Source organism: Rhizobium sp. BR 314 (assembly GCF_047445805.1).
GTDB classification, from domain to species: Bacteria; Pseudomonadota; Alphaproteobacteria; order Rhizobiales; family Rhizobiaceae; genus Rhizobium; species Rhizobium lusitanum_B.
Map to the genome: position 1 here is coordinate 112561 of NZ_JARWLA010000008.1, position 54509 is coordinate 167069.

A 54509-nucleotide genomic window follows, 5' to 3' on the forward strand; every position below is an offset into this window, starting at 1 on the left:
GCCTGACCCCAGTGCGCGTGCCACGATGGCCGTGACGCCCGGACCAGGAATGGCAGCTGCGATGAAGAGCGCGCCGCTATAGGCAAGAAGGGCCGCGAGCGTCATCAAGATTTCCTCCAAAGATGGTACCGTCTCTATCGTACCACCTTTGCGTTTTCAAGCGATTGCGCCGGCGCTGCGAACATACTACCAAGGGGTTAACGCGCGTCGAAACTGCTATGCCCAAGGATATCATGTCTTCTGCATTGCTCCTGATCGATCTACAGAATTCCATTCTGACCGGCCTCGGCGCTCCGGCGCGGCAACCGGCTATCGATGCCGCACTGGAGGTGGTGGTCACCAAGCTCGCCACGCTGAAGCACAGGGCGCGTGCGACCGGCGTTCCGGCCTTTATCGTCCAGCATGACGGCAAGGCGGGTCATCGCCTGGCAAAGCGCAGCGAGGGCTGGCAATTGCGCCGCGAAATCGCGCCCGAGGCCGGTGATGTCGTCATCCACAAGACGAGCAGCGATTCCTTTTTCGAAACCGATCTCGAGGCAAAGCTTCGTGCCCGGGGCATCACCCGTCTTTTCATCGGCGGCTGCATGACGCAGTTCTGCGTCGACACGACGGCACGACGCGCCGTCTCACTCGGTTTCGACGTTTCGCTGATCTCCGATGGCCACACCACTGCCGATATGGGAAAGCTGGCTTTCGAAGAGATCATTGCGCACCACAACATGCTTCTTGATGGCTTCGACGCTGGGTCGCATGAAATCAAGCTGGTTGCAGCCGATGAAATTCAATTCTAGAGCCCTTTCGCTTTTCCTCGAATCGCGAAAATGCTCTATCCTCTTGTTTTTACGCAATTCCGGACGGAAAGCCGCTCTGCACTTTTCCTGGAATTGGTTTGGTTCTCTTTCCGTCACCGGAGGCTTCATGCCGTATTTGACCACTTTGATCGCCTTTGCCCCAAGGGCTCTCGGGATGATGCGGGCCGGAGCCACCGCCTGCACGGCTTTCGAGGCGCAGCGCTGATGCGGAGTTTTTCAAAGCCACTCACCGCCGGCCTTCTGTCACTTGCAGTGCTCGGCGGCTCAGTGCCAATCGCTTTTGCGGCCGGGACCGGCGCACAGACGATCGTCTTCATGCGCCATGGCGAAAAGCCGGAAACGGGGCTTGGTCAGTTGAACTGTCAGGGCCTCAACCGGGCGCTGGCATTGCCATCGGTACTGACAAAGCGCTTCGGCAAGCCTGCGGCGATCTTTGCGCCGAATCCCTCCCAGCGAAAGAGGGATGACGGGATTTCCTACGACTACATCAGGCCGCTGGCGACCATCGAGCCGACGGCGATTGCGCTCGGCATGCCGGTCGACACTCGCTTCGGCTATGACGATATCGACGAGCTGAAAACAGAGCTGGAAAAGCCTGCCTATGCAGGCAAGCTGGTCTTCGTCGCCTGGGAGCACAAGCAGATCGTCAAGCTCGCCCGGCAGCTGTTGAGTGACAATGGCGGGGACGATGAGGCGGTGCCTAAGTGGCAGGGAGAGGATTTCGACAGCCTCTATGTCCTGCGTCTTGGCGGCGGCAAGAGCGGGTTGGGCGCGACCTTCGAAAAAATGGCGGAGGGCCTTGACGGCCGCTCCACAACCTGCCCGACTCCGGCTAAGTAAGTTTAGAAAACTGGCCGCATGAAGCTGCGCTCGTAGCTGACGATGCAGCGCGTTTCTTCGCCATAGGCGAATGCGGCCCGGCATTCCGCATCCTCGGCCATCTGCTTGCGATAGTCCTCATAGGCGGCAAGGCTCGGAAAGCTGAAGAGCGCCAAGGCGATATTGTTGGCGCCTTCATGCGGCAGGAAATAGCCGTGATGCGTGCCGCCTAGCCGGTTGACCAGCGGAATCCAGAGCTTGGCATAGTGCTCGAATTCGGCAAGCTTGTAGGGGTCGATGACGTAGCGCAGATAGCAGGTGATCATTCGGTGGCTTCCTTGGAGAGATGGTTGTTCTTATGTCCGGCCAGGGGGATGGTCCAGCCGAGATTCATGCCGGCTGCAGCACCGAGAATGATGATTGCGCCGGCGATCTGCGTGATGCCGAGCACATGGCCGAACGCAAGGCGATCGACGACGATAGCGGCAATCGGATAGATGAAGGACAGCGCGCCAGTGAGATGCGTCGGCAGCTTCTGGATCGCGCCATAGAGCAGCACATACATCACGCCGGTGTGCACGACGCCCATGGCGACGAGGATCGACCATCCGCTGGCGTCCTGCGGCGCAGCGGAAAAATTGGTGAAGGGCGCAAGCATCAGGATGCCTGTCGAAACCTGGATGAGCGCGATCAGGTGCGGCGGCGTGCCTTTCAGCCACTTGGCCGCTATGGCCGCCAGCGCGTAAAAGAAGGCCGCGCCCAGCGAGAGGAGGATGCCGATTGCATAGCTTCCCGCACCTGCAGTTTCAGCTGGCTTGCCTTCCACGATGATCACCATGCCGGCAAAGGCAAGGGCAAGCCAGAACAGCTTGGTGAAGGTGATCCGCTCGCCCAGGAACAATGCGCCAAGCCCCAAAAGCATGAAGGGCTGCGTATTATAGACGGTCGTGGCGATGGAAATGGAGGCGTGGGAGTAGGCAGCAAACAGCAGCAACCAGTTGAGGACGATGGCGATCCCGCCGCCGACGGCGATCGCAAAGCTCTTCAAGTTCAGAATGCCAGGCCGCAGCAGGCCCATCGCCACGCAGATGACAAGCAGCGTCAACGCGCCGAAAGAGCAGCGCCAGAAAACGACATCGGTCACCGCCTGTCCGGACATCAGCACGAACCAGCCGATCGTGCCTGAAATCAGCATTGCCGCCGTCATTTCCGCCGTGCCGCGTTTAATCTCGGTCATTGCCTTGCCTCCCGTCTATTGCTGCCAATCATATTGCGGCGCGGGGATCGTTGATATAGATTCAGTGAGGTGAAATCGCTATTTTGCCTAAAAATATGAGGTTGAAACATGGGTGTCCCTAATGCAGCTCTTGGCCTCGATGAGATCGATCAGCGAATGCTCGAGGCGCTCGCACGCAATGCCCGGATATCGCTGAAGGAGCTGGCGGAAGCGGCAGCGTTGTCCTCGCCAAGCGCGGCGGAGCGGCTGCGTCGGCTGGAGGAGCGCGGTATCATATCGGCGTTCACCGTCGATATTGCACCCGAGACGATCGGTTACCCGCTGCAGGCGATCGTTCGCATCAGGCCTTTGCCCGGTCAACTGCATGTCGTCGAGCGGATCATTCAGGACACCCCCGAATTCATCGAATGCGACAAGGTCACCGGCGACGATTGCTTTATCGGGCGGCTGGTGGTGCGTTCCATGGGCGAGCTCGATGGCATATTGGACAGGATCACCGAGCGGGCCGAGACGAACACGTCGATGATCAAGGCGACGCCGGTCAAGCGCCGCCTGCCGCCTTTGTCGCGCTAAAATTCCGCCATAGGCGAGAGGATGAGCGGCCCGGTGATTTCGCCTGCTGCTTTGCCGCTCGCCATCAGCACAGTGTATCCCTCATAGGGCTCGATCGATGCCTCGCAATCCAGCCGATCCGGCGAGAAGCAGATCTCGATACGATTGGGTTCGACATCAAGAGCGGACAGGATTGTCGCCAGAGACGGAATGGCTGTTCCGGCCACGTCGAGCAGCCAGAAGGTCGCGCCATCGAACGTCCATGCAATGACCGCATCATCCCCGAGCGCCGTCAGGCGGATCGCTGGATTGAAGCAGGCGTTCAGCAGAAACATCTCCATCTGCTCGATAACGGCAAAGCGCTCGGAAACCGGCTGCCGGCTTTGCAGCAGCGTCTGGATCAGGTGCAGATCATCCGGCGTTTCCAGGGAAAGCTGCCGAGCAGCTCTGTCTGATTTCTGCAGCTTCGGCATCTGCGCGATGAAGACATGCTGAGGTACGATGCGGAACCCGTAACGCTCATAAAGCTCCGGCTTGTCGGTGAGTAGAAGATCGAGCTCGTAGCCCTCCGCGGCGGTTCGCTCAAAGGCGCGCCGCATGAGGTCGCGATAAAGCCCGCGTTCGCGCCATTCCGGCCGCACCGCGCCCGATTGATAGCCCGCCGCCTTGACGGCACGGCCACTGATCATCATCGGCATGGAGAAGGCGCTGAAGCTGGCGACACAGCGTCCTTCGCCATCGAAATACCCGAACGGCATGCTGCCTCGGTCGGGGCCGCCAAATTTATCCTGAATGCCGACATCGATAGAGAACGTGTCCTGCAGCAGGTCGACGAGGCCTTTCCATGCGGAGGGATCATCGAAATAATCCTGACGCAGGGTCAGGCCATGCGCTTGGGCAAGCTCGGTCATCACACGCCGGTCGAGCCGAAGCCGCCGGCGCCGCGCTTGGTTTCGCTCGCTTCCGTCGTTTCGACGATATGGGCCTGGATCGCCGGCGCGATGATCATCTGCGCGATGCGCATGCCGCGGGTGATCTCGAAAGGCTCTTCGCCGAGATTGATCAGCAGCACCTTCACTTCGCCGCGATAGTCGCTGTCGATCGTGCCCGGCGAGTTCAGGCAGGTGATGCCGTTCTTGAAGGCAAGGCCCGAGCGTGGGCGGATCTGCGCCTCGAAACCATCCGGAATTTCGAAGATAAAGCCCGTGGGAACGAGAGCCCGCTTGCCGGGAAGGATCGTCAGCGTCGCGCCATCGTCGAGGGCTGCGCGCAGATCCATGCCGGCGGCACCTCTGGTCTCATAAGCGGGCAGATCTAGCCCTTCGCCATGCGGCAGACGGATGAGGTTCAGGGTCGGGCTGATATTGGTGTGTATGGTCATGTGGCATTAGTTTGCGCTGCAACGGCCGAGGTCAATTGCATTTAGGGCTTTGAGTCGCTAGATACGGCCGCAATTCACAGGATTTACACGCATGGCCGAAAGTCTCGCCGAGGCGGTCTCCCGCCGCCGCACATTTGCTATTATCGCTCACCCGGACGCGGGCAAGACGACGCTCACCGAAAAGCTGCTGCTGTTCGGCGGCGCCATTCAGCTTGCCGGCGAAGTCAAGGCGAAGAAGGATCGCATGCAGACGCGCTCCGACTGGATGAAGATCGAGCGCGAACGCGGCATCTCGGTCGTCACCTCGGTGATGACATTTGAATATGAAGGCAACGTCTTCAATATTCTCGACACGCCCGGCCACGAAGACTTCGCCGACGACACCTACCGCACGCTGACCGCCGTCGATGCCGCTGTCATGGTCATCGACGCTGCCAAGGGTATCGAGCCGCGGACGCTGAAGCTCTTCGAAGTCTGCCGCATGCGCGACATCCCGATCATCACCTTCATCAACAAGATGGACCGCGAAAGCCGCGATCCCTTCGAAATCCTAGATGAAGTCGAAGAGAAACTGGCTCTGGACACCGCTCCCGTCACCTGGCCGATCGGCCGTTCCAAGACCTTCTGCGGCTCCTATCACCTAGCCGACAATACCGTGCGTGGCTCCGATACCGAAGTTGAGGCCACGCGCGTGAACGGCCCGCAGGCGGTTGCCGACCGGCTGCCGGAAAACGAGCGTCAGGCCTTCATCGATGAGACCGAACTGGCGATCGAGGCTTGCCGCCCGTTCGACCGGGAATCCTTCCTCGAAGGCCATATGACCCCGGTTTTCTTCGGCTCGGCGCTGCGCAACTTCGGTGTCCGCGATCTCATCAATGCGCTCGGCGCATTCGCACCGCCGCCGCGTGACCAGGTCGCCGATATCAGGACTGTTCACGCCACCGACGACAAGATGACGGCCTTCGTCTTCAAGATCCAGGCCAACATGGACCCGAACCATCGCGACCGGATCGCCTTTGCCCGTATCTGCTCCGGCAAGCTGGAGCGCGGTATGAAGGCGCGGCTGTCGCGCACTGGCAAGCAGCTTGGTCTTACCGCGCCGCAGTTCTTTTTTGCCTCGCAGCGCCAGCTCGCCGATACCGCCTATGCCGGTGATGTCGTCGGCATTCCGAACCACGGAACGCTGCGCATCGGCGATACGCTGACGGAAGGTGAATCTCTGGTTTTCCAGGGCGTGCCCAACTTTTCGCCGGAAATCCTTCGCCGCGTTCGCCTTGAAGACGCGATGAAGGCAAAGAAGCTCAAGGAAGCTCTGCAGCAGATGGCTGAAGAGGGCGTCGTACAGCTCTTCTCGCCCGAAGACGGCTCTCCCGCCATCGTCGGCGTGGTCGGTGCCCTGCAGCTCGACGTGCTGAAGGAGCGGCTGATGGCCGAATACGGCTTGCCGGTTTCCTTCGAAATGTCGCGCTTCTCCGTCTGCCGCTGGATCTCGGCCGACCAGTCGACCGACCTCGAAAAGTTCGTCACCGCACGTCGCGGCGATATCGCCCGCGATCTCGACGGTGATCCGGTTTTCCTCGCCCAGGACGGCTTCTCGTTGCGCTATGAGGCAGAACGTTATCCGGCTATCAAGATGGTCGCCATCAAGGAATATCACGCCGTCAAAGCGGCCTGATATCAGCAGCATAGCAGCCACAGGCGACGAGCCTGTGGCTCAAGATGTTACTGTGCTGCTGCTGCGTTCATCAGCTCTGCGTAGCGAGCCTCGGTGGCATCGTCCAACGGAAACATGCATTCGACCCTCAGCTCTTGGGTCGTGATCATCTGCGGCGTTCCGACCGTCGTGACCAGCGAGAAAAATTTCAGCACATGCCCGTCCTTTACGAAGGACAGGGGGATCAGCGGCACATTCTCGATCGCGGGCGATGTCCTCCATTCGGCATTCACATCGGGATAGGCAAGCAGTCTGTCGATAAGCTCCTTCGTTCGCGCATCGATCACGCGACCGACGGACTCTCGGAAAACCCGTCCCAAGAGGCTTTCGGCCGTCTTCTCCCAATCTGCAATGAAGGGCCGCATGCCTGAGGGATCGAACATGAGATGCAGGAGATTGCGCGGTTTCGGGCGGGCGGCCGTATCGATGAACTGGCCGAAGAAGCGCAGTGTCGCGTCATTGCTCATCAGGACATTCCAATAGCGGTCCATGACGACGGCTGGAAAGGGCTCGTGCTGGCGAAGCATGCGTTTCAGCGCATTGGCGACGCCTTGCATTTCCTGATCGTCGAAGCCTCCTTCGGAATAGATCGGCGCATAGCCGGCGGCGAGCAGCAGGGTGTTGCGCTCGCGAAGCGGCACGTCCAATGCATCGGCGAGACGTAAAACATTCTGGCGACCGGGCGTGCTCCTGCCGCTTTCGATAAAGCTGATCTGCCGCTGCGAAATGCCGGTGTCGAGGGAAAGTTCAAGCTGGCTCTTGCCGCGCGTGCCGCGCCAGGCGCGCAGCTGCGGGCCGAGTTGGTTTGGCAATCTCAGTTCGCCGCGAAGAGAACTCATCCTTGCAAAGCCTCGCTTCTTTCGTTTGATCTGGCAGGGCCATATTCCGCAGCCCTGCCAGCAATGGTTTTATGAGAAGGCTACCGGCCCGACTGCACCGTACCAATGGCGCACTTTCGTGGGATCGGTCTCGTCCATGTAGAAAAAGTGCGTCATCACCGGTTTGACGACCGCCTGAGTGCGGTCGTTGGGCGTCATTGTCACGGTCCCGCGGAACACTCTCAGCGATCCGGCGTCCCAATATTCGGTGACATCATGCAATGCCGTAAAGCCTGTGTCGATGAAGGCGCGCAGGTTCCGGCGTATGGTTTCTCGCCCCTTCCAGTCGGCGATGCCGAGGTTGCATGTGGCGTCTTCCGCAAGGCAGTTGAAGCCTTCGCCAAAGGTCTTGTCGTCGATTTCCCGCCAGAAGGCCAGCAGCCATCGGGGAGCTTCTCTTTTCGTGAACGTCATCGTCGTCATGAGTTTTTCCTGAGACCTCTGCCGGAATGATGTCGTGGCCATCAACGTCACACCGGGCTAGGGGTCATTTGTTGAAGGGCTGAAAAAGCTCTTCCTGCAAGAAGATGGTCGTTAAATACCCTGAGGCGAATGCTGCTCTCAATTACATGCGATGTCATGAAAGCCTCACCGATTAGGCCTCAAGCCGACGTGATCGGCTCGGATGTGTTTCATCTTGGAATAGTGCCTTGGCGATGTTCCATCCGATATAGCGCTATGCCATAGTGCCGCCCCGGAGGATCTCCTAGATCAGAACGGGCAGCTTTCATGATGAGATTTCTTGCGGTTCTTGTGCTGGCCTTCGCCGGCCTGATGCCGGTCGCAGCCGAAGCACGAATCATAACCGATGCGGCCGGACGCACGGTGTCGGTGCCAGACAAAATCAACCGTATCGTCGTCGCCGGGCCTCCGGCAGCAGTGCTTGTCTACGCGTTGGCGCCGGAAAAATTAGCGGGCTGGGTTCATGCGCCCGACGAGGCCGCGAAGGCCTATCTGGCGCCGTCGGTGCGGGCGCTGCCGACCATTGGGCGGCTGACCGGCAAAGGCGGTACGATCAGCGCGCAAGCCGTCACGGATGCCAAGCCGGATATCATCCTAGATGCCGGTACGGTCGATCCCACCTACAAGGCGCTGGCCGACAAGGTGCAGTCCGAGACCGGTGTTCCCTATGTCCTCATCGATGGCAGCTTTGCCCGCACAGCCGATACGCTTCGCGATGTCGGCGCCCTGATCGGCGTCGAAGATCGCGCCAACAAGCTGGCTGATTATGCCGATTCCGAAATCAAGGATTTGAACGACAAGCTGGCAACGTTGCCGAACGACCCGCGCCCGCGCGTCTATTATGGTCGCGGCGCCGATGGCCTGGAGACGGGGCTCTCCGGCTCGATCAATCTCGAAATCCTCGATGCTGTCGGCACTATGAATGTCGCTGCCGCTGCCGGCAAGGGCGGCCTGACCAAGGTGACGCCGCAGCAGGTCGTCGGTTGGAATCCCGACATCATCATCGCCGACGATGCGAATCTCGCAGCCTTGGTGAAAAGCGATCCGCAATGGGCTGCGATCAAGGCCGTCAAGGATGGCAAGATTTTCGTGCCGCCGTCCTTGCCCTTCGGCTGGTTCGATTCACCGCCCGGCGTCAACCGGCTCATCGGCGTACGTTGGCTGGAGAAACTGCTTTATCCAAAGCTCTTCCGCAGCGATTTCGCAGGCGATGTAAAGGAGTTCTACAAACTCTTCTATCAGGTGGACCTGACGGATGAACAGGTGGCGGCGCTACTGAAGGGCGTGAAGTAACCGCCGGGGGTCAGGGAGGCATTGATGGTCCGTGAAAACGAAATTCGCCAAAACGAAGTAGCCGTCGAACCGCCCGCAGCGTGCGATGCCGGTCTTACCTTTATCGGACGTATCTCGACGCCCTGGACATCGCGCATGGAAACGCCGCGCCAGGGCCGGCATGACGGCCCGCTCTGCCGGATCGAGATTTTCGAACCCTGGGTGGCGGCGTTGCAGGGCGTCGAAGCCTTTGAGCGGCTGGAAGTTCTTTATTGGCTGGATCGATCCCGGCGAGATCTCGTGCTGCAGAGCCCGGCCAACAGCGGCAAAGTACACGGCACCTTCTCGCTCCGCTCGCCGGTGCGGCCCAATCCCATCGGGACGTCCATCGTCAAGCTGGAAGCCGTCGAGGGTGCCGTGCTCTTGGTGCGCGGCCTCGATTGCCTGGATGGCACGCCCTTGCTGGACTTGAAGCCGGACCGTACCCTGTTCAAACCGATCGCGCCGCCGCAGCCCGGAGATTTCCGGACCGGCGACGACGAGACGGCGCATTATTGCCAGAAGCGGGATACCTAGATTGTTCACGTAGTTCCCGGAAAACCGCTAGGCAGTTTTCCTGGAACTGTTTCAGTCGACGGCGACCATGACGTCGGATGCCTTGATGACGGCATAGGCCGAAGAGCCCACCGTCAAGCCGAGTTCGTCGACCGCCTCGTTGGTGATCGATGAAGTGACGATGGAACCGTTGCCGATATCGATACGGACATGCGCCGTCGTCGCGCCCTTGGTGACTTCGATGACCTTGCCCTTGAGGCGGTTTCTTGCGCTGATCTTCATGGATGGTCTCCCTTATTGTCGGCGCGACAATACCGTCCTCCCCGGCGACGGGCCACCGAAATCCTATTCGCCTCGCGGATAGCGCTGGTTTTCCTCCAGCACGTTAAGGTCCATGTGGTTGCGCATATAGCGTTCCGATGCTTTTTGCAGCGGCTGATAGTCCCACGGATAGTAGGCGCCGTTGCGCAGGGCGGCGTAGACGACCCATCGCCGTGCCTGGCTTTCGCGCACGGCGGCGTCGAAGCTCTCAAGGTTCCAGCGCGCCAGGGCCTGTACCGTCAGGTGCTTCAACGTTCCGGCATGGGCTGGATCGTGAGCGAGGTTGGTCAGTTCCTTCGGATCCGCTTCGATGTCGAAAAGCATCGGCGGATCCTTTTCGCAAAGGGTCAGTTTGTAGCGGCTGTCGCGCAGACCCACGAGCGGCGCTTCCGAGCCCTCCGCCGCATATTCCATCGGCACGGCGCTGCGGCTTCCGGTGTTAAGAGCGAGCGGCGTCAAGTCCTCGCCATCGGTCCAGCGGCGCAGAGATGCGATGTCGATGCCGGCGAGCGCTGCCAGCGTTGGTGTGACGTCGAGCGTCGAAACCGGCTGGTCGATCCGCTTCGGCTGCCAGCCGGGCGCTGCGATCATCAGCGGCACGCGGGCGGAGCCTTCAAAGAAGTTCATCTTGAACCAGAGGCCGCGCTCGCCGAGCATGTCGCCATGGTCGGAGACGAAAAGGATGATCGTGTTGTCGGCCATGCGGCCGCGCTCGAGCGTTTCCAGGATCTCGCCGATCTTTTCGTCGACATAGGAGATATTGGCGAAATAGCCGCGTCGCGCCCGGCGGATCTGCTCCGGTGTGATATCGAAGGCGGCGTGATCGCAGGCTTTCATCAGCCGCTGCGAATGCGGGTCCTGCTCATCGAAGGGAATTTCGCCAACTTCGGGGTCGAGCGCCGGGCAATCCTCATAGAGGTCCCAGAAGCGGCGGCGCGCGACATAAGGGTCATGCGGATGTGTGAAGCTGACCGTCAGGCACCAAGGCCGCTCGTCATGCCCGCGTGAGAGGTCGTAGAGCTTGCGGGTGGCGTGATAGGCGACCTCGTCGTCATATTCCATCTGGTTGGTGATCTCCGCAACGCCGGCCCCGGTCACTGAGCCGAGATTGTGATACCACCAGTCGATGCGCTCGCCGGGCTTGGTATAATCAGGCGTCCAGCCGAAATCGGCGGGATAGATGTCTGTCGTCAGGCGCTCCTCGAAGCCGTGCATCTGGTCCGGGCCGACGAAATGCATCTTGCCCGACAGCGCCGTCTGGTAGCCGGCGGCGCGCAGGTGATGGGCAAAAGTCGGAATATCCGAGCAGAATTCGGCGGCATTGTCATAGACGCGCGTGCGGCTTGGCAGCTGCCCGGACATGAAGGAAGCCCGCGCCGGTGCGCAGAGCGGGCTTGCCGTATAGCTGTTGGCAAAGCGCACCGAACGCTTCGCCAGAGCTTTCAGTATCGGCGCATGCAGGAACTCGGCCGGGCCGTCGGGAAAGAATGTCCCGTTGAACTGATCGACCATGAGGATGAGGATATTCGGACGGGACATGCGAGTCTGTTCCTTGAGATCAGAGGCCGATGGCGGCTTTGACGGTATCGAGGCCGGGTTTGCCGTCAATAGTGGTGACGCCGGCAAGCCAGAGCGTCAAGGCGTCCGGATGTGCCTTCAGCCAGGCGGTCGCCGCGTCCTTGGCGCTCTCGCCACCGAGGATCGATCCCATCAGTGAATTTTCCATGCCGATGTCGAAGATCAGGTTATGGAAGAGCTTGGCGGCGTTCGGGCATTGCGCCGACCAGCCGGCGCGCGCCAGCGTATAGACCTCGGCGCCGCCGTAGTTTGCGCCGAAATAGGCATCGCCGCCAGAGAGATAGGCGATCTTGAACCGTTCGTTCATGGGATGCGGCGCCCAAGCTAGGAAGACGATCGCCTGTTTCTCCTTTGAGGCGCGTTCCACCTGCGATAGCATTGCCTGCTCGCTCGATTCCACCAACTCCCAGCCTTTCAGGCCGAAGTCGTTGGCGTCGATCATCTTCTGGATATTGGCGTTGGCGGGCGCACCCGGCTCGATGCCATAGATCTTGTGGCCGAAATCGTCGCCGTGCTTCTGCAGATCTGTGAAGTCCTTGATCCCCTTGTCGGCAGCATAGGTCGGCACGGCCAGAGTGAACTTCGCGCCTTGGAGATTGCGGTTCAGCACTTCAACGGCCTTCGCCTTGTTGAGATCGTCAACGAAAGCCTTTTGTGCCGGCATCCAGTTGCCGAGAAAGACGTCGATCTTGCCCGTCTTCATCGCCTGATAGCCGATCGGCACGGAAAGCGTCTTGATGTCGGGCTCGTAGCCGAGTGCGGTCAACAATACGCCGGTTACGCCGTTGGTCGAGGTGATGTCGGTCCAGCCCGGGTCCGAGAGATGGATCGTCTTGCAGCTATCGTCATCGGCCCGGGCAATGCCGGCGAAGGAGAGGACGGAAAGAAGAGCGCCGGCGGTCAGCCGACCCATTGCAGACATGCGCATGACGAAAGCTCCCTCTTGTTATTGGATTATTTTATTGAACATCACTAGAGTTCTTGCTGTGAAGCCGGCATTTTTCGATGGATGCCAAAAGGAAATTTTATGACTGAACGTTTGGTCGATCTTGGCTGGCTGCGGATATTCATGGAAGTGGGGCGATCGGGCAGTCTCTCTGCCGCGGCCTCCGCGCTTGGCCTCACGCAGCCCGCCGTTAGCTATCAGATCCGCCGCATCGAAGGGCAGATGGGCGTCGCCCTGTTTCGGCGCCAGCATCGCGGCGTCGAGCTTTCGCCGGAGGGCCAGCGCCTGTTTGGGATCGTCGAGAAAGCAGTCGGTGGCGTCGATGGTCTGGTGCGCAGCTTCCGCGTCGAGGCAGAGCGACCGTCCGTCCGCTTGCGCACCGATTACGCCTTTTCCGCTCTTTGGCTGATACCCCGCATGCATGCCTTCAGGCTTCTCCATCCGGAGGTGGATATCCAGATCGTCGCCACGCAGCGGCTTGATCGCGGCGCTCCGGAAAGTGGCGATATTGCCGTCTTCTTCGGCACGCGCGATGAGTTCGGCGCGGCTGCCACGCTGCTACTGCCTGAGAAAGTCGTACCAATCTGCACCAGGGGTTTTGCGGAGCGTCACGGCCCCTTTGCCGATCCCGCGCAGCTGGCGCGCGCCACGCTAGTCCATCTCGATTCCGAAACGCCGTCGCCCTGGTTTGATTGGGAAAGCTATCTCTCCTCCTTCGGTATCGTCCGGGACGCCTATGCCGGCCAAGGCGACCTGCGCTTCAATACCTATTCGCTGGTGGTGCAGGCCGCTCTCAGCGAGCAGGGGGTGGCGATCGGCTGGATGGGTCTCGTCGATACGTTGCTCGCGGCGCGCACTTTGGTCACTGCCGGTCCGATGCTGGAGGCGCCGGCGCGCGGCTACTGGCTGCTGCCTTCAGCCGCGCCGAGTCCGCATGCCGAGCGTTTGGCAGAGTGGCTGCTGGCGGAAGCCGCTGCCGAGCAATCCTCATCTATTCCGCCGTCAGGTCGTTGAGAAACGTCTCGCACCAATGCGATACGTCGTTCTCCAGAAGGTGATCCATCATACCGCGCCAGCGTTCCCGCCGCTCCTGCAGTGGCATGTTGACGGCACGCGCCAGCGCATTGGCTGTACCGTCGACGTCGTAAGGATTGACCAGCAAGGCGCCCTTGAGCTCGCGCGCAGCACCCGCAAAGCGCGATAACACCAGCACGCCGGGATCTTCCGGATCTTGAGCGGCGACGTATTCCTTGGCGACAAGGTTCATGCCGTCGCGCAACGGCGTCACCAGGCCTACCTTCGCGAGCCGGTAGAGGCCGGCCAGGATCGGGCGACTGATCGAGCGGTTGATGTAGCGGATGGGCACCCAGTCGACCGTGCCGATCGCGCCATTCACCCGGCCGGCCTGTTCGGCAACGGCATGCTGCATTGCCTCGTATTCCGGCACTTCGGAGCGCGACTTCGGGGTGATCTGCAGATAGGTGATGCTGCGCTGGTGCGCCGGATTGTTGGTGATGAAGCGTTCGAAGGCGTCGATGCGCTGCGTGATGCCCTTGGAATAATCTAGCCGGTCGACGCCGAGGATGAGGTCGCGCCCTTCGATGCTCTTCCGTACCTTCTGCACCATGCTGTGCGAAGCGGCCTTGCGGGCGAAGACGGCAAAGCCTGCCGTTTCGATACCGATCGAATAGGCGCCGCCGCGAAAATCATGGCCATGCGCGCTGAAATGGCCGGGGCTCTTCTCTATGCCCATGCTTTCGCGCTTCAGGCAGCCCGCGAAATTTTCAAGGTCGTAGGCCGTCTGAAAGCCAAGCAGGTCGTAAGAGGAAAGGCCGCGCATGATCTCCTCATGCACCGGCATGGCCAGTACGACGTCGGCCGGCGGCCAGGGAATATGCAGGAAGAAACCGATGCGGTTCTTCAGGCCCATCTGCCGCAGCTCAGCCGCAAGCGGAATGAGATGATAGTCATGGACCCAGATGATGTCGTCCGGCTCGATGAACGGCGCCAGCCGATGGGCAAAGAAGCGGTTGACGCGGAAATAGCCGGTCATTTCCTTGCGGGCATATTCCGCAAGATCGAGCCGGTAGTGGCAGATGGGCCAGAGCACGCGGTTGGCAAAGCCCTGATAATATTCTTCGACATCCTTTTGCGTCAGATCCGTCAGGGCATAGGTGATATTGCCATCCTGCGTCATCTGCAGCGGCTCGGGCTCGACGTCGCCGCTCGATTGTCCGGACCAGCCCATCCAGATGCCGCCGCGCTCGGCAAGCGCAGCCTGCAGCGCCACCGCCAGACCGCCGGCGGCCGCAGCACCCTTGTGATCGGGCACGGAAACACGATTGGAAACGATGACAAGACGACTCAACGAATTCTTCCTTTCGAGAAGACCAAAGCAACTCGGGGAAAGCGCGCAGCGCGTTTCCCGTTCGCAGTTGCGGTAAAATTAAAGGCTGGAGGGCGTCGAAGGGGGCGACGGATTACTTGACGAGAGTTTCCAGCACATCTCTTAAACGCGCCGGGGAGCCAATGGATGCACGGGCCAGCGTTTTTCCATTGGCTTCGCCAATGCGCACGGACTGGCCGCCGAGACGGTTTGCCGCAGCAAACATCGTTTCGTCGGTCACGTCATCGCCGATGGTGATCGGCCGTCGTCCTTCGAAAGGCGCTTCGGCCAGAAATGCCTCGACGGCATGCCCTTTGCTCGCATGAGCGGGGCAGATCTCGATCACCTTCTTGCCGTGCTGAATGCTCCAGTCGGGGCCGGCTTCGTCCAGATGGCGCCGCATGGCTTCGCCGATCTCGACCTCGCTTGCGGGCGCGTGCCGGAAATGAACCGCGACAGCCGCTCCCTTGTCTTCGACGATGGCGCCGGGCCAGGCCAGAGCTTCTCGCTGGATGACCTGTTTCATTTCCTGGAAGGCGGGCGGAATATGCGCGCGCCGCAGCCTTCCGGCGGCATCGCGCCGTTCCGCACCGTGAAGACCGGCAACGGGAAAGCGGAAGGGAGCGAAGAGAGGATCGACAAATTCGATGGCGCGGCCCGTTACCAGTGCCAGTGCGCCGCCAAGCTGGCGCGAGAGCGCATGGAGCATACCGGGCAGATAGTCCGGAACGACGATCGCTTCCGGCGTTTCGGCAAGGTCGAGCAAGGTTCCGTCGATATCGAGGAACAAGGCCCAATCCTGCGGATACAATGAGAGTGCGGTAAGAGCCGGCTCTTTCAGCGGCCTCGGTTCGGCTTCGCCCTCGTTGAGCTGTTCCTGAGAAGACATGCAGGGTTAGCTAAGGCGCTCATACCATTTGACAAGGCAAAAAACGAAAAGCTGAAAATCAAAAGGGGTCGCCTTAAGCGACCCCCCATGAGCTTTGGCCCGTAACTGGCCTGAAGCGAAGACCGCTTCGGGAAGGTGTTGATCAGAGCGAGGGCTGCCTCGCAACGTTCACGACCATTTCCATGCCGTATACCAAGACCGAAATCCCACTAGACATTGGATCACCTTCCTTTCGTTACGTTTCAGACCAGTGAAAGGTAGCTCAAATTCCAGCTGATGCAAGAGGCACCGTCCCAGAGAACTTCAAACTTATTATCGTTTTGAAATGTCCGGTCGCGCGAAATCTCGAGCAAAACTCGGCGGCGGCGGGGTTCACGAAGAAAGCATGTCGGTGACAAACGTGATGGGACGAAGCGTCAAATATCCGTCATCTTGCGCGTACGGCATGGAAAATTAAAGCTTTATTACCCATTTCGAATAAATAATCGTCCAAGATTTGCCATTCTCCCGCGGGACAGGAAGACAGCGGGAATCGGAGTAAGAGACGCATGTGTCGTTGGGCAGCCTATCGTGGAGACCCCCTCTATCTGGAGGAGCTGGTGTCTTCGCCTGCCCACTCCCTGATCGAACAATCCCATTGCGCCACGCGCGCTAAGACGGCGACCAATGGCGATGGTTTCGGCATCGCCTGGTACGGCGACCGGCCGGAGCCGGGCCGTTATCGCGATATCCTGCCCGCCTGGTCCGATTGCAATCTGAAAAGCCTGGCGCGGCAGATCCGCTCGCCGCTCTTCCTCGCCCATGTCCGCGCCGCTACCGGCGGCGGCACGCGGCGCGACAATTGCCATCCCTTCGTCTTCGAGAACTGGTCGTTCCAGCACAATGGCCAGATTTCGAATTTCGATCGCCTGCGTCGGCCGATGGAAGCCATGCTCGACGACCGGCTGTTCCATGCCCGCAGTGGCACGACCGACTCCGAGCTTCTTTTCCTGCTGGCCATACAGTTCGGCATGGCGGTCAATCCGATCGCGGCGATGGCCGAAGCCATCGGCTTCGTCGAAGGCCTCTCTCTGCATCTGACAGGCTCGGTGCTGGTACGGTTCACGTCAGCATTTTCCGATGGCAGGTCGCTCTATGCCATACGCTACGCGACCGACCGCAAGGCGCCGACCCTTTATGCCTCGCCGGTCGGGTCAGGCAATTGCCTCGTGTCGGAACCGCTGAACGACGACGTCGATGCGTGGCGCGAAATTCCCGATGGCAGCGCCGTGATGATCGACGATACCGGCGTGCATGTTAGCCCATTCCAGCCGGAAGAGCGCGCCGCCGATGAGGCCCGGACGCCAGCCGCTATCTCTGCGTGATCTTCTCGGCGATCATGGCAGCAAGCCGTGTCGCCACCTCATCCTTATCGAGATCGGGCCATTGCTCCACGCCAGCATGGCTGATGATCTTCACGCGGTTTCGCGTGCCTCCCATGATGCCGGTTGCCGGTGAGACGTCGTTGGCGACGATAAAGTCGGCACCCTTGCGTTCCAGCTTTGCGCGGGCATTGCTTTCGACATCCTGCGTTTCGGCGGCAAAGCCGATGACGAGCTTCGGCCGTTGGGTGTGGTGGCCGACCGTTTTCAATATATCCGGGTTCTCGGTGAGCGCCAAAGTCGGGATCGACTCGCCCGGATGCTTCTTGATCTTCTGATCCGAAGCGGAGGCGACCCGCCAGTCGGCGACGGCAGCGACCATCACGGCAATATCGGCGGGAAGGGCTGCCAGCACCGCATCGCGCATCTCGTCAGCTCGCTCGACATGCACGACCTTGAGGCCGGCCGGATCGGGTATCGTCACCGGGCCGGAGACGAGGGTAACATCGGCACCAAGCGCCGCAAGGGCTGCCGCAATGGCATGACCCTGCCGCCCTGAGGAGCGGTTGGCGATGTAGCGCACAGGGTCGATCGGCTCATGCGTCGGCCCGGAGGTGACGATCACATTCTTGCCCGCAAGCGGCTTGGCGCCATTATCCAGTCGCATCTCCACTGCAGCGACGATATCGAGCGGCTCTGCCATCCGGCCGGCGCCGGCTTCTCCGCTTTCCGCCATCTCGCCGGTCATCGGCCCGATAAAGGCGATGCCGTCGCCTCGCAGCGTCTCGACATTCCGCCTGGTCGCCGGATGCGCCCACATCTTCGGGTTCATGGCGGGAGCGGCAAGGACCGGCCGGTCCGTGGCAAGCAATATGGTCGAGGCAAGATCGTCCGCCAGCCCGTTTGCCATCTTGGCGAGTAGATCGGCGGTTGCCGGGGCGATCAGCACGAGGTCGCAGTCGCGCGCCAGTCTGATATGGCCGACATCCTGCTCGTCCTGGCGCGAAAACAGATCGGTGAAGACATGGTCGGCCGCAAGCGCACCGACGGCGAGCGGCGTGATGAACTGTTGCGCGCCCGATGTCATGACGGGCCGCACGCTCGCGCCACGCTCGCGCAGCCGGCGGATGAGGTCGAGGCTCTTATAGGCCGCGATACCGCCGGAGATGATAAGAAGGATGCGCTTTCCTGCGAGAACCATGCCCGAACCCATCGCCTGTTCTTTTGCACATAAGCCTAAGCCTTTGGCGGATAATAGGCAATCGCCGCGTGCCTCGCGGCATCGATACCCCTGTGCGTGCAGCGCGGGCGAGCGGGCGCTTTCGTGTGGGCAAGCCGGGTGATCACATCGACATCAACTACTTGTCATTTGCGGGAGCCTCTCGGCTCGACAACATTGAACAGGTTAACGATCAAAGGAGTCTCGCCTTGAAACTGATGAAAGTCGCAATGATCGCCCTGCCAATCATGGCCGCCGCCATGCCGGCCTTTGCCGAGCGTGCCTATTCGCCGCAAGAGCTGAAGAACAAGGAGATCATTCTCGATTTCTACCAGAAGGCGCTGAACGACAAGGACTTCGATGGCGCTTCCAAGTATCTCGGCAAATACATCCAGCATAATCCGATGGCCGCCGATGGCCCGGAAGGGCTGCGCGGCTTCATCGATTATCTGAAGAAGGACTATCCGCAGTCGAAGAGCGAGATCAAGCGCGTGATGGCCGACGGCGATTATGTGATCCTGCGCGTCCATGCGGTTCGTCAGCCTGGCGACCGCGGCAGCGCCATCGTCGATATCTTCCGCCTTGAAGACAACAAGATCCAGGAACATTGGGATTCGGTACAGCCTATCCCTGAGACGTCGAAGAACAAGAATACGATGTTCTAAGCGGACGAGCCGCAAGGGATGTAGATTCTGCTGCGCGTCCTTATCCGTTCAAAGCAGTTCAACGACATGACCCCGCAACCAATTCATGCTGTGCGGGATCACGTTCGCGTTCCGAAGCCGCCGATGCTGGCAACGACAATCGAACCGTGAAAAGCGGCGATCAGGTACGCGTGATCGAGAGGCCGCCGTCGATGAGCGAAGCCGTTCCACTAACGAAGCTTGCGTCATCGGAGGCGAGGTACAGAACCGAGCGCGCAATCTCTTCGGGGCGGGCGACGCGCTTCAGCGCATGCAGGTTGGTTATGAAAGCCTGCTTGTCGGACGTGTCGTTCATTTCGCGATACATGTCGGTATCAACAGCGCCCGGCAGTATGGCATTGACGCGCACATTCTGCGGACCAAATTCAGCGGCCAGCGTCTGCGTCAAGCCGATCAGGCCGGACTTGCTGGCGGCATAGGCGGCGACGCCCGGGAAACTGACGGTATGGCCGACAAAGGTCGACGTGAAAATCACGGAGCCGCCGCCGTGCTTGATCATCTCGCCTATCTGGTGCTTGGCGGCTAGGAACGATGCGGTGAGGTTGATCGCCAGCGCATCGGCAAAGCCAGCTTCAGAAACCTCGGTGCTGGGACCGGCTTCGCCGAGCGTACCGGCATTGTTGAAGGCGACATCGAGCTTGCTGTAGCGCTCGAGTGCAAGGGCAACCAGTGCCCTGTGGTAGTCTTCCGAGCGTACATCCCCGGCCAGTACGGCTGCTTCGCCGCCGGCAGCTTTGATCTCGGCGGCGAGGCTTTCCAATTCTGAGGTGCGGCGAGCGCCGACGACAACCTTGGCGCCTTCGGCGGCGAAGAGCTTTGCGGTGACGCGGCCAATGCCGGAACTGGCGCCGGTAACGATTGCGACTTTTCCATTCAAGCGGTTCATTGTTCCATCTCCTGTGTGAGGACGTGTCTTTCGGTTTGTCCGATACGAGGAAGATGGTCTTTTCTCATCGTTCGGATTAGTCTGCAGATCATGGAATTCGAATTCGGAATTGCCGAACGATGTTGAAGATCGACGGGATCGTGACGTTCGTGACTGTAGCCGAGGCTGGCTCGATCAGCGAGGCGGCGCGACGCTTGCGCCTGTCGAAATCCGTGGTCAGCGAGCGCCTGTCGGAAATGGAGAAGGCGTTGGGGGCAACCCTCCTTCATCGCACGACCCGCAAGCTGACCCTGACAGAGGATGGCGCTGCCTTTCTGCAGCGTGCGACGCGCATCGCGCAGGAGGTTCGCGAAGCGGCCGCAGATCTCGCCGAGCGGCGCGGCACGCTGATGGGACCGCTGCGCATCGCCGCGCCCGTCACCTTCGGCCGCATGCATCTTGGCCCGGCTCTCTATCCGTTTTTGGCAGAGCATCCGGAGATTGAGTTGACGCTCGATCTCGACGACCGCCGGGTCGATGCCGCATCGGATGGCTATGATGCGATCATACGCCATGGCCTGATTGCCGACTCGCGCCTCGTTGCATGGAAGCTCGCCCGCAGCCGCCGCCTTCTGGTGGCCTCGTCGGATTATCTCGGCCGCCACGGCAATCCCACGTCCTTATCGGAACTCGAGGATCATCGCGGCATTTTCTACACCAATCGTGGTGTGGCTGACTGGCGTTTCCAGGGGCTGGATGGTGCTGTCGTCATCCGCGGGAAGCTCGCATTGGGTGTCAACAACGGCGATGTCCTTCACGATGCAGCCCTTGCCGGGCTCGGCATCGCCTTGCTGCCGGCCTTCATTGCAGGGCCTTCGGTGAGGGAAGGTCGGCTTGTCGAGATCGATGTCGGCTATCGGCCGGAGCCGGAATTCATCTTCATGGCTCATCCCGAAGGCCGCAATCCCTCGACAAAGCTTCGCGCGATTGCCGACCATCTGAAGAAGGCATTCGGCGAGCCACCCTATTGGGAACTGGAGCAACCCCAGCAAAAAGATGAGGCGGTTTCGCGTCGGGAATTGCTGGAGAGCAAATAGTTGCCGACTAGGCAATCAGGCTCATAAGATTGGCGATGACGGGTGATCGTTGCGCCTTGAGGCTGGCAAGCCCCAAGCGCGCCACAACCGGTGGCCCATCGATCGGCCGATAGGTGACACCGTCGAGCCTGATTTGCGCGACGGACGCCGGGACGATGGAAACGCCGAGATTGGCAGCAACGAGGTTGATGACGGAGGGGATCTGCGGCGCCTCCTGCGTCACCACAAGCTCGAAGCCCGCTTCGCGGCAAGCTGCAACGATATCGTCGTAGAGGCTGAGCCCCACCGTGCGCGGGAAGAGAATGAAGGGCTCTCCCGCCAAGGCGCTGATCGGGACGCGCTCCTTCCTTGCCAGCGGATGATGAGCCGGAAGCGCAATCAGCATCGACTCGTCGGCAAAACGCTTCAGCCGCACGTCACGCGGGTCTTCTAAGCCGGGACGAATGAAGGCAGCATCGATCTCGCCGCGCATCAACCGCTCCATCAGTGCCTTGCTATTCATTTCCGTCAGTGACAGCCGCACCTCGGGCCAGTGGCCTCGAAATTCGCGAATGGTCGCCGTTACGATGGTGTTGAAGGCGGAAGAAGCGGTGAAGCCCAGCGAAAGACGGCCGATTTCACCGCGATTGGCGCGCTGGGCGGCGAGCTTTGCCTTTTCCGCCGCATCGACGGCCAGTTTTGCCTCGGCAAGAAAAGCTTCTCCAGCCGCTGTAAGCTCCGCGCCGTGGGGTACGCGGTGGAACAGTTGCGCTCCGACCTCGTTTTCCAAGTCCCGTATCTGCTGGCTGAGCGGCGGCTGCCCGATGCCGAGAGTGGCGGCGGCGCGGGTAAAGTTCCCGGCTTCCGCAAGCGCCAGGAAATAGCGAATATGACGCAGCTCCAATGCTATCTCCAAAAGCTATTGAGATCGCCTGTTCCATATATTGGACTAATGGAGCCGACCTGACTAGATTTGTGGGCAAGAAAGATCAGGTGCCCATCATGTTCCGCGCCGCAAGCAATCAGCAAACCACTGCCTCCGAAGTTCCGCCCCGCCCCGAATTGACGCTCGTCAAAAACGAACCGCCAAGCGAGCCCCGTCAGTTCCTCACGCGCGGCACGCCCGCTTTTCGCCGCGCGACGGTCGCCCTGTTTCTTTCCGGTTTTGCCACCTTCTCGCTGCTTTATTGCGTGCAACCGCTGATGCCGATCTTCTCTCAGGATTTCGGCGTCACGCCGGCCGCAAGCTCCCTGTCTCTGTCGCTTTCGACCGGCTTCCTGGCCTTTGCGATCTTCGGTGCGGCTGCCGTTTCGGAGAGCCTCGGCCGCCGCAGCCTGATGTTCATCTCGCTGCTGGGTGCGGCGATCTGTACGATCGTCTGCGCGGTGTCGCCGAGCTGGCATATGCTGCTTGTCGTTCGCGCGCTTGAGGGCTTTCTACTGGGCGGCGTACCGGCAGTCGCCATGACCTATCTCGCTGAAGAGATCGAGCCGCGCGGCCTTGGCGGCGCCATGGGCCTCTATATCGCCGGCAACGCTTTCGGCGGCATGGCTGGCCGCGTCGTAACGGGCACGATCGCCGAATATCTGAGCTGGCGGCCAGCGCTGGCAACCGTCGGCATTCTCGGCCTGACGGCTGCCGTCGGCTTCCTCTATCTGCTGCCGCCGTCGCGCAACTTTACGCCGCGCAAGGGTTTCGACGCCGCCTTCCACGTGAAGGCCTGGGGAGGTCACTTCGGCAATGCGGCTCTGCCTCTACTCTTTGCCATCGGCTTCCTGGTGATGGGCTCCTTCGTCACGGTCTATAACTATGCCGGCTTCCGCCTCGTTGCCGCTCCCTATAACCTCAGCCAGACCGAACTAGGCCTGATCTTCACCGCCTATCTCTTCGGCATCGTCGCCTCCTGGGCTGCGGGTCTGCTCGGAGACCGCATCGGCCATTTCGTCGTGCTGCCGATTGGCGTGCTGATTGCGGCACTCGGTGCAGCGGTGACGCTTTCCAGCTCCCTGCCGCTGATCATTCTCGGCATTGTTCTGGTGACGATCGGCTTCTTTGTGACCCATTCCGTTGCCAGCGCACTGGTCGGGCGGCTGGCACGCAGCTTCAAGGGGCATGCCTCCTCGCTCTATCTGCTCGCCTATTATCTGGGCTCCAGCATCGCCGGTTCGGTCGGCGGCTATTTCTGGCTTGCAGATGGCTGGAATGCCGTGGTTGCCTTCATCCTCTTCATGCTGGCACTATGTCTCATCAGTGCCCTTGCAGTCGCCAGACTGGCGCGTCGTTGAAACCGGAGCCGCTATGATCCTCATGGACCATCTCGATCACCTGGTGCTCACGGTGGAGAGCATCGATGCGAGCTGCGATTTCTACGCCCGCGTTCTCGGCATGGGTGTCGAAACCTTCGGGGAAGGCCGCAAGGCTCTCACCTTCGGCAATCAGAAGATCAATCTGCACCGTGCCGGCCATGAGTTCGAGCCCAAGGCCGATCGGCCGACGCCGGGTTCTGCCGATCTCTGCTTCATCAGCCACACGCCGCTGGATGACGTCGTCGCTCATCTCGAGACAGAGGGCGTCGCGATCGCGGAAGGCCCCGTTCGTCGCACCGGCGCCACCGGCCCTATTCTCTCGGTCTACTTCCGCGATCCGGACAACAATCTGATCGAAGTGTCCAACAACCTTTCCTGAGATCACATAAACGCATCGTCAGGCGTTTCCTCGCGGACCGGTCTCCGAATGTGGCCGCTTGACTTCCGAAAACTCAGCTTGTATTAAACCTATAAGTTAATTAACTTTATGGTTTAGTGAATCGTATGGACACATTGAGCGCTACCCTTTCGGCTCTAGCCGATCCAACCCGCCGGGCAATCCTGGCGCGGTTGGCAAGCGGCGAGGCATCCGTCTCCGAACTGGCCGAACCTTTCGACATGTCGCTTGTCGCCGTTTCCAAGCATCTGAAGGTGCTGGAGAAGGCTGGGTTGATTTCGAAGGGCAGAGAAGCGCAGTGGCGTCCCTGCCGGCTGGAACCTAAGCCGCTCCGGCAGGTGGACGACTGGCTGGAGAGTTACCGGCAGTTCTGGAACGACAATCTCGATCGTCTGGAAGCCTATGCAACGCTATTGCAACAAGGAGAGGTGGATGAACCAAGCAAATAACGATCGCAGCATGCGTATGCCGCGCGAGATCGTGCTGACCCGCGACATTGCAGCGCGACGTGCGTTGCTGTTTCGCCTTTGGACGGAGCCGGAGCATCTGATGCGCTGGTGGGGTCCGCAGAACATGACGGCGCCCTCCGTTTCCGTCGATCTGCGGGCAGGCGGCGCCTGGCGGCACTGCATTCTGACACCGGAAGGCACGGAATATTGGAGCCATGGACGCTATCTGGAGATCTCCCCGCCCGAGCGCCTGGTCTTTTCCTTCGCCTGGGAAAACCAGGAGGGCAGGGCCGAGCATCCGATGCAGGTCACCGTGGAATTTCACGAGCTTGGCGAGAAGAAGACGCACCTCGTCTTCCGCAAGGTCGAGCTGCCCGACGATACAGAACTGAAGCTGCAGACCGGCGGTTGGGTGCAAGCCCTCGATAAATATGCCGCCTATGCGGAAGCAATCTCAAGGGAAGGATGAGAGTAATGAAGAAGACCTATCATGGAAGCTGCCATTGCGGCGCCGTCAGCTATGAAGCCGATCTCGACCTGCAGGCTGGCACCTTCAAATGCAATTGTTCGATCTGCAAGAAGAAGCGCAATTGGCTGACTGTCGCCACGCCTGCCGATTTCCGTCTGACCTCGGGTGAAGGCAATATCGGAGAATATCAGTTCGGGCCGCGCATCTTGCATCATCTCTTCTGCAAGACTTGCGGCATCAGCTCTTTCAACCAGGGTGAAAATCCCGCACTCGGCGGCAAGTTCTATGCGATCAGCATCAGTTGCTTGGACGATACCACCGACGAGGAACTTGCCTCGCTTCCCGTGGGATATTTCGATGGTCGCGATGATCGCTTCGATCGGGCGCCGGAGGAAACGCGTTATCTTTAACGCGAGGCTTAGCCTTTGGTGGCGAGCCAGATCACGTGCCGCGCGCCCGTCTTGCCATTGGCGCGCGTATTGACCACCTCGGCGGTAAAGCCGGTGTCACGCAGGCGCTTTGTAAAACGCTCGTCAGGTCCCGAAGACCAGACCGCGAGCACGCCGCCGGAGCGCAGCGCATCGCGCGCTGCCTTGAGGCCCTGATAGTCGTAGAGCCCGTCATTGGCCTCTGACGTAATGCCATCGGGACCATTATCGACATCGAGCAGGATGGCATCGTAGGCCGCCTTGCGGGTACGGATGAGTGGACGCACGTCAGCCTCATGAATGACCACGCGCGGATCGTCGAGGCAGCCGTCGAAGATCGCCGCCATCGGCCCACGTGCCCAGGTCACAACAGCCGGCACCAACTCCGCGACCGTGACCTTCGCGTCCGCACCGAGTTCACCGAGAGCCGCGCGCAAGGTAAAGCCCATGCCCAGGCCGCCGATCAGCATATGCGGCGTCTTCCGGCTCTTGATTCTTTCGCAGGAAAGCGTGGCAAGCGCGCGCTCGGAGCCGCTCAGGCGACTGTTCATCAGCTCGTTGGTGCCGAGCATGATGGAAAATTCCTGGCCGCGCTGCTTCAGGCGTAGCTCGCCGCCACCAGGGATTTTCGCAGTGTCGAGCAGGGTCCAGGGGATCACGGGCAATTCTCCAAAACAATTCCAGGAAAAGTGTGTAGCGGTTTTCCGTCCGGAATTGCGTGTAGACAGGTCGTTTCGAACTGCCCGGGACCATAATCTCTAGACGCTGGTAAGAACAGACGCGCTTATCCCAAACGGATATAGGGCACATCCTTTTTCGCAACTTCGTCCAGGGCCTCCTCATAGCCGGCGTCGGCATAGCGCATGACGCCGAGTGCGGTGTCGTTGGTAAGCGCATGGTCGAGCCGTTCATCGGCTGCAGCCGTGCCGTCGGCAACCACGGTAACGCCGCAGCTCGTCATGTAGCCGGCATAACCGCCGCCGCCGGAATGGATGACGACGAGATCGGCCATCGACGAGCAGAGCATCATGGCGTCGATCAGCGGCCAGTCGGCAATGGCGTCGGAGCCGTCTTTCATGCCTTCGGTCATGATGTTCGGATGCGCCATGGCGCCGGCGTCGAGATGGTCGCGCGAGAAAGCGATCGGACCCTTCAGCTCGCCGCTTGCTACAAGCTCGTTAACGCGGCGGGCAAGGGCCGTGCGCTCGCCATGGCCGAGCCAGGCAATGCGTGCCGGCAGGCCTTCGAACGGCACATGCTCGCGGGCAAGCTTGATCCAATTGGTGATGATTTTGTTGTCGGGAAACATTTCCAGCAGCAGATCGTCGATGCGGGCGATATCGCTTTCCTCGCCCGACAGTGCCATCCAGCGGAACGGGCCGATGGCGCGGCAGAAGAGCGGCCGCAGATAGGCTTCGGTGAAGATCGGGATATCGAAGGCGTTCGCTACGCCGCCTTCCTTCGCCTGGGTGCGGATCAGATTGCCGTTGTCGAAGACTTCGGAGCCCTTTTTCTGGAAGTCCAGCATGGCCTTCACATGCTCGACGATCGATGCGCGGCTTGCCGCCATCAGCTGGCCCTGGCCGTCATCGCGCAGGTCTTTGACTTGGGCGAGGCTCATGCCCTTCGGCACGTAGCCATAGACGAGATCGTGCGCCGAGGTCTGGTCGGTGACGATATCAGGCACGATGCCGCGACGTGCAATCTCCGGATAGATTTCGGCCGCATTGCCGACAAGGCCGACCGACAGCGCACGCTTCTCCTTGACGGCGGCGTCGATCATCGCCAGAGCGGAATCGAGATCAGGCGCGATCTCCTGCAGATAGCCGATTTCCTGGCGCTTTCTTGCACGCTCGGCATCAATATCGACGCAAAGAATGGCAGCACCCGCCATGCGGCCGGCGAGCGGCTGCGCGCCGCCCATGCCGCCAAGGCCGGCTGTCAGCACGAAACGGCCGAAGAGATCGCCGCCGAAGCGGCGTTCGGCGATACGCATAAAGATTTCGTAGGTGCCCTGGATCACTCCCTGGCTGCCGATATATTGCCAGGCGCCGGCTGTAAGCCCGCCCCAGCAGATCAGGCCCTTGCGCTGCAGTTCGTAGAAGACTTCTGCCTTCGCCCACTGCCCGACAATGTTGCAGTTCGCCATGATGACGAGCGGCGCCTTGTCATGCGTGCGGATCAGGCCGATCGGCTTGCCGGACTGGATGAGCAGCGTCTGGTTCTCATCCATTTCGGTCAGCGCCTTGACTATGCCCTTATGCGCCGCCCAGTTGCGGGCAGCCTTTCCGAGAGCGGCATAGACGACGAGATTGTCGGGATCTTCGCCGACCGACAGCACATTTTCGAGCAGGCGCAGCAATGCCTCCTGCCGCCAGCCCTTGGCGCGCAGCTCCGGGCCGCCCGGAATCGGGAATTTCGGATGACGTGGATTGGCTTTCGGCATGGAATTCCCTTCCCTGATATGATCTTTTGTGTCGGCTGCCAGCTACTTCGGCGGCAGGCCTTCGACGAAGTCCAGCGCGGCCAGAAGCAGCCGCTTGCGCAGCATGTCGTTGCCATAAGCTTCCGGCCCGGCGCGCACCCAGCCCTGCATTGTCCGGCCGCCCATCTGCATGCGGTTGACGTCGTGCTGCTGAACCGCCCAGCTATCGTTGCCCTTGCCGAGGCGGATCAGCATCCCGTCTCCGCGCGCGCCGCACAGCAGATGGCCGTTGAGCAGAAAGGCCCAGCCGCCGAACATTCCCTTTTCGCTAAGCCCGGGCCGTGGTCCGAGCTCTTCTCTCAGCAATTCTTCGAGACCTGCGTCACGCGCCATCTGCGCCTCCCGCGCTCTTCAGCCTTTCTTGCCGGCCAGGGCGTATTTGGCGATCTCGATCCCCATAGCCTTCTCGACGGAAGGATAGACCGTGGGGTCGAGCACGCTGGCAGACAGTGGAATGATGTCCATCGGCACATGCAGGATGAAGACCTTCATGCCCTCGTGCAGCTGGCCGACGCTCAAGGGCTCGCCTTCCGGAGACAGCGTGGTGATGACGGAGGGGAAGGTCGCGAGACGCTTGCCGCCGGTATCTTCGACAGCCATGTACTCGTTCATGACGTGCATGATGACGGCCTTGTCGCCGCTGCCGACCGTGACGGTGCCGATGTCGAAGGCTTCCTTCGTGTAGACGACGTTCTTCTTCGTGATCGTGCCTTCGGCCAAGATATGACCACCAGTCGTCTTGCAGATGGCGTCGATGATGGCGCTCCCGCCCTTCTTTTCCGCCTCGATGATCGCTTCGCCGAGCGAAAGCGCCATGGAGATGCCGCCGAGTGCTGCATGCGTGCGGACATAGGAAGCCCGCAGCGGATTGCGGCAGGAGGCGATGAAGCCGCCGGATTGGTCGGATGCAGCGCGCAGGATTGGCGAAATCTTCGCCGTTGCGCCCTTCACGACTAGCTCGATATAGCGGTTTTCGGCGCGGTTGCCGCCGACGGCGGTCTGGATCATCTGCTCGGGCGAACCGGCCATACCGATCGAGCCCATATCACCAGTCGGATGGGCGCGGATGTCGCCGACCGCATCCACCACCTTCGTTCCGAGGATCGCCGATGGCAGCCAGCCGTTCAGCGTCGAGGACTTGCCGTTCTGGCCGATGATCAGGCCGGAGAGCTTTTCGCCAAGCTCATCCTGCAGCAGCTGGGCTGCTTTCACGTAGTCGATGCCCTGCATTTCCCAGGGGGTCGTAGAGGCCGGTGCGCCGATGGCTGCTGCCGTCGCGATCCAGTCGTCGTCGTTCAATTCGTCGATCGACACCAGCTCCGGCTTACCGACATTGACGGCCGCATAGCCGAGCATGCGGCCATGATCGGCCCAGCCGCCACCGCCTGCGGCGTAAACGGAGCCGCCCTTGACGGCCGCTTCCACATCCTTGGCAACGAGTACGCGTCCCATTGACTACTCCCGATCCTGTTTGAGGTTCTTGTCCATGTCGCGCACCGCTTCGAAGAGCACGGCGGCGCCCATGGCGATGTCGTCATTCTCGGCCCACTCCTCCGCGCAGTGGCTGCGGCCTTCCTTGCAGGGCACGAAGATCATGGCGGCAGGTGCGACCTTGGCGATCCAGGCTGTGTCGTGGCCAGCGCCGGAGGCCATGCGGCGATGCTTGGCACCGACAGTCTCGCAGGCGCGCTCGAGCGTTTCGAGCAGTACCGGCGCGCCCGGCGTCGGCATGTTGTCGGAGACGCGCACCGGCGTATTGATCGTCACGCCATGATCGGCGGCAATGGTCTTCACCTCACCGTCGATCCAGGCCAGGAAATCTTCCATGTCGCTGCGGATTTCGGCGCGGCCGTCGATCAGCAACACCACTTTCGAGGGCACGACATTGGCGGCATTTGGCTCGATGCGGAATTCACCGACGGTCGCGGCGAAATGGCCCGGCGTCTTTGCCTGATCGGCGGCACGCTGGCGAATGTCGAGGACCAATTGCGAGGCTGCCACCAGTGCATCCGCGCGGCGATCCATCGGCGTCGTGCCGGCATGATCGGCGCGGCCTTCCACGGTGATTTCGATGCGGGTGATGCCGGCGATCGCGGTCACGATGCCGATATCCTTGTTCTCGGCCTCGAGCACCGGACCCTGCTCGATATGCAGTTCCAGGAAGCCGGCGAGATCAGGACGCTTCTGGGCAAGCAGCACAGAGGGATCACCACCGACTTCGGCAATGCCCTGCGAAAGCGTGCGGTCACCGCTCATGCGGGAAAGCCAGGCCTCGGGAAACTGCCCAGTCATACCGCGGCTGCCGATGCAGGAGACGCCGAAGATGCTGACTTCCTCGGCGAGAAAATCGACGATCTCCAGATCATGGTCGAGCTCGATGCCGCGATCCTTCAGGGAGCGGGCAACTTCGAGTGCGGCAATCGTGCCGGCAATGCCGTCAAACCGGCCACCATCGGGAACGGTGTCGGAATGCGATCCAACAAGGATGGTGCCGAGGCCCGGCTTGGCACCATCGCGGTGGCCGATCAGATTGCCGGCGGCGTCCATGCGCGTCGTGAGACCAGCTGCCTTCATGCGGGCTTCGATATAGGCGCGGCCTTCAAGAAAGAGCGGCGAAAAGGCGCGGCGCGTCCAGGGATGGCCTGGTTCGGTGATGCCGGCCAGCGCATCGATGTCTTCAGCGATGCGATCGGCGTTTACGGGCAGGTTGTGGCGCTTGGGGTGTGTCATCAGGCTGCATCTCCGGCAAGAATTTGGCGAGGCAAGGGACGCACGAAGCTGCCGGAGCCGGGTTCGGCCAGCACCTTCTGTCCCTCGGTGATCTGCTTGCCTCTAAGATAGGCGGCCGACACAGTCCAGGGCAGGCGAATGCCATTGTAAGGGCTCCAGCCGACGACGTTGTTGCCGCTTGCCGCTGCGTCGTAAACCATTTCGCGCGGTTCCAGCACGACGATATCGGCATCCTTGCCCGGCGTCAGCGCCCCCTTGAGATGATCGAGGCGGAAATGCCTGGCCGGATTTTCCGCCATCAGCTTCGCGGCCCAGGTCAGCGGCACGCCGCGCTCCAGGGCACCCTTGACGAAGAGCGGCACCATGACCTCCAGTCCCGGCACGCCGGAAGCGTTTGCCAGCATGTCCGGATTGGTTTTGCGATTTTCCGACCAACTGACGTGGTCGGTCGAGACGAGCCAGACATTGCCCTCCGCCACCTTGCGCCACAAGGTTTCCACTTCGGCGCGCGGGCGGATCGGCGGATTAATTTTCGCCTTGCCGCCGAGACGCCGAACATCGTTTTCCTCGTCGAGCGTCAGGTAGTGAATGCAGCATTCCACGGTCGCCTCGAAGCCGTCGCGGCGATAGGCACGGGCGATGTCGTAGCCACGGCCGAGCGAGCAATGCACGACATGGGCCGGGCAACCGGTGTCGGCGCCCGTCTCGAAGATCGTGTGCATGGCGAGAAGCTCTGATATCGGCGGGCGGGACAGGCCGTGAGCGCGATAGTCGGTAACGCCGCTTGCCTTCACCTGCTCCATATAGGTGCGGACCGCTTCGTCATCCTCATTATGGACGCCGGCGGTTAGGCCCGTCGACGCAATAGCGGCAAAGCAGGCATCGAGCAGGGCAGGCGGGATGCGCGGGAAACGCTTGGGATCGGTGCCGAAGGTCGAGAATTTGAAGGCGGAAACGCCTGCCTCAACCATCTCGGCGATGCGCGCCGGACCTTCTTCCGGGTCGATCGTGCCGTAGAGGGCGAAATCGACGCGCGCCTGTGGAGAGGCATGGTCGATCTTCTTTTTGAGGGATTCAGCCGAGCAGACGAGATTGCCTTCGTCATAGGGCATGTCGACGATGGTGGTGACGCCGCCGGCGGCTGCCGAACGCGTCGACCAGATGAAATCCTCCTGATCCTTCTGCGAGAGCGAATGGACCTGCGCATCGATCGCGCCGGGCAGGATCAGCGCCTTGCCGAGCAGATGCCGCTCGCGGGCCGCTGGCGGCACACCGATGCCGATTTCGGCAATCTTGCCGTCGCGCACGGCGACATAGCCCGCTTCCACGATGCGCTCAGGCAAAACCACGGTGCCTTGCAGGACAAGATCGAAATCGGCCATGTGCATTCTCTCCGCCGGTCGGTTGGTTCAAGTCGGTTGGTTCAGATCGAGCATGATGCCGAAAAGTGTGGGCGGTTTTCGGCTCACATCATGCTCTACTTTTTTGTTTCGAGGTCGGATTCAGATTTTAGGTCTGCATGACCTAAAATCATCCGACGCTCGTGACGGTGTCGCGATAAAGCCGCTCCTCGACCCGCTCCAGCGAGCCGAGCGCGAAGAAGTCATCATAGGCAAGGATCGGCTTGTGGGCGATCATTTCCGAAATGAAGGCTTCCGACGCGAGTTCCTCTTCGATTGCCTCGACTTCGGCCGAAAGAGGGCGGTCGACGACATAGAAATCCGCATGTTTGCGCACCACGTCATAGAGCATGCGCGCCACGCCTTCCGGCTTGTCACCAAGGATATCCATCGCCTGGGCTGACAGCAGGGCTTCCAGCGCCGCGAGGCGCTTGAGCGCCCGCATCTGCCTTTCGAAACGCTCAATGACCAGCGGCAGGAAGGCCGCCTCGTCTTCCATGCCGGCCGCAACCACCAGCGACTGGGCCGAAACCGGATTGGACATGGAGAGCACGCGCGAGAAGATTTCGCCGGCTAGCTTGATGATCGGGCCGAAGCCGGTGGCGATCCTGCCTTCCGGCACAAGATTGACCGGCAGGCCGCGTCGCTGGCCGTTGCCGAGCAGGACGCAGCGGTTGAAGGCGTTGCGGGCGGCATGCGCCATGCAGATCAGTGCGCCTTCAAGCAAAATGGTGACATCGAGTGGAAGAGAACCGCCCGATGTCATGACGCGTCCGTCGACGATGACCGGGTTGTCATCGGAGCGGCCAGTGGCGGCAAGGATCTTGTGACCGGCTGTCAGCAGATTTTCGATAACGGCGCCGAAGACCTGGGCGATCATGCGCAGGCTCAGCGGATCCTGCACATGGGTTGCGACCGGCCAAGGCCATTCGTCCGAGGCGTTGCAGAGCCACGCGCCGATCAACGCTTCGCGAGGAGTGCCGACATGGCGTACCGAGATCCAGGGATCGCGCGAGGTGCCGAGCGCGCCGGCCGCCATCATGCCGGTCGCAAGCAACACTCGGATCGAGGCGGCGGCATTGCGGGTGGTTTCGGCCGCAGCGGCGAAGCTCACGGCGTTGACGCTGAGCGAGGCCAGGCTGTCGCGTGGTAGCATTTTCACGGCATCGATGCCGGCGGCGCTGAAAGCATCCGCCGCCTGCATGCGGCGGCCGCGATAGACGGCCTCACCGACCCCGGTCAGAACCGCGCCGATCTGGCCCATCAGGCCGATATCGGCACAACCGATCGAACCGGTGCGACGTACCACAGGGATAACATCGGCGCTGAGCAGTTGCAGATAGGCGTCGATCAGCTCTTGCGAACAACCCACCTGCCCCGTCAGGGCGGTATTGACGCGGATCGCCATGGCGTTGCGCACGACCGACATGGAAAAGGGTGAGCCAGTGCCGAAATGATGGGCGCGCACGAGGCCGAGATTGAAGGCGTCGAGATCGTCGGTCGACCATTCGACATCCTTCATGGCGCCGACGCCGGTCGTAGAGCCGTAGACCGGCATGCCCGAGTGAATGGCTTTTTCGAGAACGTTGCGCGCCAGCCGCACCCGCGTCATGCCGTTTTCCGATGCCGAAGGCAGGGCGACACCTGCGCCGATCCGAACCAGGTCGCTGAACCCCAAGGGCTGCCCGGTGAGTTCGATGCCGGCTCTCTGACGCTCCATGTGTTTTGTTCTCCTTTTTTTGCAAGGCTATGCGAGCCTTATCGCCAGTGGGATATCTCAAATGGCGAACACCTCGGTAGACCTGGATTCAAACAAGTAGAGCGTGATGTCGTCCGAAAATCGCTCACACTTTTCGGCATCATGCTCCAACTGGCTTGATTTCGAAGTTTGAGACCAGTCGAGTTGCCGCGCAACTCTGTGTTTGCTCGCGTATACAGCTTCGGAGAGATGAAAATCAGGCAATGTCGACGTTGCCCCATCATCAGCCGATGTTACCCCGGCTGACGATGGAAGAGCGGTATCGATCAGCTCAGGTGCCAGGCGATGTAGAGAAGCGTCAGCGCGATCACCCACAGCGCAAGGCGGCCGGAACGGCTGTGCTTGGCCTCGGCCTTGCCGATCGCCTCTGCTGTCTGCGGGTCGAAGCGCAGGCCGTTTTCGCTCATTTGCAGCAGTTCGTGGTGGAACTTCTCGGTCTTGGCAGCGATTTCGGGTGCTGCTTCGGCCAGCTTCACCGCTGCCTTCAGACCGTCCTTGAGGTCGGTCATGATCCGCTTCGGTCCGAGATTGGTGCGAATCCAGTCGCCGACGACCGGTTCCGAAGCCTTCCACATGTTGAAGCGCGGATTGAGCATGCGCGACACGCCTTCGACCACGACCATGGTCTTCTGCAGCATGACGAGCTCGGGTCGCGTCTCCATGTCGAAGAGTTCGGTCACTTCGAAGAGCAGCGTCAGAAGCTTGCCCATCGAGATCGTCTCGGCCGGCTGGCCATGGATCGGCTCGCCAATGGCGCGGATCGCCTGGGCGAAGCTCTCCATATTATGATGAGAAGGGACGTAGCCCGCTTCGAAATGCACTTCAGCGACGCGAAGATAATCGCGCGTGATGAAGCCGTAGAGGATTTCGGCGAGGAAGCGGCGTTCCTTCTTTCCCAGCCGCCCGACAATGCCCATGTCGACAGCGACGATCATGCCCGCGGCATCGACAAAGAGGTTGCCGGGGTGCATATCCGCATGGAAAAAGCCGTCGCGCAGCGTATGGCGAAGGAAGGACTGGATCAACGTATCGGCAAGCACATTGAGATCGTGTCCAGCAGCCTTCAGCCCCTCGACATCCGACATCTTCACGCCGTCGATCCACTCCATGGTGATGACGTCGCGGCCGGTGCGCTCCCAGTCGACCTTTGGCACGCGGAAGCCCGGATCCTTCTCGGTATTCTCGGCAATTTCGGAGAGGGCCGCCGCTTCAAGCCGCAAATCCATCTCGACCTTCGTCGTCTGCTCGAGCGTCTTGGTCACTTCCACCGGACGAAGACGTCGGCTGGAGGGCATGAAGCGCTCCTGCAGCCCGGCAACGAGATACATTGCCTTAATATCGTTGACGAAACGCTGGCGAACGCCTGGGCGAACTACCTTGACGGCGACACGCTTGCGGCCCTCGGCCGTCTCGACTTCCGCGGGATGGACCTGCGCTATCGAAGCGGCGGCGATCGGCTCGCCGAAGCTGGCGTAGAGATCATCGATCCGCCGGCCGAGTGAAGCCTCGATGGCGGCAGTAGCGGTCCCATGCGGGAAGAAGGCCATCCGGTCCTGTAACTGCGACAGATCGTTGGCCATGTCGACGCCGACCACATCAGGCCGCGTTGCCAGAAACTGGCCGATCTTCACATAGGAGGGCCCAAGCCGTTCGACGGCCTTGGCGAGCCGGTCGCTGCGCGCCTGGCTCTTGGCTTTCCTGCGGGCGAAAATGCTGACGAAAGACTTCGCGAAGCTGACGGAAGGGGGCAATCCTTCAGAGGGGAGGGCAATCACCACGCCTTCGCGCACGAGTACCCAGCCGACCCGCACGAGGCCGAAATATGCGCTGAAAGCACTCATAGCGTCTCAAGGTCTCGGAACGTGGAGGCCACAAGCCGCATCGGGTGACTGGACATCATGCTTCAGAGCTTCCAGCCGGAGTGCAGCGCGGCGATGCCGCCGGTGTAATTGGTGAAGTTCACGCGCGAGAAGCCGGCCTCGCGGATCATCGTCGCGAAATCTTGCTGGTTCGGGAATTTGCGGATCGATTCCACCAGATACTGATAGGGCTCGGCATCGCCTGTTATCGCCTTGCCGAATTTCGGAATGGCGTTGAAGGACCAGGCATCGTAAACGCGATCGAGCAGCGGTAAATCGACCTCGGAGAATTCCAGCACAAGCAGCCGGCCGCCGCGCTTCAGCACGCGATAGGCTTCCTTTAGCGCGACATCGATATGCGGCACGTTGCGGATGCCGAAGGCAATCGTATAGGCATCGAAGGAGTTCGACTCGAAGGGCAGCTCTTCGGCATTGGCCTCGACGAAAGTGAGATTGTCCGAGAGCTTCTTCTTCTCGGCACGCTCGGCACCAACGCCGAGCATCGAGCCGTTGATATCGAGCACGGTGGCGTGTGCCAGCCGATTGGAAGCCTCGACGATACGGAAGGCGATATCGCCAGTGCCGCCGGCAACGTCCAGCACCTTGTAGCCAGCTTCCTTGCGTGGGTTGAGCGCTGATATCATCGCGTCTTTCCAGGCACGGTGCATGCCCATGGACATGACGTCGTTCATCACGTCGTAGCGCTTGGCGACCTTATGGAACACCTCGTTGACGAGGCCCTGCTTTTCGCCATCGGCCACTTCGCGGAAGCCATAGGATGTTTCCATGCCGCCATCGGCGGAAGTGCGGCTGTCTGCCATCGGCTCAACTCCGTTACGCTACGGCGCCGCGCGTGATTTGTTCCGCGCTGAGGTCGCCGTACCACTTTAAATTTGCTGCATAATTTCATCCCCAAATCGAACCCGATCCAAGGAATTACGCAGTATTCAGCGGCGGACCATAGCGAAATCGCGTTTGCCACGCTATCTCATCAGCCAGATCACCAGCCGCAATGCTTCTGGGCTATAGCTCAGATCATAAGCGGTTGAAACATAAAGATGGATAGCCATGCCGGAATTACCAGAGGTCGAAACCGTCAGACGGGGCCTCGCGCCTTCCATGGAAGGCGCCGTTCTGAAGGAGCTGGAGCTGCGCCGCAAGGATTTGCGCTTTCCGTTCCCGGCAGATTTCGCACGGCTCGTTTCAGGGCGCGGCATCACGTCGCTGTCCCGCCGCGCCAAATATCTGCTAATCGACCTTGATGACGGCATGACCATAGTCTCGCATCTCGGCATGTCCGGTTCGTTCCGGGTAGACGCCGATGCATTGGCGGAGACGCCGGGGGATTTTCACCATCCGCGTTCGAAGGACGAGAAGCACGATCACGTCGTCTTCCATCTGGCGGGTGTCGGTAAGGATGCGCGCGTGATCTACAATGACCCGCGCCGCTTCGGCTTCATGGACATCATCAGGCGATCCGAGATCGCGAGCCATCCCTTCTTTCGTGATCTCGGCCCGGAACCCACAGGAAACGAGCTGAGCGCCGATTACCTGGCCGGGCGCTTTGCGGGCAAGACGCAGCCGCTGAAGAGCGCGCTGCTGGACCAGAAAAACATCGCGGGTCTCGGCAATATATATGTCTGCGAGGCGTTGTGGCGCTCGCATCTGTCGCCCCTGCGCGCTGCCGGCACGGTGGTCACCGAGGCAGGCAGGCCTACGGAGGAGCTGCTGAGCCTGGTCGTTGCCATCCGCGAGGTCATTGCCGATGCGATCGCCGCAGGCGGCTCGTCGCTCCGCGACCATATTCAGACGGACGGCTCGCTCGGCTACTTCCAGCATTCGTTTTCCGTCTACGATCGCGAGGCGCAGCCTTGCAGCACGCCGGGTTGCGGCGGTACGGTCGGTCGCATCGTCCAGGCGGGGCGTTCTTCTTTCTATTGTGCCGCCTGCCAAAGCTGATTGAAGGGCCACAGCTGTTCAAAGGGCCAAAGCCGATTAACGGGAGTGAGAAATGGCTTACGAAACCCTCATCGTCGAAACTCATGGGGCGGTCGGCCTCATCCGGCTCAATCGGCCGCAGGCGCTGAACGCGCTGAATTCCACGGTGCTCACCGAGTTGACGCAGGCCTATGCGGCCTTTCACGCCGATGATGCCATCGGCGCGATTGTGCTCACGGGTTCGGAAAAGGCTTTTGCCGCCGGCGCCGATATCAAGGAAATGCAGGCGCTCGATTTCGTCGAGGCCTACAAGAACGATTTCTTCAGCGGTTGGGACGAGATCGCCAAGGCGCGCAAGCCGGTCATTGCCGCAGTCAGCGGTTTTGCGCTCGGCGGCGGCTGCGAGCTGGCCATGATGTGCGATTTCATCATCGCTTCCGAGACGGCGAAATTCGGCCAGCCTGAAATCACGCTCGGCGTCATTCCTGGCATGGGCGGCTCGCAGCGGTTGACGCGCGCCGTCGGCGGCGCGAAGGCAATGGATCTGGTATTGACGGGGCGGATGATGGATGCGGCAGAAGCCGAGCGCGCAGGCTTGGTGGCGCGTGTCGTGCCCGCAGACAAGCTGCTGGACGAAGCCCTGACGGCAGCTGCCAAGATCGCATCTTATTCCCGCACCTCCGTGCTCATGGCCAAGGAAGCGGTCAATCGCGCTCAGGAAACCACGCTTGAGGAAGGCTTGCGTTTCGAGCGCCGCCTGTTCCATAGCCTGTTTGCCACGGAAGACCAGAAGGAGGGCATGGCGGCCTTTGTCGAGAAGCGCAAACCGGTCTTCAAAAACAGGTAGTGCACGATGCCGAAAAGTGTAAGCGGTTTTCGGACGGCATCGTGCTCATTTCCTTGATGTTAGGCCGGATTCAGATTTTAGGTCGTTTCGACCTGAAATCATCCGGGCCTAATGCCTGGATTCCGGAATTACGCGGGTTTGGCGAGAATCCGCGTTGACGCCGCGGCTCATTCCGGTTATATGCCCGCCACAGTTTGGAAAGCCGCTCTGGTTTTCCGCAATTGCTCCCGCATTGCTGGATGAAGTGGCCGCAGGGCCCGCACTGCAACGATGGAGTTATGTTCGAATTCTAAGAGAGGCATACATGGCCAATACTACCTCGGCGAAAAAAGCGACCCGCAAGATCGCCCGCCGCACTGAAGTCAACAAGGCTCGTCGCTCGCGCGTTCGCACTTTCGTTCGCCAGGTCGAAGAAGCCATCGCATCGGGTGATGCGGATCGCGCGAAGGCAGCCTTCATCGCTGCTCAGCCGGAACTGGCCCGCGCAGCTACCAAGGGCGTGCTTCACGCCAACACCGCTTCCCGCAAGGTTTCGCGTCTTGCAAAGCGTGTGAAGGCTCTGTCGGCACCGACCGCCTAACATTCTCTTAACGATTTCGTCGTTACACTTAAGCCCGGCCCTTGTGCCGGGCTTTTTGGATTCAGCCAAAAAAATGCCGCAATGCCAAAATCGACTAGCTGATCATGTCAGTGGCGTGACAGAAATATACCTTTGAAAACAAAGGGTTATGGCAGGATATCTCAGCGCTGCGTGATCTGCGTGACGCGTTGCCGGCTCACAAGTGAGTCAAGGGATTTTTTATTTTTTTTGTTTTGAAAGCCACAAGAATCGCGCCGAACGGGAATCTCTTTGATTCAACAGCGATTCTTTTTTGAAGGGCTTGTGACAGTCAAAATTGACCTCCAGAGTCAATGGCTGCCTCTTAATTTTGTGTAAAATTCATCGTTGATATCTGCCCTCGATCCTGCCTAAATGCATTTCAACAAGGGGCGCGGATCTCACCTTAAACGGCTTTTGCGAACACCGTCACTAATGGCGGCGTGGGTGGTTTTGTCTCTTGTGACGGAGCGGTTCAGTTCCGTTTTTTCAAACAGTTGACGAGTTAAAGCCGGAGGCGGCAACGCTTGCGGAACGAGCTAGCTTGTCTGTCCTTTGCGGCCGGTCGATGACGTGGCTGCTGGGAGGGGAGAAAAGTTGACAGCCGTTGGGGCAGCCGGTCGGAATACGAGGACCGACTGATGCTCCAACTACAGACGCCAGGACGAAGGCCGCATTGAAGCTCGGTTTTCGCCATAGTGCTTCTGTATAGCCCATTGGCTGGGCTCGGCTGATGAACCGGTATGCGGCGCTGCTTGGACAACGAGCGCGACCACCATGCCTTGGCGAAGACCCAGGGGCGATGGCGCTTTGCTGCCTTGCCCCATAAGAGACTGTGGAAGGCGGCATTATAATGCAGATACATACGAGAACGGCGGGTGCGTTGGAAAATGGGGACAATGCACCGGCGTTCGGCGCTGTTTGCCTGGATGCGGCGGGGGAAAAGGGAGACGTGGCGCAAAATGTTCTGTTCGAGCGCGTCAGCGCGCGCTTGAAGGCTCAGGTCGGCCCGGATGTCTATGCTAGCTGGTTTGCCCGGCTGAAGCTTCACTCGGTCTCCAAGAGCGTCGTTCGCCTTACCGTTCCGACGACCTTTCTGAAGTCGTGGATCAACAATCGCTATCTCGAGCTGATTACCGGCCTCTTTCAGGCTGAAGATGCAGAGATTTTGAAGGTCGAAATTCTGGTGCGCACCGCAGCCCGTCAAGGCACGAAGCCTTCGGCTGAAGAACAGGCCGTGGTGCCGGATCAGGCTGCCGTCGCGCCGATCCGCCGTGCGGTTGCCCAGCCGGCTGGCCAGGCCGTTGCGCAGGCTGTGAGCGCGGCTGCTGCTGCCCGGCCGTCGACATCGGGTTCGCCGCTGTTCGGCTCCCCGCTCGACTCTCGTTTCACTTTCGATACCTTCGTCGAAGGCGGCTCGAACCGCGTCAGCCTTGCTGCCGCAAAGACCATCGCAGAGGCCGGTTCCGGCGCCGTGCGCTTCAACCCGCTCTTCGTTCACGCGACGGTCGGTCTCGGTAAGACGCATCTGCTGCAGGCGATTGCCAATGCGGCTGTTCAGAACCCGCGCGGCCTGCGCGTGGTCTATCTGACCGCCGAATACTTCATGTGGCGCTTCGCAACCGCGATCCGCGACAATGATGCGCTGACTCTGAAGGACTCGCTGCGCAACATTGATCTGCTCATCATCGACGACATGCAGTTCCTGCAGGGCAAGATGATCCAGCACGAATTCTGCCATCTGCTGAATATGCTGCTCGACAGCGCCAAGCAGGTCGTCGTTGCTGCCGACCGCGCTCCCTGGGAGCTGGAATCGCTCGATCCGCGCGTCCGTTCGCGTCTGCAGGGCGGTGTTGCGATCGAAGTCGAGGCGCCGGACTATGAAATGCGCCTCGAGATCCTCAAGCGCCGCCTGGATGCTGCCCGTCAGGACGATCCGTCGCTGGAAATCCCGGCCGAGCTTTTGTCCCACGTCGCTCGCAATGTCACGGCAAGCGGCCGCGAACTGGAAGGCGCCTTCAACCAACTCATCTTCCGTCGCTCGTTCGAGCCGAACCTGACGGTCGAGCGCGTTGACGAACTGCTTGCGCATCTGGTCGGCTCCGGTGAGCCGCGCCGCGTCCGCATCGAAGACATCCAGCGCATCGTCGCACGCCACTACAACGTCTCGCGTCAGGAGCTGGTTTCCAACCGCCGCACGCGCGTCATCGTCAAGCCGCGTCAGATCGCAATGTATCTGTCGAAGACCCTGACGCCGCGTTCCTTCCCGGAGATCGGCCGTCGCTTCGGTGGCCGCGACCATACGACCGTGCTGCACGCCGTGCGCAAGATCGAGGAACTGATTGCCGGCGATAGCAAGCTGTCGCATGAGATCGAGCTGCTGAAGCGCCTTATCAACGAGTAAGCCTCGCGATCGGCATTTCATCATGTTTACGGCCGGCTCAAAAGTCGGCCGTTTCTTTTTCTTGTATGCTATTAGCCGGCTATGCGAAGACGCGGCCGTCAACCCTGCGCCCTGTCGTGTTTGAAGCGCGTGTCGCTCAAGCCAGCGGTGTCGTGCGGGAAACCTCGGAAAACAGCCAGGCACGCAGGGTCGCAATTGCCGGCCTTTCCAATGCGCCGGGCGGATAGACGAGATGATAGGCGAATGCGCTTGCAAGCCCGATGGGGAAGGGCGCGATGAGCGTTCCCTCGGCCAACTCCTGCTCCACGAAGGAGCGGCGCATCAGCGCAATCCCTAGCCCGGCTTTCATGGCGTGATAGGCGCCCATGCCGTCGGTAAAGACCGGGCCATGCGTGGCATCCACGCGGGTCGCGCCAGCCGCCTGCAGCCAAAGCTCCCAATCCCGCCGATAGACGTCGTGGATCAGCGTGAGATTTGCGAGAGCGTCAGCCGTGGGTGAGGTACCGAGCGCCTCAGCCATCTCGGGCGTGCACATCGGCACATATTCATCATCGAGTAGCCTTTCGCTCGCCAACCCCTCATAGCCGCCAAGGCCATGGCGAATGGCGATGTCTATTCCGTCCCGCTGGAAATCCATCATCCGATGCGAAGCGCTGATGCGAAGGTCGATGTCGGGATGCGCCTCCTCGAAGCGCCTCAGCCGCGGCACCAGCCAATGCGTGGCAAAGCCGGCCGTGCAGGTGAGGGTCAAGACTGTGTCTTTCGAGCGCATGGCCAGCGCAGCGGTCGCCTCGCGAATGAGCCGAAAGGCCGTTCGCATCGTCGCGAAGTATTCAGCGCCATCCGTAGTCAAGGCAAGACTGCGCGTTCGCCGCTCGAAAAGCCGCACGCCGAGCGCGCTTTCGAGATCGCGGACCTGCAGGCTGATGGCGCCCGGCGTCACATGCAGCTCGCTCGCAGCCAGCGTCATGCTGAGGTGCCGGGCTGAAGCTTCGAAGGCGCGCAGGGCGGAAAGAGACGGCAGTTGATCCATAACGATTGAGTTGAGCTAAACCATATTCCGAGAAAGACTCGTTTGTCAGAGCAAGTGTCTTGGCAGATTATCCTAATAAATCGGCGATATTACAGTATTTTCCGTCGATGTCGATGGTAAGTAAAACTCAATCATTAAACACCGGAGTTGATCTCATGCCTCAGAAATCCATGGGTGCAGTCGAGTGGAGCATGTTGGTCGGGCTATCCATTCTTTGGGGCGGATCTTTCATGTTCAACGGCATCCTGGTGCGCGAACTTCCGCCATTCACCATCGTCGCGGCCCGGGTCGGGCTGGCGGCAATCGCCCTGAACATCATTGTGCGGGCGACAGGCCATTCCATGCCGCAAGACCGTCAGGCTTGGCTTGCCTTCTTCGGGATGGGCTTTCTCAACAACGTCATTCCCTTCCTGCTCATCGTTTGGGGGCAGACACACATTGCCAGCGGATTGGCGTCGATCCTCAACGCTACCACACCGCTCTTTGCCGTCATCGTTGCACACTTGCTGACGACGGATGAGAAGATGACTGCCAATCGCCTGATCGGCGTCATTGTCGGCTTTGCCGGCGTGGCCTTGATGATCGGCCCCTCGGTGCTTGCAAGCCTCGGCTCGAATGTGCTGGCACAGCTAGCCGTGTTGGGCGCCGCTCTCAGCTACTCGCTGGCCGGCATATTCGGCCGCCGTTTCCGTCGCATGGGCCTGGCGCCGATCATTCCAGCCGCCGGCCAAGTCACAGCGTCGACAGTTCTGCTGCTGCCCATCGCGCTCATTGTCGATCGTCCCTGGACGCTCGCAGTACCGTCGGCGGAGACATGGCTTGCACTTGCCGGCCTCGCCATTCTGTCGACTTCCGTTGCCTATGTGTTGTTTTTCCGTATCCTCGCGACGGCGGGCGCCACCAACCTGATGCTGGTGACCTTCCTCATCCCCGTCAGCGCCATTCTGCTCGGCGCGCTCATCCTTGGCGAAGATCTGCAGCCGAAGCACTTCATCGGCATGGCGATGATCGCGCTCGGCCTTGCGGCGATCGATGGACGTCTCTTCACCCTCCCCTCGAGGAGGAGGGTCGGCACATAGTGCTGGGGCGGGGTGATCTGAGTAAACACTGAAGCCTCAATTGGTCTTCAGCGGTCACCCCCACTCGCCGCTGTACGGCGACCTCCCCTTCAAGGGGAGGTGATTAACAAGCGAGATCGGCGACGACGGAGTCGAGAACCAGCATTCCCGCAGGCGTGCAGCGCAGGCGGGAATTGCCGATCCGCTCTATGAAACCGTGTTCCAGTAAAAATGCCTCGCGCTGCGGATCGGGATCGCGACCGGAGAGCTGCTGCCAGCGGGCGAGGTCGACGCCTTCGCGCAGCCGCAGCCCCATCAGCAGCAATTCATCTGCCTGCTCATCGAAGCCAAGCATCTCCTGGTCGACCATGCCGTGACCGTCACGCTCGACCATCTCGAGCCAGCTTTCCGGCTTACGCTCTGTGGCGGTTGCCAACTTCTGCGGTCCGTGGGTCAAGCGACCGTGAGCGCCGGGGCCAATGCCGGCATAGTCGCCATAGCGCCAATAGGTGAGATTGTGCCGGCTCTCGGCGCCAGGGCGCGCGTGGTTGGAGACCTCGTAGGCCGGCATGCCCTCACGCTCGGTAATCTCCTGCGTCGCCTCATAGAGCAGCGCCGATTGATCGCCATCCGGCACGATCAGCTTGCCTGCCTTATGGAGGCCGTAGAAGGGTGTGCCCTCTTCGATCGTCAGCTGGTACAGCGAGAGGTGGTCGACGGCATAGGAGATCGCCTCTTTCAGCTCGCGTTCCCATTCCTCGACGGTCTGGTTGGGGCGGGCATAGATAAGGTCGAAGGACATGCGCGGGAAGATCTCGCGCGCCAGCTTGATCGCCTTCAGCGCATCGGCGACATCGTGTAGGCGCCCCAGGAATTTCAGGTCGCGGTCGTTCAAGGCCTGCACGCCCATCGATACACGGTTGACGCCGGCCGCGCGATAGCCGCGAAAGCGCTCCGCCTCGACGCTCGAGGGATTGGCTTCCATGGTGATTTCGATACCGTCAGGCATGTGCCAGGTCTTGGCAATGCCGTCGAGGATCGCGCCGACTGTTTCAGGCTTCATCAGCGAAGGAGTGCCGCCGCCGAGGAAGACGCTTGTCACCGTCTTCGGGCCACTGAGCATCCGCATCGTCGCCATTTCCTTCAGGAAAGCGGTGGCGAAACGTTCTTGATCGACAGGCTGATGGCGGACATGGCTGTTGAAATCGCAATAGGGACATTTGGCAGCGCAAAACGGCCAATGGACATAGACCCCGAAACCAGGTTCGCCGGTATCGGGTAGCAATTGCGCTCCGCGCATCAAGTCCTGTGTGTCCACGATTTCCACGAAGTAAGCTTACGCCTCCAGGCAGGTTTCGACAAAAATCTTGAAGGCGCGAGCGCGGTGGGACAACGCGTGCGAGTCGCCATGCTTCCAGCCGTGCTTCTGGTCGGCGCTCATCTCGCCGAAGGTGGCGTTGTAGCCTTCAGGCTTGAAAACCGGATCGTAGCCGAAACCCTGTGTCCCTCGCGGCGGCCAAACGACCGTGCCTTCCACTTCGCCGCGGAAAAGCTCGGTATGGCCATCGGGCCATGCGAGGCAAAGCACGCTGACGAAACGCGCAGTCCGGCTTTTCGGAGAGATGGCGCCGGCCTTTTCGAGCGCGGTTTCGACCTTCTGCATCGCCATCGCGAAATCACGGGTGCCGTCGGCGGTTTCTGCCCAGTTGGCGGTGTAGACGCCGGGATCGCCGCCGAGCGCATCGATCACCAGACCGGAATCGTCCGATAGAGCCGGCAGGCCGGAAGCCTTGGCCGAAGCAAGTGCCTTGATCGTGGCGTTTTCCTCGAATGTCGTACCGGTCTCGTCCGGCTCGATGAAGTTGAGCTCGGCAGCCGATTTGGCGGTAAAGCCGAAGGGGCCGATTAGATCCTGTATTTCGCGGATCTTGCCGGCATTGTGGCTGGCGACGACGATGGTCTTGGTATCGAGCTTTCGCATGTCTTGTCCCGTCAAAAGCCCCAGATGCGGGGTTCGGCGCATTCCAGGCTGTTGCCGGCCGGATCGCGGAAGTAAATCGAACGGCCACCGTTCGGCCAGTGAAAATCGGCTTCGATGGCGATGCCAGCAGCCTTCAGCTTCTGCGCCATGGCCTCGATCTCGTCGCCATCGACGCGGAAGCAGACGTGACCGGGACCCTTGGTGCCATGCGGTGGCACGGGCAGGGAGCCCGGTTCGTGCGGCTTCACGGTTTCCTCGCTGTTGAAGATCAGGAGCACGCCCGGTCCGCAACGATAAAACACATGGCGGTTGCCGCCGCGTGAGACCTTCTCCAGCCCGAGAGTACCTCCGTAAAAGGCTTCGGCAGCGTCGAGATTGTCTGCGTAGAGAGCCGTTTCAAGGATGCTTCCGAGGACCGCGTCTGCCATTGCAATATGTCCTTACGCGATCGCCTGCTTCTGCAGTTCCACCAGCCCGGCAATGCCGTTCTTGGCAAGGCCCATCAGCGTCGCGAATTCCTCTTCGCTGAAAGGCGCGCCCTCAGCCGTTCCCTGGATCTCCACGATACCGCCCTTGCCCGTCATGACGAAGTTGGCATCGGTTTCGGCCGAGGAGTCCTCGAGATAGTCCAGATCGATCACCGGCTGATTGGCGAAGATGCCGCAGGAGATGGCGGCGATATGGTCTTTCAGCACGCGCTCGACCTTGACCATGTTGCGGCTTTCCATCCACTTCAGGCAGTCGTAGAGGGCGATCCAGCCACCTGTGATCGACGCCGTGCGGGTGCCGCCATCAGCCTGGATGACGTCGCAGTCGACGGTGATCTGCCGCTCGCCAAGTTCCTTCAGGTCGACGACGGCGCGAAGCGACCGGCCGATGAGGCGCTGAATTTCCTGCGTGCGGCCGCCCTGCTTGCCGGCGGCAGCTTCGCGCTTCATGCGCTCGCCCGTTGCACGCGGCAGCATGCCGTATTCGGCCGTGACCCAGCCCTTGCCGCTGTTGCGCAGCCATGGCGGCGTCTTGTCTTCGAGGCTGGCCGTGCAGAGCACATGCGTATCGCCGAACTTGACCAGGCACGAGCCTTCCGCATGCTTGGAAAAATTACGCTCGAACGACACTTTGCGCATCTGGTCGGTTTTTCTACCTGAAGGCCGCATTCCACTCTCCTGAAAGTTTGTCGACCGCTTCTACGACCCGCAGCCGGGTTTTGCAAAGGAAAAGCAGGCTGAAAGGCCACACTCCGGCGCCCACCGCATTTTTCCCTTTTGCGATTGCTAACCGAGTGATTATATTTTCGCTAAGGCTCAACGGAACGGATTTGGCAGCGAAATGGTATTCACGACATCGTCGGTTTCGGATGTCATTGCTGCGCTTGACGAACGCTCCAAGGAAATATTCCGTCGCATCGTCGAAGGCTATCTGGAGAACGGCGAACCGCTGGGCTCACGCAATCTCTCCCGTCTGCTGCCGATGTCGCTTTCGCCTGCCTCCGTGCGCAATGTCATGAGCGACCTCGAAGAGCTCGGGCTCATCTATTCGCCGCATATCAGTGCCGGCCGTCTGCCGACTCAGGTTGGTCTGCGCTTTTTCGTCGATGCCTTCATGCAGGTCGGCGATCTCTCCGCCGAGGATCGCGCCAGCATCGACCGTCAGGTGCGCGGCAGCCATCGCGACCAGCCGATGGAATCCGTGATGACCGAGGCGAGCCGCATGCTTTCGGGCATTTCGCGCGGTGCAGGTCTGGTCATCACCGCCAAGAGCGATCCTGTGCTGAAGCACGTGGAGTTCATCCGCCTGGAGGCGACCAAGGCGCTTGCTGTGCTGGTCGGCGATCACGATCAGGTCGAGAACCGGATCATCGAATTGCCGGCGGGCATCACCTCGTCGCAGCTGACGGAAGCCGCCAATTTCCTCAACGCTCATATGACGGGTCAGACCCTGCCGGAGCTGCGCCGGCAGCTGCAAAATCTGAAGGACAGTGTGCGCAGCGAGCTGGATAGCCTGTCGCATCAGCTGGTCGAGCGCGGTATTGCCGTGCTGTCGGGCGATGATGACGATGGCAAGCCGACACAGCTTATCGTGCGCGGCCATGCCAACCTGCTGGCAGAGGTCGGCGGCGCGGAGGATCTGGATCGCCTGCGCCTGCTATTCGACGATCTCGAAAAGAAGGACAGCCTCATCGAGATCCTGAACCTTGCTGAAAGCGGCCCCGGCGTGCGCATCTTCATCGGCTCGGAAAACAAGCTCTTCTCGCTGTCAGGCTCTTCGCTCATCGTCGCGCCCTACCGCGACGAGGATGACCGTATCGTTGGCGCAGTCGGCGTCATCGGTCCGACGCGGCTGAATTATGCCCGTATCGTGCCCATGGTGGACTACACGGCGCAGCTCATCTCGAGACTGTCGCGGCCTGGAATGTGAGGAAGGCGATCCGACGGTAGCCGTCAATCGGGAAGCAGCGTTCCAGATCCACCCATTTCGGCCGGAAAATCCTTCTGCTTCGGCAATCCGTCCTTCAGATGTAACACAGTGGTCTCATAGTTGACGTGCAGCACCGGCTGAAAATCGAGGTCGGGCAGGACCGCAGCGTAGACGTCGGTGACGCCCCACAGCGGATGTTCGGTCAAGAGATGCCCGCCGCAGACCGTGCACCATTTGCGCACGCTCTTCTCGGTTTTCTGGTAGCCGCCGATCTTGTCCGCGCCGCGGGTTATGTGAACGGCCTGCGGCGGCCAGAGCGAGAAGGCGTTGACCGGTCCCGCCGACCACTCCCGACACGAGTCGCAGTGGCAGTAACCCATCGCTATTGGCTCGCCATCGACTGCAAGTTCCACTGCGCCGCAGAAACATTTGCCTGAAAGGGATTTGCCACTCGACATCGATCTCACCTCACTCTGTGCTGAGATGTATTTCAACATATCACCGGGGAGGGGGACTGAACAGGCGAAGTCCGGAGCGGCATCTCGCGCGAAGGCCCAACTCGCCATGGCTGCAAAGCCGCGAATTGGCTCTTCTTCTCGACAAAGCCTTGATTTTTTCCGGCTAAACCTCGATATCGGGCACATCTAAAAGACAAAGCAATTCGGAGACCGTCATGACCGACGAAACAACGAAAACCGGACCTGACGCCACGGCGGCCGACACTTCAGCGGATTTTGCGCAGGATGTTGCGGAAACCGTTGAAACGGCGGATCCGTCTCAACCGGATCCGGTTGAGCTGCTGAAGGCCGAGAATGGCGAACTTCGCGATCGCTACCTGCGCCTCGCCGCCGAGATGGACAATCTTCGTCGCCGCACTGAGCGCGATGTGAAGGATGCCAAGTCCTATTCCGTGGCAAGCTTCGCCCGAGACATGCTCTCGGTGGCGGATAATCTGCGTCGCACGCTGGATGCCATTCCTGCGGACTCACGCGCCAGCGGTGATGCTGGCCTGAACACGCTGATCGAAGGCGTTGAGATGACCGAGCGTTCGATGCTTTCGGCCCTGGAGCGCCATGGCGTGCGCCAGCTTGAGCCGATCGGCCAGAAGTTCGACCCCAATTTCCACCAGGCCATGTTCGAAGTGCCGAACCCGGAAGTGCCGAACAACACGGTCGTCCAGGTCGTGCAGGCCGGCTTCGTCATTGGCGATCGCGTTCTGCGCCCGGCTATGGTCGGTGTCGCCAAGGGTGGCCCGAAGATCGTCGAGAACGCCGAGCAGGGCGCCAACAGCCCGCTGGATGAGAAGGACGCCTGATCCTTTAGGCGAAGCAATCGCGGAAGGCGCAAGATGCCTTCCTTGAGCAATTGCCTAAAAGCAGAAGGGCGGTTCGCAGCTTCCAGGAAACGCCGAGCCGCCATGGGCATAAAAAATAAGAGCCGGACGATCTCAGATCATCCGGCTCTTATTTTTGCCTTGGTCCGATGCGATCCAGTCGTCAGGCGGCGTTGGAAGCCTGTTCTTCGTTGAGGAAGGCGTAGATTGCGGAGGCGGAATCTGTGGCGCGCAGCTTCGCGACCAGATCCTGGTCTCGCAAAACGCGGGCGATGCGGGAGAGTGCCTTGAGGTGGTCTGCACCTGCGCCTTCAGGCGCCAGCAGCAGGAAGACGAGATCGACCGGCTGGTCGTCCAGCGCTTCGAAATCGACCGGCGCTTCCAGGCGTGCGAAAATTCCTGCGATGGATTTGATGCTGGCAAGCTTGCCGTGCGGAATGGCAATGCCGTTACCGACGCCGGTAGAGCCCAGACGCTCGCGCTGCAGCACGACGTCGAAGATCTCGCGCTCGGGCAGTCCGGTCAGTTTGGAGGCCTTGGCTGCCAGCTCCTGAAGCAGTTGTTTTTTGGAATTTGCCTTCAAGGCGGGGATGATCGCATCTTGGTGTAGCAAATCTGCCAATGCCATTCTCTTTATCCTTCGTGTCGCCGAGAACCGGTAAACGGGAGCGGCGGCCGGCTAACGTTACGCGCAGTCGCCGCTCATCTTCTATTCTCAGCCTTTGATATTGGCCGCGTCTATCCAGCCAATGTTACCGTCCTGTCGACGGTAGACGATGTTGAGGTGTTCCTTGCCCGGGCTGCGGAAGAGCAGCAACGGCTCGTCTGTCATATCGAGCGCCATCACGGCGGTCGCGACCGACATGGTCTTCAATTGTTTCGTGCTTTCGGCAACGATCGCCGGCGCAAAATCGGCTGGGACCTCTTCGTCGTCATCCGGTACGCCGTCCATGACGGTGTAGGCGACTTCGATATGGCCGTTTGCGTGATTGCTGGCCTGATGGTCCTTGAGTTTGCGCTTGTAGCGTCGCAGACGCTTTTCGATACGCTCGGACGCTGCGTCGAAAGCAAGCTGCGGGTCCATGGCTTCGCCGGCTGCATGCAATACGACACCGCTGTCGAGATGAAGCTTGCAATCGGCCGCAAAGCGCGAGCTGGACTTGTGCACAGTTACCTGACCCGAATACCCCCCGTCGAAGTATTTCGTCACGGCCATACCGATCTGGTCCTCGATCCGCTGGCGGAAGGAGTCACCAATTTCCATATGTTTACCGGAGACACGCACACTCATGGAGTTTCCCTTCTTGTAGTGGTTATTGCGCGTACCAGTTTACGCCAAGCCTCAAGCTCATCCAAGCACTTCACGCGGTCAAAGACAAATTGCGTATATCGGCCGCCTTCGGGATGATGGGGATAAGTTTCATGGTCGTGCTGTCTTGCAGCGATTGCGGCGGGCTTCTAGCCTTGCCGCATGGGAAAGTCAACTGCATCTTAACGGACTATTAGGAGATCGACAATCTGAGATTGAAGATCGTCAATCGTCAGAAACTGCCGACTTTTGCCAGTGCTCGCTTCTCTCGGCGTCGCTGTACGGACGAGGGGATGTTCATCGCTTCGCGGTATTTTGCAACCGTACGGCGAGCAAGTTCAATGCCGCCCTTCTTTAGCGTATCGACGATATCGTCGTCGGAAAGCACCGCATTCGGGCTCTCGTTCGATATCAGCAGACGGATCTTGTGGCGCACGGCTTCCGCGGAATGGCCGTCGCCACCCTCGACGGCGTTGATCGAAACCGTGAAGAAATATTTGAGCTCGAACAGCCCGCGCGGCGTCAGCATATACTTGTTCGAGGTCACGCGGCTCACCGTCGACTCATGCATTTTGATGGCGTCGGCCACAGTTTTGAGGTTAAGCGGCCGCAAATGATCGACGCCGTTGATGAGGAAAGCATCCTGCTGCCGCACAATTTCGCTGGCAACTTTCATGATCGTCTTGGCACGCTGATCCAGGCTGCGGGTCAGCCAGTTGGCGTTCTGCAGGCACTCCGACAGGAAGGCGTGGTCCTGGCTGGTCTTCGATACGGAGGCGAAGTACGACTGGCTGACCAGCACGCGGGGTAGGGCATCGGGATTGAGCTCCACCAGCCAGCTGCCGTCCGCAGACGGACGCACCACGATATCGGGCATGATCGCCTCGGATATGCCGGTTTCGAAGCCGCTGCCGGGCTTCGGGTTCAGCTGGCGGATTTCCGCCATCATGTCGAGGAGATCTTCCTCGTCGACGCCGCAGAGCCTTTTCAGCGTCGCAAAATCGCGCCGGGCAAGCAGCTCCAGATTTTCGATCAGCCGCTCCATGGCCGGATCGAAGCGATCCTTCTGCCGAAGCTGGATTGCCAGGCATTCGCTGAGCGAACGAGCGAAAACACCCGGAGGATCGAGGAGCTGCAGCGTATTCAGCACGCGCTCCACCTCGCCGATGGTCGAGCCGAGGCGCTCGGCCGTTTCGCTGAGATCGGCGCGGAGATAGCCGGTATCGTCCAACTGGTCAACGAGATGCTGGGCGATCAACCGGTCGCCCATCGCGGGAAGCGAGAAAGGGATTTGTTCGTTCAGGTGATCTCGCAGTGATACCTGGCCAGCAACGAAATCATCCAGATCGTAGCTTTCGCCCGCTTCGCCGCCGGGCATTGATTTCCATTGGCTGAGAAGCTCCGGCGCGTCGGCGCGCTGCGGGCTCGCATCGTCGGAAAAGACGTTGCCGAAATTCGTGTCGAGCTCATTGCTCAGCCTGTCGGCATGGCCGGTATTGTCGCTTTCGTACCAGTCGCTGGCAAGGTCGTCGCCGCCGCCTTCGAAACCGTCGTTGCGGGTATCGCCTGCGGGTTCCCCCGCCGTTTCACCCGCCATTTCGAAGCGCTCGTCCTTTGCCTCGCGTTCGCCATAGCCGCCCAAATCCTCGTCATTTGACGCAAATTCCAGCAGCGGATTCTTCTCGACTTCCTGCGCGATGAACTGGTTCAGTTCAAAATGAGTCATCTGCAGCAACTGGATGGATTGCATCAGTTGCGGTGTCATCACCAGGCTTTGGCTTTGGCGCAGGAAAAGATTGGCCGATAATGCCATGGCGGACGCAGGACTCCCCTTGAATTCCTCCGGAATTCGCGGTCTTCGTCTCCAAGATCTTTGCGAAATTCCAACTGGCCCAAAAATTGCTTTTTTATAGGTTTTGGTCAAGCGGAACTATGCGGCCGAAAATAGATTTCGGCGGCGTGGTGTATCCTGACAATATCAACGGGCGAACTGGCAGAATTTCAGCCAATCAAAGGCTGAAATTGTCGCCTAGATAGAGTTTGCGAACTTCGGGATTGCTGACGATGTCGTTGGCTCTGCCATGGGTCAGCACCTCACCCGCATGGATGATGTAAGCGCGGTCGATCAGGCCTAGCGTTTCGCGAACATTGTGGTCGGTGATCAGCACGCCGATGCCGCGTGCCGTCAGATGGTGCACGAGGTTCTGGATGTCGGCGACGGAGATCGGATCGACGCCGGCAAAAGGCTCGTCGAGCAGCATGAATGTCGGGTCGGTCGCCAATGCGCGGGCGATTTCGAGGCGTCGCCGCTCGCCGCCCGAAAGCGCGATCGCAGGCACCGTGCGCAGATTGCGAATGTGGAACTCTTCCAGCAGCTCGTCGATCTTGCGCTCGCGCTTCGTCTTGTCCTTCTCGTGGACTTCGAGAACGGCGCGGATGTTTTCCTCCACCGTCAGGCCGCGGAAGATCGACGCTTCCTGCGGCAGGTAGCCGACGCCTAGGCGCGCGCGCCGGTACATCGGCATCGAGGTGACGTTGTTGCCATCGATCTCGATCGTGCCCTCATCGACCGGCACAAGGCCGGTGATCATGTAGAAGCAGGTGGTTTTGCCGGCACCGTTCGGTCCAAGCAGGCCAACTGCCTCACCGCGTCGTACCACCAGCGAGACGCCATTGACGACGCGCCGGGTACGATAGGTCTTTGTGAGGCCGCGCGCGATCAGGGTGCCCTGATAGCGTGCTTTATCCGCGGCCGGCGTGCCGGATGTCGCAGAAGACGGTCCGGGCATGCCGGGTAGGGTGGTGGTCGATGTCGTCACGAGGGGGCCAGTATCAGTTTTTCTTCTGTTGCTGCTGCACTTGCTGAGACTTTGGGTCGAGCTGAATCTGAACGCGACCCCCACAGGAATCCAGCTGCGCTTCGCCGGTCGCCATATGAACGGTGAGCTGACAACCGGTGAAAACATTCGGTCCGTCCGTCAGCACAACCTTCTTGCCTTTGAGGACGGCGAGCTGGTTGGTCATGTCGAAGGAACCGTCGTCGGCGGTCGCCGTCTGCGTGCCGGAAACGAGGTAAACCTTGTCGGTCACCAGAATGTGGTCGATATTGGCGTTTCCTGAGACGAGCGACTCGTTCTGCTCCTTGGCGGCCTTGGCGACCGGATTGTCTGCCTGCTTGTTGGCGTCGCCCGCCTGCTTCTTCTTGTAGAAGACGGTCATCTTGCCGGACTGCATCGTCGTGGTTCCTTGAACCACCTTGACGTTGCCCGTAAATACCGCCTGGTTTTCCTGATCGTGAATTTCCAGCTTGTCGCTTTCGATCTGAATCGGCTGATCCTTGGAAAGGGCAAGGCCCGGCATCGTGCTTGTCGTCGACTGCGCGCCTGCTTCGGCGGCTGCGAAGAATGCGAGCGTGCTAACGGCGCACAGGAGACCGGCCTTGCGTAAGCCGGAGTGGAAAATTGAATTTTGCCAATAATTTATCATGAACCGCCCGGCTTCTGTTCGCTAGATGAATTGTGGAGAGCGGACGGTTCGATATTCATCCGAACCTGCCCGTCGAACTGGATTACGCTACCCTTATCCGTCATCTTGAGCGAACGCGCAACAACCGACATGCCGCCTCGGGAGATGGCAACTTGGTCCTGGCTCGACAGGTCTCCCTTCTTGACATCCAGGAACGCGGTCTTGAATTCGGCGCGCAGGCCATTGTCCATTTGGATGACGAAGGGTTCCGTCAGCTTGAGCGTGTCGGCCTGGCGGTCGAAATCGGCGCTTTGGGCCGTTACATGGGCGATCACGTCGGTATTGACGGGCATGGATGCCTTGATCGTCTTCAGCGTGATCATGTTCGGATTCTTGATGTCTTGCAGCGCCTTTTCCGCCAGCATCGAGTAATTGATGCCGTCCTTGTTGCGGCCGGCGATCGCCGGGCGTTCCATGACCACCTTCCCGTCTTCGATCTTGGCGCCTTCGATCTGAATTTCCGCCGGCAGATAGGCGCGGACGACCGAGACGACGACAAAGATAAGCGTGACGATCACCGCGGCGAGCGGCAACAGCACCTTTAGTCTCCTCACCCGCGCGGAATGGAAGATCGCATCCTTATACGCGCTGCGCTGCGGCAGCGAGCGATTAGTCTCGCCGGGGGTCTCGATCGTATTGAGCATGCAACAGGTCCGTCTTTGTCTGATCCGGAGAACCGCATTCACGCCATTCGGGGCCGTGTCAAAAAGCCTATCGGATCGTTTCGCATTATTGCACTGGCTTGCCAATATGGA

General features: G+C 60.4%; 57 protein-coding genes and 1 pseudogene (1 of these 58 running past the window's edge). 22 read left to right on the plus strand and 36 right to left on the minus strand.

The genetic code is table 11. The annotated features are described in order from the left end of the window. Positions 1-105, minus strand: partial view of a LysE family translocator gene (locus tag QD461_RS13550; protein WP_414088231.1) — the 5' end (the start) only. The gene continues 513 nt to the left of window position 1, outside the view; 105 of the gene's 618 nt are visible here — the first part of the coding sequence; the start codon lies at positions 103-105; the stop codon falls past the left edge of the window. Between the two features lie 128 nt (positions 106-233). Between QD461_RS13550 and QD461_RS13555 the strand changes: the two genes are divergently transcribed. Next, the gene (locus tag QD461_RS13555) at positions 234-791 is read left to right on the plus strand and encodes a cysteine hydrolase family protein (RefSeq protein ID WP_414088232.1); all 558 of its coding nucleotides are present in this window, start codon (positions 234-236) and stop codon (positions 789-791) included. 225 nt (positions 792-1016) lie between these two features. After that, the gene (locus QD461_RS13560) at positions 1017-1652 is read left to right on the plus strand and encodes a hypothetical protein (protein WP_414088233.1); all 636 of its coding nucleotides are present in this window, start codon (positions 1017-1019) and stop codon (positions 1650-1652) included. Positions 1653-1654: 2 nt separating this feature from the next. Here the strand turns inward: QD461_RS13560 and QD461_RS13565 are convergent, their stop codons facing one another. Both QD461_RS13565 and QD461_RS13570 read right to left on the minus strand, forming a co-directional pair. Next, entirely contained in the window at positions 1655-1957 is a 303-nt protein-coding gene (locus tag QD461_RS13565) for an NIPSNAP family protein (RefSeq protein WP_004108289.1), read from the minus strand. Next, positions 1954-2868, minus strand: a complete 915-nt coding sequence (locus QD461_RS13570) for a DMT family transporter (protein ID WP_414088234.1) — start codon at positions 2866-2868, stop codon at positions 1954-1956. Before QD461_RS13570 ends, QD461_RS13565 begins: the two co-directional genes overlap by 4 nt. 108 nt (positions 2869-2976) lie before the next feature. Between QD461_RS13570 and QD461_RS13575 the strand changes: the two genes are divergently transcribed. Further along, positions 2977-3441, plus strand: a complete 465-nt coding sequence (locus QD461_RS13575) for an Lrp/AsnC family transcriptional regulator (protein ID WP_414088235.1) — start codon at positions 2977-2979, stop codon at positions 3439-3441. On the opposite strand, the gene QD461_RS13580 is transcribed toward QD461_RS13575, so the two are convergent. Together QD461_RS13580 and dut are read right to left on the minus strand one after the other, a co-directional pair. Next, positions 3438-4331 carry a GNAT family N-acetyltransferase gene (locus tag QD461_RS13580; RefSeq protein WP_414088236.1) on the minus strand — a complete coding sequence of 298 codons (894 nt, stop codon included), beginning with the start codon at positions 4329-4331 and terminating at the stop codon, positions 3438-3440. The two genes, QD461_RS13575 and QD461_RS13580, sit on opposite strands and share 4 nt — an antisense overlap. Beyond that, positions 4331-4801: a dUTP diphosphatase gene (dut, locus tag QD461_RS13585; RefSeq protein WP_414088237.1), complete on the minus strand. Its 471-nt coding sequence runs from the start codon at positions 4799-4801 to the stop codon at positions 4331-4333. The genes QD461_RS13580 and dut overlap by 1 nt, the downstream gene beginning before the upstream one ends. A gap of 91 nt (positions 4802-4892) precedes the next feature. Between dut and QD461_RS13590 the strand changes: the two genes are divergently transcribed. Then, positions 4893-6476: a peptide chain release factor 3 gene (locus tag QD461_RS13590; RefSeq protein ID WP_414088238.1), complete on the plus strand. Its 1584-nt coding sequence runs from the start codon at positions 4893-4895 to the stop codon at positions 6474-6476. A 47-nt stretch (positions 6477-6523) separates the two neighbouring features. Here QD461_RS13590 and QD461_RS13595 read toward each other — a convergent pair whose 3' ends face one another. Both QD461_RS13595 and QD461_RS13600 read right to left on the minus strand, forming a co-directional pair. Next, on the minus strand, positions 6524-7354 hold the full coding sequence (locus QD461_RS13595) for a helix-turn-helix domain-containing protein (protein WP_414088239.1): 831 nt from the start codon (positions 7352-7354) through the stop codon (positions 6524-6526). 69 nt (positions 7355-7423) lie between these two features. Continuing rightward, positions 7424-7816: a nuclear transport factor 2 family protein gene (locus QD461_RS13600; protein WP_414088240.1), complete on the minus strand. Its 393-nt coding sequence runs from the start codon at positions 7814-7816 to the stop codon at positions 7424-7426. Between the two features lie 306 nt (positions 7817-8122). Between QD461_RS13600 and QD461_RS13605 the strand changes: the two genes are divergently transcribed. Next, positions 8123-9148, plus strand: coding sequence for an iron ABC transporter substrate-binding protein (locus tag QD461_RS13605; RefSeq protein WP_414088241.1), 1026 nt, complete (start codon positions 8123-8125; stop codon positions 9146-9148). 24 nt (positions 9149-9172) lie between these two features. Next, positions 9173-9703, plus strand: a complete 531-nt coding sequence (gene tsaA / locus QD461_RS13610) for a tRNA (N6-threonylcarbamoyladenosine(37)-N6)-methyltransferase TrmO (RefSeq protein ID WP_414088242.1) — start codon at positions 9173-9175, stop codon at positions 9701-9703. 51 nt (positions 9704-9754) lie between these two features. Here tsaA and QD461_RS13615 read toward each other — a convergent pair whose 3' ends face one another. The 3 genes from QD461_RS13615 to QD461_RS13625 all read right to left on the minus strand — a co-directional run bounded on the left by QD461_RS13615 (position 9755) and on the right by QD461_RS13625 (position 12509). Further along, entirely contained in the window at positions 9755-9964 is a 210-nt protein-coding gene (locus QD461_RS13615; RefSeq protein WP_414088243.1) for a TOBE domain-containing protein, read from the minus strand. A gap of 63 nt (positions 9965-10027) precedes the next feature. After that, positions 10028-11542: a choline-sulfatase gene (gene betC / locus QD461_RS13620; protein WP_414088244.1), complete on the minus strand. Its 1515-nt coding sequence runs from the start codon at positions 11540-11542 to the stop codon at positions 10028-10030. A gap of 19 nt (positions 11543-11561) precedes the next feature. Then, the gene (locus tag QD461_RS13625) at positions 11562-12509 is read right to left on the minus strand and encodes a choline ABC transporter substrate-binding protein (protein ID WP_414088245.1); all 948 of its coding nucleotides are present in this window, start codon (positions 12507-12509) and stop codon (positions 11562-11564) included. A 99-nt stretch (positions 12510-12608) separates the two neighbouring features. Between QD461_RS13625 and QD461_RS13630 the strand changes: the two genes are divergently transcribed. Further along, a complete protein-coding gene (locus tag QD461_RS13630) occupies positions 12609-13541 on the plus strand; it encodes a choline sulfate utilization transcriptional regulator (protein ID WP_414088246.1) in 933 nt (310 codons plus the stop codon). Here the strand turns inward: QD461_RS13630 and otsA are convergent. Continuing rightward, positions 13519-14895 carry an alpha,alpha-trehalose-phosphate synthase (UDP-forming) gene (otsA, locus tag QD461_RS13635; RefSeq protein WP_414088247.1) on the minus strand — a complete coding sequence of 459 codons (1377 nt, stop codon included), beginning with the start codon at positions 14893-14895 and terminating at the stop codon, positions 13519-13521. The two genes, QD461_RS13630 and otsA, sit on opposite strands and share 23 nt — an antisense overlap. A 112-nt stretch (positions 14896-15007) precedes the next feature. After that, complete coding sequence (gene otsB / locus QD461_RS13640) at positions 15008-15802, minus strand: trehalose-phosphatase (protein WP_414088248.1); 795 nt, start codon at positions 15800-15802, stop codon at positions 15008-15010. A 548-nt stretch (positions 15803-16350) separates the two neighbouring features. Here otsB and QD461_RS13645 point away from each other — a divergent pair. Then, entirely contained in the window at positions 16351-17166 is an 816-nt protein-coding gene (locus tag QD461_RS13645) for a class II glutamine amidotransferase (RefSeq protein WP_414088249.1), read from the plus strand. Here QD461_RS13645 and coaBC read toward each other — a convergent pair. Next, entirely contained in the window at positions 17153-18364 is a 1212-nt protein-coding gene (gene coaBC / locus QD461_RS13650; RefSeq protein WP_414088306.1) for a bifunctional phosphopantothenoylcysteine decarboxylase/phosphopantothenate--cysteine ligase CoaBC, read from the minus strand. The two genes, QD461_RS13645 and coaBC, sit on opposite strands and share 14 nt — an antisense overlap. A 236-nt stretch (positions 18365-18600) precedes the next feature. Between coaBC and QD461_RS13655 the strand changes: the two genes are divergently transcribed. Continuing rightward, positions 18601-19047: an ester cyclase gene (locus tag QD461_RS13655; protein WP_414088307.1), complete on the plus strand. Its 447-nt coding sequence runs from the start codon at positions 18601-18603 to the stop codon at positions 19045-19047. A gap of 160 nt (positions 19048-19207) precedes the next feature. Here QD461_RS13655 and QD461_RS13660 read toward each other — a convergent pair whose 3' ends face one another. After that, positions 19208-19972, minus strand: coding sequence for an SDR family oxidoreductase (locus QD461_RS13660; protein WP_414088250.1), 765 nt, complete (start codon positions 19970-19972; stop codon positions 19208-19210). Positions 19973-20091: 119 nt separating this feature from the next. On the opposite strand from QD461_RS13660, the gene QD461_RS13665 reads away from it, so the two are divergent. Continuing rightward, positions 20092-21048 carry a LysR family transcriptional regulator gene (locus tag QD461_RS13665; protein WP_414088251.1) on the plus strand — a complete coding sequence of 319 codons (957 nt, stop codon included), beginning with the start codon at positions 20092-20094 and terminating at the stop codon, positions 21046-21048. Between the two features lie 7 nt (positions 21049-21055). Here the strand turns inward: QD461_RS13665 and QD461_RS13670 are convergent, their stop codons facing one another. Further along, complete coding sequence (locus QD461_RS13670) at positions 21056-21931, minus strand: LysR family transcriptional regulator (RefSeq protein WP_414088252.1); 876 nt, start codon at positions 21929-21931, stop codon at positions 21056-21058. A 98-nt stretch (positions 21932-22029) separates the two neighbouring features. Between QD461_RS13670 and QD461_RS13675 the strand changes: the two genes are divergently transcribed. The 5 genes from QD461_RS13675 to QD461_RS13695 all read left to right on the plus strand — a co-directional run bounded on the left by QD461_RS13675 (position 22030) and on the right by QD461_RS13695 (position 25059). Continuing rightward, positions 22030-23313: an MFS transporter gene (locus QD461_RS13675; protein WP_414088253.1), complete on the plus strand. Its 1284-nt coding sequence runs from the start codon at positions 22030-22032 to the stop codon at positions 23311-23313. A gap of 13 nt (positions 23314-23326) precedes the next feature. After that, the gene (locus QD461_RS13680) at positions 23327-23713 is read left to right on the plus strand and encodes a VOC family protein (protein WP_414088254.1); all 387 of its coding nucleotides are present in this window, start codon (positions 23327-23329) and stop codon (positions 23711-23713) included. Between the two features lie 125 nt (positions 23714-23838). Continuing rightward, complete coding sequence (locus QD461_RS13685; RefSeq protein ID WP_184706398.1) at positions 23839-24180, plus strand: ArsR/SmtB family transcription factor; 342 nt, start codon at positions 23839-23841, stop codon at positions 24178-24180. Next, complete coding sequence (locus QD461_RS13690; protein ID WP_414088255.1) at positions 24164-24649, plus strand: SRPBCC family protein; 486 nt, start codon at positions 24164-24166, stop codon at positions 24647-24649. Before QD461_RS13685 ends, QD461_RS13690 begins: the two co-directional genes overlap by 17 nt. A gap of 5 nt (positions 24650-24654) precedes the next feature. Next, a complete protein-coding gene (locus tag QD461_RS13695) occupies positions 24655-25059 on the plus strand; it encodes a GFA family protein (protein WP_414088256.1) in 405 nt (134 codons plus the stop codon). Between the two features lie 8 nt (positions 25060-25067). On the opposite strand, the gene QD461_RS13700 is transcribed toward QD461_RS13695, so the two are convergent. The 9 genes from QD461_RS13700 to ubiE all read right to left on the minus strand — a co-directional run bounded on the left by QD461_RS13700 (position 25068) and on the right by ubiE (position 36131). Then, complete coding sequence (locus QD461_RS13700; protein ID WP_414088257.1) at positions 25068-25736, minus strand: spermidine synthase; 669 nt, start codon at positions 25734-25736, stop codon at positions 25068-25070. 125 nt (positions 25737-25861) lie between these two features. Continuing rightward, complete coding sequence (locus QD461_RS13705; protein WP_414088258.1) at positions 25862-27523, minus strand: urocanate hydratase; 1662 nt, start codon at positions 27521-27523, stop codon at positions 25862-25864. A gap of 42 nt (positions 27524-27565) precedes the next feature. Then, complete coding sequence (locus tag QD461_RS13710) at positions 27566-27895, minus strand: TfoX/Sxy family protein (protein WP_414088259.1); 330 nt, start codon at positions 27893-27895, stop codon at positions 27566-27568. A gap of 18 nt (positions 27896-27913) precedes the next feature. Continuing rightward, positions 27914-29014 (minus strand): DUF917 domain-containing protein, encoded by a 1101-nt coding sequence (locus QD461_RS13715; protein WP_414088260.1) that lies wholly within the window; start codon positions 29012-29014, stop codon positions 27914-27916. 3 nt (positions 29015-29017) lie between these two features. Beyond that, positions 29018-30292 carry a Zn-dependent hydrolase gene (locus QD461_RS13720; protein ID WP_414088261.1) on the minus strand — a complete coding sequence of 425 codons (1275 nt, stop codon included), beginning with the start codon at positions 30290-30292 and terminating at the stop codon, positions 29018-29020. Further along, a complete protein-coding gene (locus QD461_RS13725) occupies positions 30292-31674 on the minus strand; it encodes a dihydroorotase (protein WP_414088263.1) in 1383 nt (460 codons plus the stop codon). Before QD461_RS13725 ends, QD461_RS13720 begins: the two co-directional genes overlap by 1 nt. 148 nt (positions 31675-31822) lie before the next feature. Further along, complete coding sequence (locus QD461_RS13730; protein WP_414088264.1) at positions 31823-33412, minus strand: aromatic amino acid lyase; 1590 nt, start codon at positions 33410-33412, stop codon at positions 31823-31825. Positions 33413-33717: 305 nt separating this feature from the next. Then, positions 33718-35292 carry a 2-polyprenylphenol 6-hydroxylase gene (gene ubiB, locus QD461_RS13735; protein WP_414088265.1) on the minus strand — a complete coding sequence of 525 codons (1575 nt, stop codon included), beginning with the start codon at positions 35290-35292 and terminating at the stop codon, positions 33718-33720. A 62-nt stretch (positions 35293-35354) separates the two neighbouring features. Continuing rightward, entirely contained in the window at positions 35355-36131 is a 777-nt protein-coding gene (ubiE, locus tag QD461_RS13740) for a bifunctional demethylmenaquinone methyltransferase/2-methoxy-6-polyprenyl-1,4-benzoquinol methylase UbiE (RefSeq protein ID WP_414088266.1), read from the minus strand. Between the two features lie 247 nt (positions 36132-36378). On the opposite strand from ubiE, the gene mutM reads away from it, so the two are divergent. From mutM to dnaA, 4 genes are all read left to right on the plus strand, one after another. Next, the gene (gene mutM, locus QD461_RS13745; protein ID WP_414088267.1) at positions 36379-37269 is read left to right on the plus strand and encodes a bifunctional DNA-formamidopyrimidine glycosylase/DNA-(apurinic or apyrimidinic site) lyase; all 891 of its coding nucleotides are present in this window, start codon (positions 36379-36381) and stop codon (positions 37267-37269) included. Positions 37270-37321: 52 nt separating this feature from the next. After that, positions 37322-38095 (plus strand): enoyl-CoA hydratase, encoded by a 774-nt coding sequence (locus QD461_RS13750; RefSeq protein ID WP_414088268.1) that lies wholly within the window; start codon positions 37322-37324, stop codon positions 38093-38095. A 304-nt stretch (positions 38096-38399) separates the two neighbouring features. Further along, on the plus strand, positions 38400-38675 hold the full coding sequence (gene rpsT / locus QD461_RS13755; protein ID WP_184706426.1) for a 30S ribosomal protein S20: 276 nt from the start codon (positions 38400-38402) through the stop codon (positions 38673-38675). A gap of 871 nt (positions 38676-39546) precedes the next feature. Continuing rightward, positions 39547-41097 (plus strand): chromosomal replication initiator protein DnaA, encoded by a 1551-nt coding sequence (dnaA, locus tag QD461_RS13760; protein WP_414088269.1) that lies wholly within the window; start codon positions 39547-39549, stop codon positions 41095-41097. A 136-nt stretch (positions 41098-41233) separates the two neighbouring features. On the opposite strand, the gene gcvA is transcribed toward dnaA, so the two are convergent. Continuing rightward, complete coding sequence (gcvA, locus tag QD461_RS13765) at positions 41234-42130, minus strand: transcriptional regulator GcvA (RefSeq protein ID WP_414088270.1); 897 nt, start codon at positions 42128-42130, stop codon at positions 41234-41236. 155 nt (positions 42131-42285) lie between these two features. On the opposite strand from gcvA, the gene QD461_RS13770 reads away from it, so the two are divergent. Beyond that, positions 42286-43209 (plus strand): DMT family transporter, encoded by a 924-nt coding sequence (locus QD461_RS13770; protein WP_414088271.1) that lies wholly within the window; start codon positions 42286-42288, stop codon positions 43207-43209. A 103-nt stretch (positions 43210-43312) separates the two neighbouring features. Here the strand turns inward: QD461_RS13770 and hemW are convergent, their stop codons facing one another. From hemW to rph, 4 genes are read right to left on the minus strand one after another with little or no spacing between them, the layout of a single operon-like run. Further along, complete coding sequence (hemW, locus tag QD461_RS13775) at positions 43313-44488, minus strand: radical SAM family heme chaperone HemW (RefSeq protein WP_414088308.1); 1176 nt, start codon at positions 44486-44488, stop codon at positions 43313-43315. Between the two features lie 36 nt (positions 44489-44524). Beyond that, on the minus strand, positions 44525-45169 hold the full coding sequence (gene rdgB / locus QD461_RS13780; protein WP_414088272.1) for an RdgB/HAM1 family non-canonical purine NTP pyrophosphatase: 645 nt from the start codon (positions 45167-45169) through the stop codon (positions 44525-44527). Positions 45170-45180: 11 nt separating this feature from the next. Further along, on the minus strand, positions 45181-45597 hold the full coding sequence (locus QD461_RS13785; protein WP_414088273.1) for a VOC family protein: 417 nt from the start codon (positions 45595-45597) through the stop codon (positions 45181-45183). A gap of 12 nt (positions 45598-45609) precedes the next feature. After that, positions 45610-46326 carry a ribonuclease PH gene (gene rph, locus QD461_RS13790; RefSeq protein WP_414088274.1) on the minus strand — a complete coding sequence of 239 codons (717 nt, stop codon included), beginning with the start codon at positions 46324-46326 and terminating at the stop codon, positions 45610-45612. Between the two features lie 172 nt (positions 46327-46498). Here rph and hrcA point away from each other — a divergent pair, with 172 nt between their 5' ends. Next, complete coding sequence (gene hrcA, locus QD461_RS13795) at positions 46499-47587, plus strand: heat-inducible transcriptional repressor HrcA (RefSeq protein ID WP_184706442.1); 1089 nt, start codon at positions 46499-46501, stop codon at positions 47585-47587. Positions 47588-47610: 23 nt separating this feature from the next. Here hrcA and QD461_RS13800 read toward each other — a convergent pair whose 3' ends face one another. Beyond that, entirely contained in the window at positions 47611-48045 is a 435-nt protein-coding gene (locus QD461_RS13800) for a GFA family protein (RefSeq protein ID WP_414088275.1), read from the minus strand. A 215-nt stretch (positions 48046-48260) separates the two neighbouring features. Here QD461_RS13800 and grpE point away from each other — a divergent pair, with 215 nt between their 5' ends. Continuing rightward, on the plus strand, positions 48261-48902 hold the full coding sequence (gene grpE / locus QD461_RS13805; RefSeq protein ID WP_414088276.1) for a nucleotide exchange factor GrpE: 642 nt from the start codon (positions 48261-48263) through the stop codon (positions 48900-48902). A gap of 181 nt (positions 48903-49083) precedes the next feature. Here grpE and ptsN read toward each other — a convergent pair whose 3' ends face one another. The 6 genes and pseudogenes from ptsN to lptC all read right to left on the minus strand — a co-directional run bounded on the left by ptsN (position 49084) and on the right by lptC (position 54398). Beyond that, positions 49084-49548 (minus strand): PTS IIA-like nitrogen regulatory protein PtsN, encoded by a 465-nt coding sequence (gene ptsN / locus QD461_RS13810; protein WP_184706447.1) that lies wholly within the window; start codon positions 49546-49548, stop codon positions 49084-49086. An 87-nt stretch (positions 49549-49635) separates the two neighbouring features. Then, positions 49636-50211 carry a ribosome hibernation-promoting factor, HPF/YfiA family gene (hpf, locus tag QD461_RS13815; RefSeq protein WP_004120733.1) on the minus strand — a complete coding sequence of 192 codons (576 nt, stop codon included), beginning with the start codon at positions 50209-50211 and terminating at the stop codon, positions 49636-49638. A gap of 250 nt (positions 50212-50461) precedes the next feature. Further along, on the minus strand, positions 50462-52042 hold the full coding sequence (gene rpoN / locus QD461_RS13820) for an RNA polymerase factor sigma-54 (protein ID WP_414088277.1): 1581 nt from the start codon (positions 52040-52042) through the stop codon (positions 50462-50464). A gap of 196 nt (positions 52043-52238) precedes the next feature. Further along, positions 52239-52982, minus strand: a pseudogene (lptB, locus tag QD461_RS13825) (LPS export ABC transporter ATP-binding protein); the annotation flags it as partial. 79 nt (positions 52983-53061) lie between these two features. Beyond that, entirely contained in the window at positions 53062-53715 is a 654-nt protein-coding gene (locus tag QD461_RS13830) for an LptA/OstA family protein (protein WP_414088278.1), read from the minus strand. Next, entirely contained in the window at positions 53712-54398 is a 687-nt protein-coding gene (gene lptC, locus QD461_RS13835) for an LPS export ABC transporter periplasmic protein LptC (RefSeq protein ID WP_184706453.1), read from the minus strand. Before lptC ends, QD461_RS13830 begins: the two co-directional genes overlap by 4 nt. Positions 54399-54509: the final 111 nt, after the last annotated feature.

Coding starts and splice junctions, on each gene's coding strand:
- QD461_RS13705 (WP_414088258.1), bottom strand. CDS start 27,523: ATGCCGAAAGCCAATCCACGTCATCCGAAATTCCCGATTCCGGGCGGC.
- QD461_RS13570 (WP_414088234.1), bottom strand. CDS start 2,868: ATGACCGAGATTAAACGCGGCACGGCGGAAATGACGGCGGCAATGCTG.
- QD461_RS13555 (WP_414088232.1), top strand. CDS start 234: ATGTCTTCTGCATTGCTCCTGATCGATCTACAGAATTCCATTCTGACC.
- QD461_RS13560 (WP_414088233.1), top strand. CDS start 1,017: ATGCGGAGTTTTTCAAAGCCACTCACCGCCGGCCTTCTGTCACTTGCA.
- ubiB (WP_414088265.1), bottom strand. CDS start 35,292: ATGAGTGCTTTCAGCGCATATTTCGGCCTCGTGCGGGTCGGCTGGGTA.
- grpE (WP_414088276.1), top strand. CDS start 48,261: ATGACCGACGAAACAACGAAAACCGGACCTGACGCCACGGCGGCCGAC.
- QD461_RS13645 (WP_414088249.1), top strand. CDS start 16,351: ATGTGTCGTTGGGCAGCCTATCGTGGAGACCCCCTCTATCTGGAGGAG.
- QD461_RS13565 (WP_004108289.1), bottom strand. CDS start 1,957: ATGATCACCTGCTATCTGCGCTACGTCATCGACCCCTACAAGCTTGCC.
- ubiE (WP_414088266.1), bottom strand. CDS start 36,131: ATGGCAGACAGCCGCACTTCCGCCGATGGCGGCATGGAAACATCCTAT.
- dnaA (WP_414088269.1), top strand. CDS start 39,547: ATGCAGATACATACGAGAACGGCGGGTGCGTTGGAAAATGGGGACAAT.
- QD461_RS13600 (WP_414088240.1), bottom strand. CDS start 7,816: ATGACGACGATGACGTTCACGAAAAGAGAAGCTCCCCGATGGCTGCTG.
- QD461_RS13595 (WP_414088239.1), bottom strand. CDS start 7,354: ATGAGTTCTCTTCGCGGCGAACTGAGATTGCCAAACCAACTCGGCCCG.
- QD461_RS13680 (WP_414088254.1), top strand. CDS start 23,327: ATGATCCTCATGGACCATCTCGATCACCTGGTGCTCACGGTGGAGAGC.
- rpoN (WP_414088277.1), bottom strand. CDS start 52,042: ATGGCATTATCGGCCAATCTTTTCCTGCGCCAAAGCCAAAGCCTGGTG.
- QD461_RS13580 (WP_414088236.1), bottom strand. CDS start 4,331: ATGACCGAGCTTGCCCAAGCGCATGGCCTGACCCTGCGTCAGGATTAT.
- QD461_RS13690 (WP_414088255.1), top strand. CDS start 24,164: ATGAACCAAGCAAATAACGATCGCAGCATGCGTATGCCGCGCGAGATC.
- dut (WP_414088237.1), bottom strand. CDS start 4,801: ATGACCATACACACCAATATCAGCCCGACCCTGAACCTCATCCGTCTG.
- hpf (WP_004120733.1), bottom strand. CDS start 50,211: ATGAGTGTGCGTGTCTCCGGTAAACATATGGAAATTGGTGACTCCTTC.
- QD461_RS13830 (WP_414088278.1), bottom strand. CDS start 53,715: ATGATAAATTATTGGCAAAATTCAATTTTCCACTCCGGCTTACGCAAG.
- tsaA (WP_414088242.1), top strand. CDS start 9,173: ATGGTCCGTGAAAACGAAATTCGCCAAAACGAAGTAGCCGTCGAACCG.
- QD461_RS13615 (WP_414088243.1), bottom strand. CDS start 9,964: ATGAAGATCAGCGCAAGAAACCGCCTCAAGGGCAAGGTCATCGAAGTC.
- QD461_RS13695 (WP_414088256.1), top strand. CDS start 24,655: ATGAAGAAGACCTATCATGGAAGCTGCCATTGCGGCGCCGTCAGCTAT.
- coaBC (WP_414088306.1), bottom strand. CDS start 18,364: ATGGTTCTCGCAGGAAAGCGCATCCTTCTTATCATCTCCGGCGGTATC.
- hrcA (WP_184706442.1), top strand. CDS start 46,499: ATGGTATTCACGACATCGTCGGTTTCGGATGTCATTGCTGCGCTTGAC.
- QD461_RS13575 (WP_414088235.1), top strand. CDS start 2,977: ATGGGTGTCCCTAATGCAGCTCTTGGCCTCGATGAGATCGATCAGCGA.
- QD461_RS13725 (WP_414088263.1), bottom strand. CDS start 31,674: ATGGCCGATTTCGATCTTGTCCTGCAAGGCACCGTGGTTTTGCCTGAG.
- QD461_RS13770 (WP_414088271.1), top strand. CDS start 42,286: ATGCCTCAGAAATCCATGGGTGCAGTCGAGTGGAGCATGTTGGTCGGG.
- gcvA (WP_414088270.1), bottom strand. CDS start 42,130: ATGGATCAACTGCCGTCTCTTTCCGCCCTGCGCGCCTTCGAAGCTTCA.
- QD461_RS13685 (WP_184706398.1), top strand. CDS start 23,839: ATGGACACATTGAGCGCTACCCTTTCGGCTCTAGCCGATCCAACCCGC.
- QD461_RS13675 (WP_414088253.1), top strand. CDS start 22,030: ATGTTCCGCGCCGCAAGCAATCAGCAAACCACTGCCTCCGAAGTTCCG.
- ptsN (WP_184706447.1), bottom strand. CDS start 49,548: ATGGCATTGGCAGATTTGCTACACCAAGATGCGATCATCCCCGCCTTG.
- QD461_RS13590 (WP_414088238.1), top strand. CDS start 4,893: ATGGCCGAAAGTCTCGCCGAGGCGGTCTCCCGCCGCCGCACATTTGCT.
- rph (WP_414088274.1), bottom strand. CDS start 46,326: ATGCGGCCTTCAGGTAGAAAAACCGACCAGATGCGCAAAGTGTCGTTC.
- QD461_RS13605 (WP_414088241.1), top strand. CDS start 8,123: ATGATGAGATTTCTTGCGGTTCTTGTGCTGGCCTTCGCCGGCCTGATG.
- QD461_RS13625 (WP_414088245.1), bottom strand. CDS start 12,509: ATGCGCATGTCTGCAATGGGTCGGCTGACCGCCGGCGCTCTTCTTTCC.
- QD461_RS13630 (WP_414088246.1), top strand. CDS start 12,609: ATGACTGAACGTTTGGTCGATCTTGGCTGGCTGCGGATATTCATGGAA.
- otsB (WP_414088248.1), bottom strand. CDS start 15,802: ATGTCTTCTCAGGAACAGCTCAACGAGGGCGAAGCCGAACCGAGGCCG.
- rpsT (WP_184706426.1), top strand. CDS start 38,400: ATGGCCAATACTACCTCGGCGAAAAAAGCGACCCGCAAGATCGCCCGC.
- QD461_RS13750 (WP_414088268.1), top strand. CDS start 37,322: ATGGCTTACGAAACCCTCATCGTCGAAACTCATGGGGCGGTCGGCCTC.
- QD461_RS13730 (WP_414088264.1), bottom strand. CDS start 33,412: ATGGAGCGTCAGAGAGCCGGCATCGAACTCACCGGGCAGCCCTTGGGG.
- mutM (WP_414088267.1), top strand. CDS start 36,379: ATGCCGGAATTACCAGAGGTCGAAACCGTCAGACGGGGCCTCGCGCCT.
- QD461_RS13720 (WP_414088261.1), bottom strand. CDS start 30,292: ATGACACACCCCAAGCGCCACAACCTGCCCGTAAACGCCGATCGCATC.
- QD461_RS13655 (WP_414088307.1), top strand. CDS start 18,601: ATGAAAGTCGCAATGATCGCCCTGCCAATCATGGCCGCCGCCATGCCG.
- QD461_RS13800 (WP_414088275.1), bottom strand. CDS start 48,045: ATGTCGAGTGGCAAATCCCTTTCAGGCAAATGTTTCTGCGGCGCAGTG.
- lptC (WP_184706453.1), bottom strand. CDS start 54,398: ATGCTCAATACGATCGAGACCCCCGGCGAGACTAATCGCTCGCTGCCG.
- QD461_RS13785 (WP_414088273.1), bottom strand. CDS start 45,597: ATGGCAGACGCGGTCCTCGGAAGCATCCTTGAAACGGCTCTCTACGCA.
- QD461_RS13710 (WP_414088259.1), bottom strand. CDS start 27,895: ATGGCGCGTGACGCAGGTCTCGAAGAATTGCTGAGAGAAGAGCTCGGA.
- QD461_RS13665 (WP_414088251.1), top strand. CDS start 20,092: ATGTTGAAGATCGACGGGATCGTGACGTTCGTGACTGTAGCCGAGGCT.
- QD461_RS13715 (WP_414088260.1), bottom strand. CDS start 29,014: ATGGGACGCGTACTCGTTGCCAAGGATGTGGAAGCGGCCGTCAAGGGC.
- rdgB (WP_414088272.1), bottom strand. CDS start 45,169: ATGCGAAAGCTCGATACCAAGACCATCGTCGTCGCCAGCCACAATGCC.
- QD461_RS13660 (WP_414088250.1), bottom strand. CDS start 19,972: ATGAACCGCTTGAATGGAAAAGTCGCAATCGTTACCGGCGCCAGTTCC.
- hemW (WP_414088308.1), bottom strand. CDS start 44,488: ATGCGCGGAGCGCAATTGCTACCCGATACCGGCGAACCTGGTTTCGGG.
- betC (WP_414088244.1), bottom strand. CDS start 11,542: ATGTCCCGTCCGAATATCCTCATCCTCATGGTCGATCAGTTCAACGGG.